This is a genomic window from Actinomycetospora soli, from assembly GCF_021026295.1.
GTDB classification, from domain to species: Bacteria; Actinomycetota; Actinomycetes; order Mycobacteriales; family Pseudonocardiaceae; genus Actinomycetospora; species Actinomycetospora soli.
Genome location: NZ_JAJNDA010000023.1, coordinates 1 through 56,311 on the forward strand (window position 1 = coordinate 1; position 56,311 = coordinate 56,311).

General features: G+C 74.8%; 56 protein-coding genes (1 of these 56 cut by a window edge). 16 read left to right on the forward strand and 40 right to left on the reverse strand.

Annotated features, from left to right (window positions below; translation table 11 throughout):
* Window positions 1-716 precede the first annotated feature (716 nt).
* On the forward strand, window positions 717-1,604 hold the full coding sequence (locus tag LN037_RS26765; RefSeq protein WP_230759217.1) for an alpha/beta fold hydrolase: 888 nt from the start codon (window positions 717-719) through the stop codon (window positions 1,602-1,604).
* A 7-nt stretch (window positions 1,605-1,611) separates the two neighbouring features.
* On the opposite strand, the gene rlmB is transcribed toward LN037_RS26765, so the two are convergent.
* From rlmB to LN037_RS26800, 7 genes are all read right to left on the reverse strand, one after another.
* Entirely contained in the window at window positions 1,612-2,673 is a 1,062-nt protein-coding gene (rlmB, locus tag LN037_RS26770) for a 23S rRNA (guanosine(2251)-2'-O)-methyltransferase RlmB (RefSeq protein ID WP_230759218.1), read from the reverse strand.
* A gap of 2 nt (window positions 2,674-2,675) precedes the next feature.
* The gene (cysS, locus tag LN037_RS26775) at window positions 2,676-4,088 is read right to left on the reverse strand and encodes a cysteine--tRNA ligase (RefSeq protein ID WP_230759221.1); all 1,413 of its coding nucleotides are present in this window, start codon (window positions 4,086-4,088) and stop codon (window positions 2,676-2,678) included.
* Between the two features lie 10 nt (window positions 4,089-4,098).
* The gene (locus tag LN037_RS26780) at window positions 4,099-4,875 is read right to left on the reverse strand and encodes an ESX secretion-associated protein EspG (RefSeq protein WP_230759223.1); all 777 of its coding nucleotides are present in this window, start codon (window positions 4,873-4,875) and stop codon (window positions 4,099-4,101) included.
* On the reverse strand, window positions 4,872-6,197 hold the full coding sequence (locus LN037_RS26785) for a hypothetical protein (protein WP_230759373.1): 1,326 nt from the start codon (window positions 6,195-6,197) through the stop codon (window positions 4,872-4,874). Before LN037_RS26785 ends, LN037_RS26780 begins: the two co-directional genes overlap by 4 nt.
* Window positions 6,198-6,271: 74 nt before the next feature.
* Window positions 6,272-6,736 carry a 2-C-methyl-D-erythritol 2,4-cyclodiphosphate synthase gene (ispF, locus tag LN037_RS26790; protein WP_230759225.1) on the reverse strand — a complete coding sequence of 155 codons (465 nt, stop codon included), beginning with the start codon at window positions 6,734-6,736 and terminating at the stop codon, window positions 6,272-6,274.
* Window positions 6,733-7,392 (reverse strand): 2-C-methyl-D-erythritol 4-phosphate cytidylyltransferase, encoded by a 660-nt coding sequence (gene ispD, locus LN037_RS26795; RefSeq protein ID WP_230759227.1) that lies wholly within the window; start codon window positions 7,390-7,392, stop codon window positions 6,733-6,735. Before ispD ends, ispF begins: the two co-directional genes overlap by 4 nt.
* A 1-nt stretch (window position 7,393) precedes the next feature.
* Entirely contained in the window at window positions 7,394-7,876 is a 483-nt protein-coding gene (locus LN037_RS26800; protein ID WP_116707106.1) for a CarD family transcriptional regulator, read from the reverse strand.
* A 262-nt stretch (window positions 7,877-8,138) separates the two neighbouring features.
* Here LN037_RS26800 and LN037_RS26805 point away from each other — a divergent pair, with 262 nt between their 5' ends.
* On the forward strand, window positions 8,139-8,687 hold the full coding sequence (locus tag LN037_RS26805; RefSeq protein ID WP_230759229.1) for a copper chaperone PCu(A)C domain-containing protein: 549 nt from the start codon (window positions 8,139-8,141) through the stop codon (window positions 8,685-8,687).
* A 76-nt stretch (window positions 8,688-8,763) separates the two neighbouring features.
* Entirely contained in the window at window positions 8,764-10,167 is a 1,404-nt protein-coding gene (radA, locus tag LN037_RS26810; protein WP_230759231.1) for a DNA repair protein RadA, read from the forward strand.
* Here radA and LN037_RS26815 read toward each other — a convergent pair.
* A complete protein-coding gene (locus LN037_RS26815; RefSeq protein ID WP_230759233.1) occupies window positions 10,151-10,996 on the reverse strand; it encodes a hypothetical protein in 846 nt (281 codons plus the stop codon). The two genes, radA and LN037_RS26815, sit on opposite strands and share 17 nt — an antisense overlap.
* Before the next feature lie 111 nt (window positions 10,997-11,107).
* Between LN037_RS26815 and LN037_RS26820 the strand changes: the two genes are divergently transcribed.
* The 3 genes from LN037_RS26820 to LN037_RS26830 all read left to right on the forward strand — a co-directional run bounded on the left by LN037_RS26820 (window position 11,108) and on the right by LN037_RS26830 (window position 13,152).
* A complete protein-coding gene (locus LN037_RS26820; protein WP_230759235.1) occupies window positions 11,108-11,995 on the forward strand; it encodes an HhH-GPD family protein in 888 nt (295 codons plus the stop codon).
* 9 nt (window positions 11,996-12,004) lie between these two features.
* On the forward strand, window positions 12,005-12,325 hold the full coding sequence (locus LN037_RS26825; RefSeq protein ID WP_230759237.1) for an antibiotic biosynthesis monooxygenase family protein: 321 nt from the start codon (window positions 12,005-12,007) through the stop codon (window positions 12,323-12,325).
* Between the two features lie 74 nt (window positions 12,326-12,399).
* Window positions 12,400-13,152, forward strand: a complete 753-nt coding sequence (locus LN037_RS26830) for an SIR2 family NAD-dependent protein deacylase (protein ID WP_372460542.1) — start codon at window positions 12,400-12,402, stop codon at window positions 13,150-13,152.
* 49 nt (window positions 13,153-13,201) lie between these two features.
* Here LN037_RS26830 and LN037_RS26835 read toward each other — a convergent pair whose 3' ends face one another.
* Complete coding sequence (locus tag LN037_RS26835) at window positions 13,202-14,284, reverse strand: DNA glycosylase AlkZ-like family protein (RefSeq protein WP_230759239.1); 1,083 nt, start codon at window positions 14,282-14,284, stop codon at window positions 13,202-13,204.
* Window positions 14,285-14,343: 59 nt separating this feature from the next.
* Between LN037_RS26835 and LN037_RS26840 the strand changes: the two genes are divergently transcribed.
* The 3 genes from LN037_RS26840 to LN037_RS26850 all read left to right on the forward strand — a co-directional run bounded on the left by LN037_RS26840 (window position 14,344) and on the right by LN037_RS26850 (window position 17,267).
* Window positions 14,344-15,369, forward strand: a complete 1,026-nt coding sequence (locus LN037_RS26840) for a YihY/virulence factor BrkB family protein (RefSeq protein ID WP_230759241.1) — start codon at window positions 14,344-14,346, stop codon at window positions 15,367-15,369.
* A gap of 34 nt (window positions 15,370-15,403) precedes the next feature.
* A complete protein-coding gene (locus LN037_RS26845) occupies window positions 15,404-16,381 on the forward strand; it encodes a helix-turn-helix transcriptional regulator (RefSeq protein WP_230759243.1) in 978 nt (325 codons plus the stop codon).
* A gap of 97 nt (window positions 16,382-16,478) precedes the next feature.
* Entirely contained in the window at window positions 16,479-17,267 is a 789-nt protein-coding gene (locus LN037_RS26850; protein WP_230759245.1) for a VTT domain-containing protein, read from the forward strand.
* A 6-nt stretch (window positions 17,268-17,273) separates the two neighbouring features.
* Here the strand turns inward: LN037_RS26850 and LN037_RS26855 are convergent, their stop codons facing one another.
* From LN037_RS26855 to LN037_RS26865, 3 genes are all read right to left on the reverse strand, one after another.
* Window positions 17,274-17,705: a limonene-1,2-epoxide hydrolase family protein gene (locus tag LN037_RS26855; RefSeq protein ID WP_230759247.1), complete on the reverse strand. Its 432-nt coding sequence runs from the start codon at window positions 17,703-17,705 to the stop codon at window positions 17,274-17,276.
* A gap of 84 nt (window positions 17,706-17,789) precedes the next feature.
* A complete protein-coding gene (locus LN037_RS26860) occupies window positions 17,790-20,330 on the reverse strand; it encodes an ATP-dependent Clp protease ATP-binding subunit (protein WP_230759249.1) in 2,541 nt (846 codons plus the stop codon).
* A 314-nt stretch (window positions 20,331-20,644) separates the two neighbouring features.
* Window positions 20,645-21,421 (reverse strand): maleylpyruvate isomerase N-terminal domain-containing protein, encoded by a 777-nt coding sequence (locus LN037_RS26865; protein WP_230759251.1) that lies wholly within the window; start codon window positions 21,419-21,421, stop codon window positions 20,645-20,647.
* A 66-nt stretch (window positions 21,422-21,487) separates the two neighbouring features.
* Between LN037_RS26865 and LN037_RS26870 the strand changes: the two genes are divergently transcribed.
* Window positions 21,488-22,273, forward strand: a complete 786-nt coding sequence (locus LN037_RS26870) for an ArsR/SmtB family transcription factor (protein WP_230759253.1) — start codon at window positions 21,488-21,490, stop codon at window positions 22,271-22,273.
* On the opposite strand, the gene LN037_RS26875 is transcribed toward LN037_RS26870, so the two are convergent.
* Window positions 22,255-23,541, reverse strand: a complete 1,287-nt coding sequence (locus tag LN037_RS26875; RefSeq protein ID WP_230759255.1) for a M23 family metallopeptidase — start codon at window positions 23,539-23,541, stop codon at window positions 22,255-22,257. The genes LN037_RS26870 and LN037_RS26875 overlap by 19 nt on opposite strands.
* A 158-nt stretch (window positions 23,542-23,699) precedes the next feature.
* Here LN037_RS26875 and LN037_RS26880 point away from each other — a divergent pair, with 158 nt between their 5' ends.
* Both LN037_RS26880 and LN037_RS26885 read left to right on the forward strand, forming a co-directional pair.
* The gene (locus LN037_RS26880) at window positions 23,700-24,392 is read left to right on the forward strand and encodes a Crp/Fnr family transcriptional regulator (protein ID WP_230759258.1); all 693 of its coding nucleotides are present in this window, start codon (window positions 23,700-23,702) and stop codon (window positions 24,390-24,392) included.
* 10 nt (window positions 24,393-24,402) lie between these two features.
* The gene (locus LN037_RS26885; protein WP_230759259.1) at window positions 24,403-25,056 is read left to right on the forward strand and encodes a type 1 glutamine amidotransferase; all 654 of its coding nucleotides are present in this window, start codon (window positions 24,403-24,405) and stop codon (window positions 25,054-25,056) included.
* A gap of 28 nt (window positions 25,057-25,084) precedes the next feature.
* Here LN037_RS26885 and LN037_RS26890 read toward each other — a convergent pair whose 3' ends face one another.
* From LN037_RS26890 to exaC, 4 genes are all read right to left on the reverse strand, one after another.
* Window positions 25,085-25,462 (reverse strand): histone-like nucleoid-structuring protein Lsr2, encoded by a 378-nt coding sequence (locus LN037_RS26890; RefSeq protein ID WP_230759261.1) that lies wholly within the window; start codon window positions 25,460-25,462, stop codon window positions 25,085-25,087.
* Between the two features lie 155 nt (window positions 25,463-25,617).
* Window positions 25,618-26,217 carry a cysteine hydrolase family protein gene (locus LN037_RS26895; protein WP_230759263.1) on the reverse strand — a complete coding sequence of 200 codons (600 nt, stop codon included), beginning with the start codon at window positions 26,215-26,217 and terminating at the stop codon, window positions 25,618-25,620.
* Window positions 26,218-26,309: 92 nt separating this feature from the next.
* Window positions 26,310-26,747 (reverse strand): DUF779 domain-containing protein, encoded by a 438-nt coding sequence (locus LN037_RS26900; protein WP_230759265.1) that lies wholly within the window; start codon window positions 26,745-26,747, stop codon window positions 26,310-26,312.
* 37 nt (window positions 26,748-26,784) lie between these two features.
* Window positions 26,785-28,308, reverse strand: coding sequence for an acetaldehyde dehydrogenase ExaC (gene exaC, locus LN037_RS26905; protein ID WP_230759267.1), 1,524 nt, complete (start codon window positions 28,306-28,308; stop codon window positions 26,785-26,787).
* A gap of 247 nt (window positions 28,309-28,555) precedes the next feature.
* Here exaC and LN037_RS26910 point away from each other — a divergent pair, with 247 nt between their 5' ends.
* A complete protein-coding gene (locus LN037_RS26910) occupies window positions 28,556-30,028 on the forward strand; it encodes a GAF domain-containing protein (RefSeq protein ID WP_230759269.1) in 1,473 nt (490 codons plus the stop codon).
* A gap of 6 nt (window positions 30,029-30,034) precedes the next feature.
* Here the strand turns inward: LN037_RS26910 and LN037_RS26915 are convergent, their stop codons facing one another.
* Window positions 30,035-31,246, reverse strand: coding sequence for an MFS transporter (locus LN037_RS26915; RefSeq protein ID WP_230759365.1), 1,212 nt, complete (start codon window positions 31,244-31,246; stop codon window positions 30,035-30,037).
* A 159-nt stretch (window positions 31,247-31,405) separates the two neighbouring features.
* On the opposite strand from LN037_RS26915, the gene LN037_RS26920 reads away from it, so the two are divergent.
* Window positions 31,406-32,377 (forward strand): GlxA family transcriptional regulator, encoded by a 972-nt coding sequence (locus LN037_RS26920; RefSeq protein WP_230759271.1) that lies wholly within the window; start codon window positions 31,406-31,408, stop codon window positions 32,375-32,377.
* A gap of 159 nt (window positions 32,378-32,536) precedes the next feature.
* Here the strand turns inward: LN037_RS26920 and LN037_RS26925 are convergent, their stop codons facing one another.
* The 13 genes from LN037_RS26925 to LN037_RS26985 form a co-directional block, all read right to left on the reverse strand.
* On the reverse strand, window positions 32,537-33,379 hold the full coding sequence (locus tag LN037_RS26925) for a type III pantothenate kinase (protein ID WP_308286199.1): 843 nt from the start codon (window positions 33,377-33,379) through the stop codon (window positions 32,537-32,539).
* Window positions 33,380-33,395: 16 nt separating this feature from the next.
* Window positions 33,396-33,830, reverse strand: a complete 435-nt coding sequence (panD, locus tag LN037_RS26930; RefSeq protein ID WP_230759273.1) for an aspartate 1-decarboxylase — start codon at window positions 33,828-33,830, stop codon at window positions 33,396-33,398.
* Window positions 33,830-34,747 (reverse strand): pantoate--beta-alanine ligase, encoded by a 918-nt coding sequence (gene panC / locus LN037_RS26935; protein WP_230759275.1) that lies wholly within the window; start codon window positions 34,745-34,747, stop codon window positions 33,830-33,832. The genes panD and panC overlap by 1 nt, the downstream gene beginning before the upstream one ends.
* The gene (locus LN037_RS26940; RefSeq protein WP_308286200.1) at window positions 34,744-35,688 is read right to left on the reverse strand and encodes a Rossmann-like and DUF2520 domain-containing protein; all 945 of its coding nucleotides are present in this window, start codon (window positions 35,686-35,688) and stop codon (window positions 34,744-34,746) included. Before LN037_RS26940 ends, panC begins: the two co-directional genes overlap by 4 nt.
* A 206-nt stretch (window positions 35,689-35,894) precedes the next feature.
* Window positions 35,895-37,202, reverse strand: coding sequence for a PrsW family intramembrane metalloprotease (locus LN037_RS26945; protein WP_230759277.1), 1,308 nt, complete (start codon window positions 37,200-37,202; stop codon window positions 35,895-35,897).
* A 46-nt stretch (window positions 37,203-37,248) separates the two neighbouring features.
* Window positions 37,249-37,917 (reverse strand): DUF6779 domain-containing protein, encoded by a 669-nt coding sequence (locus tag LN037_RS26950; RefSeq protein ID WP_230759279.1) that lies wholly within the window; start codon window positions 37,915-37,917, stop codon window positions 37,249-37,251.
* A 100-nt stretch (window positions 37,918-38,017) separates the two neighbouring features.
* Window positions 38,018-38,488: a DUF3180 domain-containing protein gene (locus LN037_RS26955; RefSeq protein ID WP_230759281.1), complete on the reverse strand. Its 471-nt coding sequence runs from the start codon at window positions 38,486-38,488 to the stop codon at window positions 38,018-38,020.
* Window positions 38,489-38,495: 7 nt separating this feature from the next.
* Window positions 38,496-39,020 (reverse strand): 2-amino-4-hydroxy-6-hydroxymethyldihydropteridine diphosphokinase, encoded by a 525-nt coding sequence (gene folK / locus LN037_RS26960; protein ID WP_230759283.1) that lies wholly within the window; start codon window positions 39,018-39,020, stop codon window positions 38,496-38,498.
* The gene (folB, locus tag LN037_RS26965) at window positions 39,017-39,421 is read right to left on the reverse strand and encodes a dihydroneopterin aldolase (RefSeq protein ID WP_230759285.1); all 405 of its coding nucleotides are present in this window, start codon (window positions 39,419-39,421) and stop codon (window positions 39,017-39,019) included. Before folB ends, folK begins: the two co-directional genes overlap by 4 nt.
* Window positions 39,418-40,239, reverse strand: coding sequence for a dihydropteroate synthase (folP, locus tag LN037_RS26970; protein ID WP_255695062.1), 822 nt, complete (start codon window positions 40,237-40,239; stop codon window positions 39,418-39,420). The genes folB and folP overlap by 4 nt, the downstream gene beginning before the upstream one ends.
* 50 nt (window positions 40,240-40,289) lie before the next feature.
* A complete protein-coding gene (folE, locus tag LN037_RS26975; RefSeq protein ID WP_230759289.1) occupies window positions 40,290-40,940 on the reverse strand; it encodes a GTP cyclohydrolase I FolE in 651 nt (216 codons plus the stop codon).
* A gap of 73 nt (window positions 40,941-41,013) precedes the next feature.
* Window positions 41,014-43,569, reverse strand: a complete 2,556-nt coding sequence (gene ftsH, locus LN037_RS26980; protein WP_230759291.1) for an ATP-dependent zinc metalloprotease FtsH — start codon at window positions 43,567-43,569, stop codon at window positions 41,014-41,016.
* Window positions 43,570-43,703: 134 nt separating this feature from the next.
* Entirely contained in the window at window positions 43,704-45,272 is a 1,569-nt protein-coding gene (locus LN037_RS26985; protein WP_230759293.1) for a helicase HerA-like domain-containing protein, read from the reverse strand.
* 299 nt (window positions 45,273-45,571) lie between these two features.
* On the opposite strand from LN037_RS26985, the gene LN037_RS26990 reads away from it, so the two are divergent.
* Window positions 45,572-46,165 carry a Clp protease N-terminal domain-containing protein gene (locus LN037_RS26990; protein ID WP_230759295.1) on the forward strand — a complete coding sequence of 198 codons (594 nt, stop codon included), beginning with the start codon at window positions 45,572-45,574 and terminating at the stop codon, window positions 46,163-46,165.
* A 10-nt stretch (window positions 46,166-46,175) separates the two neighbouring features.
* Here the strand turns inward: LN037_RS26990 and LN037_RS26995 are convergent, their stop codons facing one another.
* The 9 genes from LN037_RS26995 to dacB form a co-directional block, all read right to left on the reverse strand.
* The gene (locus tag LN037_RS26995) at window positions 46,176-47,270 is read right to left on the reverse strand and encodes a glycosyltransferase (protein ID WP_230759297.1); all 1,095 of its coding nucleotides are present in this window, start codon (window positions 47,268-47,270) and stop codon (window positions 46,176-46,178) included.
* A gap of 1 nt (window position 47,271) precedes the next feature.
* Window positions 47,272-47,832, reverse strand: coding sequence for a hypothetical protein (locus tag LN037_RS27000; RefSeq protein WP_230759299.1), 561 nt, complete (start codon window positions 47,830-47,832; stop codon window positions 47,272-47,274).
* Between the two features lie 12 nt (window positions 47,833-47,844).
* The gene (locus LN037_RS27005; protein ID WP_230759301.1) at window positions 47,845-49,065 is read right to left on the reverse strand and encodes an ABC transporter permease; all 1,221 of its coding nucleotides are present in this window, start codon (window positions 49,063-49,065) and stop codon (window positions 47,845-47,847) included.
* Window positions 49,062-49,751, reverse strand: a complete 690-nt coding sequence (locus tag LN037_RS27010) for an ABC transporter ATP-binding protein (protein WP_230759371.1) — start codon at window positions 49,749-49,751, stop codon at window positions 49,062-49,064. Before LN037_RS27010 ends, LN037_RS27005 begins: the two co-directional genes overlap by 4 nt.
* A 29-nt stretch (window positions 49,752-49,780) precedes the next feature.
* Complete coding sequence (locus tag LN037_RS27015) at window positions 49,781-51,430, reverse strand: efflux RND transporter periplasmic adaptor subunit (RefSeq protein WP_230759303.1); 1,650 nt, start codon at window positions 51,428-51,430, stop codon at window positions 49,781-49,783.
* 93 nt (window positions 51,431-51,523) lie between these two features.
* Window positions 51,524-52,078 carry a hypoxanthine phosphoribosyltransferase gene (gene hpt, locus LN037_RS27020; protein WP_230759305.1) on the reverse strand — a complete coding sequence of 185 codons (555 nt, stop codon included), beginning with the start codon at window positions 52,076-52,078 and terminating at the stop codon, window positions 51,524-51,526.
* A gap of 21 nt (window positions 52,079-52,099) precedes the next feature.
* Complete coding sequence (tilS, locus tag LN037_RS27025) at window positions 52,100-53,065, reverse strand: tRNA lysidine(34) synthetase TilS (protein ID WP_230759307.1); 966 nt, start codon at window positions 53,063-53,065, stop codon at window positions 52,100-52,102.
* Window positions 53,065-54,132, reverse strand: coding sequence for an Rv3626c family coenzyme F420 biosynthesis-associated protein (locus LN037_RS27030; protein ID WP_230759309.1), 1,068 nt, complete (start codon window positions 54,130-54,132; stop codon window positions 53,065-53,067). The genes tilS and LN037_RS27030 overlap by 1 nt, the downstream gene beginning before the upstream one ends.
* Window positions 54,133-54,222: 90 nt before the next feature.
* On the reverse strand, window positions 54,223-55,623 hold the full coding sequence (dacB, locus tag LN037_RS27035) for a D-alanyl-D-alanine carboxypeptidase/D-alanyl-D-alanine endopeptidase (RefSeq protein WP_230759311.1): 1,401 nt from the start codon (window positions 55,621-55,623) through the stop codon (window positions 54,223-54,225).
* Window positions 55,624-55,847: 224 nt separating this feature from the next.
* Between dacB and LN037_RS27040 the strand changes: the two genes are divergently transcribed.
* Window positions 55,848-56,311, forward strand: the 5' portion of a protein-coding gene (locus tag LN037_RS27040; RefSeq protein WP_230759313.1) for an inorganic diphosphatase. It continues 28 nt past the right edge of the window; only the first 464 of its 492 coding nucleotides appear in the window; it begins with the start codon at window positions 55,848-55,850; its stop codon lies beyond the right edge, outside the window.

Genomic DNA, 56,311 nt, shown 5'->3' on the forward strand with positions numbered 1-56,311 from the left:
CGGCTCGAGGACCCTGCGCGGGCGCACCACCGAGACCACCATCCACGCCCCCACCCGCCTGGCCGGACGCGCCACCCAGCCGTCCTCCAACGGCGACCCCACACCCGCACACGAACCCGCCTGACCCCAGGCGCCGGCCAGGTCGGCGGGCGCACACGCCCCGAGGTGCACACCAGGCAGCCTCCACCGCCCTCGGGCATGCCTGAGGTGCCACTCGAGGAGACGCCGGCAGCCAAGATCCTGTTCCGCCGCGCATAGTGTTCGCTCAGCGACCACATCGCGCGGCCCGGCAAGATCTTGACCCTGAGACCGACGGGCGCACCCGCCGTCCGGAAGCCCTCCGCCGCGAGGCAGGCTCCGCCGCCGACGGACCCACCGGCACCCAAGATCCTGTTCCGCCCGCATAGTGATCGCCCAGCGACCACATCGCGCGGCCCGACAAGATCTTGACCTCCGGGACCGCCGGGCGCACCCGCCGTCGGGAAGCCCTCCACCCCGAGGTGCACACCAAGCACGTCCCGCGAACGGGTCGGCACCCAAGATCCTGTTCCGCCGCGCATAGTGATCGCCCAGCGACCACATCGCGCGGCCCAACAGGATCTTGCTCCCGCGCCCACCCACCCGTCCCGAGCGAAGGGGCCCCTCGCTCAATAGATTCGCCGGTGGGCGCCCCTCGCCAGGGCACCGGACCACATCTGCCGTCGCGAAGGAGCGCCATGACCCAGCTGCCGGAGCCGTTCACCTACCGACGTGTGGACGCCGACGGGGTCGCGATCAACGTGGCGGTCGGCGGCTCCGGCAGCCCGGTGCTGCTGCTGCACGGCTACCCGCAGACGCACCTGATGTGGCGGGACGTGGCGCCGGAGCTCGCCCGGGAGCACACCGTGGTGGTGCCCGACCTGCGCGGCTACGGCGCGTCGGACAAGCCCACGCCCGACGCCGAGGCCCGCACCTACGGCAAGCGCGCCATGGCGGCCGACCAGGTCGCGGTGATGCGGGAGCTCGGGTTCGACCGGTTCGACCTGGTGGGCCACGACCGCGGCGCCCGGGTGTCGCACCGGCTCACCCTCGACCACCCGCAGGCCGTCGAGCGCCTGGCGGTGCTCGACATCGTGCCCACCCGGCACGTCTACGCGAACGTCGACCGCGCGCTGGCGTTCGGCTACTTCCACTGGTTCTTCCTGGCCACCGGCGGCGACGTCCCCGAGACCCTCCTGCGCGGCGCCCCCGAGTTCTGGATCCGCACGATGGTCGAGCGGCTGCTGGCGCCCGGCGTCACGATCGCGCCGGAGGTCATGGACCACTACATCGCCGCCTTCTCCGACCCGGCCACCATCGCCGCGACCACCGCCGACTACAAGGCGGGCGCCGGGATCGACCTCACCGACGACGAGGAGACCTGGAACGCCGGGCACCGCGTCACGTGCCCCACGCTCGTGCTGTGGGGCGAGCACGGCTTCGTCGGGAAGAACTACGACCCGCTCGCCGTGTGGCGCGAGTACGCCACCGACGTGAGCGGTCGGGCGATGCCCAGCGGCCACTTCATCCCCGAGGAGGCCCCGGCCGAGACGCTGGCGGAGCTGCGGAGCTGGCTGGCCGGGTGACCCGGGACTAGCCCACCCGCCGCCGCCGCGCCACCTCGGCCAGCGCCACGCCCGCCGCGACGGACGCGTTGAGCGACTCGACCTCGCCCGCCATCGGGATCGCGACGGTGCCGGTGCAGGTCTCGCGCACGAGCCGCGACAGGCCCTTGCCCTCCGACCCGACGACGAGCACCAGCGGCCCGCGGGCGGCGTCGGGACCGGCGACGGCGTCGAGGTCGTCGATCGTCGCCGACACCTCACCGTCGAGCCCGACCGTCACGAACCCGTCGTCGTTCCAGGCCCCGAGCGTGCGCGAGAGGTTGGTCGCGCGCCCGATCGGCATCCGCGCCGCGGCACCCGCGGAGGTGCGCCAGGCGACGGGCGTGACCCCGACCGACCGCCGCAGCGGCAGCAGCACCCCGTGCGCCCCGAACGCGGCCGCGGAGCGGACCACGGCGCCGAGGTTGCGGGGGTCGGTGACGCCGTCGAGCGCCACGAGCAACGGCTCGGTCCGCGCGAGGTGGGCGGCCTGTCGGGCCTCCTCGAGCAGGTCGTCGGGGTGCAGGTACTCGAACGCGGGCACCGAGAGCGCGAGCCCCTGGTGCACCGAGCCGTCGGCCAGCCGCTCGACGTCCGCGCGCGGCACCTCGAGCACGTTGATCCCGCGGTCGCCCGCCGTGCGCAGGGCCTCGCGGACGCGGTCGTCGATGTCGATGCCCTGCGCCACGTGCAGTGCGGTCGCCGGGATGCCCGCGCGCAGACTCTCGACCACCGGGTTGCGCCCGACCACCACCTGCGGGCCGTCCGGGGCCTCCCGTTCCCGACGACGGGTGGGGCCGGCCTGGGAGGTCGTCCCGCGGGGGCCGCTCGTGCGCGGCGCCGAGCCGGTCGGTCGCCGCGCGGCGCCCTGACCGGACTTCCCGGTCTTGCCGCCGCCCTCGTAGGCCTTGTGGTTGGGACGGTTCTCGGCCTTCGGGGTCGGGCCCTTGCCCTCGAGCCCCTTGGCGCGGTTGCCGCCGGAGCCCTTCGTGGGGCCCTTCTTCGAGCCGGGGTTGCGCCGCGCACCGGGGCGGCGCGAGTTTCCTGCCATCGCTACTGCTCGTCGTCCTTCAGGGTCCAGACCGGTCCGTCGGGGGTGTCCTCGATCCCGACGCCGGCGGCGGTCAATTGGTCACGGATCGCGTCGGCGCGCGCGAAGTCGCGGTCCTTGCGGGCCGCGGTGCGCTGCGCGAGGAGGTCCTCGACGAGCGCGCCGAGCGCGGACCGGGCGGTGGTCCCCCCGGCCGCGTCCGCACCGGCCCAGTGCGGGTCGAGCGGGTCGAGGCCGAGCACGCCGGTCATCTCACGCACCGCCGTCGCGGCGGCGCGGGCCCCCGCGTGGTCGCCGTCGGCGAGGGCCGTGTTGCCCGCCCGCACCTGCTCGTGGACGGCGGCGAGCGCGGAGGGGGTGCCGAGGTCGTCGTCCATCGCCGCGGCGAACGCGCTGATGTCCGCCCCGCTCGCCGGCACCGGGCCGACGCGCTCGGCGACGCGCGCCACGAACGTCTCGATCCGCCGGTAGGCCGACGCCGCCTCGGCGAGCGCGGCCTCCGAGTACTCGACGGTCGAGCGGTAGTGCGGCGCCACCAGGTAGTAGCGCAGCTCGACCGCGCGGACCCGCTCGAGCACCGCGGGGATCGTCAGGGTGTTGCCGAGCGACTTCGACATCTTCGCCCCGGCCATCGTCACCCAGGCGTTGTGCAGCCAGAAGTTCGCGAAGCCGTCGCCCGCGGCGTTCGACTGGGCCCGCTCGTTCTCGTGGTGCGGGAACACCAGGTCCAGCCCGCCGCCGTGGATGTCGAACGACGGCCCGAGGTAGTGGGTCGCCATGGCCGAGCACTCCAGGTGCCAGCCCGGGCGGCCGCGGCCCCACGGCGTCGGCCACGAGGGCTCGCCGGGCTTGGCGGCCTTCCAGAGCGTGAAGTCGCGCGGGTCGTGCTTGCCGCGCGAGGCCTGCTCGCCCTGCTCCATCTCGTCGGGCTTCTGCCCCGACAGCGACCCGTAGGTCGGCCAGGTCCCGACGGCGAAATACACGTCGCCCGAGCCGTTGTCGCACGGGTAGGCGTGCCCCGCGTCGATGAGCCGGGAGATCAGCTCGATCATCTCGGTCACGTGCCCGGTGGCGCGCGGCTCGACCGACGGCGGCAGGCAGCCCAGCGCGTCGAAGGCGGACGTGAACGCCCGCTCGTGCGTGGCCGCCCACTCCCACCAGGGACGACCCGCCTCGGCCGCCTTCGTGAGGATCTTGTCGTCGATGTCGGTGACGTTGCGCACGAGGCTGACGTCGAGCCCCTGGTGCATGAGCCACCGGCGCAGGACGTCGAAGTTCACACTGGACCGGACGTGCCCGACGTGCGGTACTCCCTGCACGGTCGCCCCACACACGTACATCGACGCCCGGCCCTCGTGCTGCGGGTGGAACTCCCGCAGCGCGCGTCTAGCGGTGTCGTACAGGTGCAGGCTCACCACGCGGATCCTACGGACCGCAGGTCACGGCCCGTGCGGGCCCCTGCGCCGGATCGGCCCACAGGGCCAGCTCGCGGGCGATCGCGACCCGGTCCGCCGGGCGGACCCGCACCTCGTCGCCGTCCCGCTCGACGATCGTCCGCCCCTCGGCCGCGTCGACGACGGTGACCGGCCCGACCCGCCGTCGGCCCACGTGCGCCCCCACCTGCAGCCGCCGCCGCGGCGGGGACGCCCGCAGGGCCGCGATCCTCGTCCCGACGGCGGGCGGGAGCCGGTGGGTGGGTGCGCCGCCGAAGAGCACGGCGGCGGGCACGGTCAGCGCGCTGCCCCGGGGTCGTTCCTCCGGCGCCCGGGTGAGGACGAGGCGGGCGAGGGCCTCCACGAGTCCGGTCGCGTCGTCGGCCGGTGGGCGGGAGGTGAGGTCGACGGTCCACGCCTGGTCGGACGAGGTCTCGACCAGGACCGTCAGTTCGCCCGCCACGGCCGCGAACCAACCCCGCGGGTCGGGGTCCCAGCACCGGAGGTCGACGGCGACCTTTGGACGGTCGAGGACCCGCATCGCCTCAGCGAGGTCGGCGACCGGCACGGGCGCGTCGTCGGAACCCGTGCGCGCCAGGCCGCGTCCGCGCAGTCCGCAGAGCGCGGCGTGGTCGGCGGCGTCGCGTGCGGAGAGGGTGGCGCCGTGGTCGGGCACGTCGAGCAGCGGCGGGCGGTCGCCCAGGCGGAGGTGGCGCCACACCGCGACGACCGCGTCGCGCTCCAGGTGGAGCCGGCGGGCCGGCATCATCCGCCGATCACCGGCGGGGCGACGCGCGGCAGTTCGCCTGCCAGAGCGTCGGGATCGTCCTCGACCAGGTAGGGCGCCCGGGACAGCCGCTGCTCGGACGCGCCCGGTGCCCCGACCCCGCCGATCGGCGCGAACGGGACGCCCGAGGTGGAGCTCGCCGCGGTGGGTCGGGGGCCGAGGGCCGGTTCGAGGACCGACGCGGTGCGGACCGGCTCGACCGGTGCCCGGCCGAGGGGCGGCTCCAGCAGCCCGGGACGTGGGGCGGAGGTGGGGCCCGGTCCGGTGCCGGTGGGTCCGGGCGAACCGGTGCCGATGGCACCGGTTCCCGCGCCGGTCGGACCGAAGCCGGTGGAGGCGGTGCCACTCGGCCCGGTCGAACCGGTGCCGACGGAACCGGTGCCGGTGGTCCCGGTTCCGGCGCCGGTCGGACCGGTGCTGACAGAACCGGATCCGGCGCCACCCGCGTTCGACCCGCGACCGGGGGAGGCGGAGCCACCGGGTCCGGTGGAACCGGATCCGCCGGCACCGGTTCCGGCACCGATCGGCCCGGGAGCCGGGGGCGTCGTCGGGAGGCCGGACCGGGGGATCCCCGGACCGGCCGACGCTCCCGCACCCGAGGCTGGTGGCCCGCCCGGCGAGCGCGGTGGTGTCGACGTCCCTGCGGTGGCCCCGCCGGTCGTGGGGCCCGGTGGTCCGCCCGAGCCGGGAGCGGGCACGGCACCCGCCGGGCCGGGAACCGCCGCTCCCCCGCCGCCGGTCCCCGGAGCCGGTCCGCCTCCACCCGTGGTGACCAGGTCGATCCGGGGCGCCCCCGGCTGCGAGGGCGAGGAGAACTGCGGCAGCCCGGACGCCCGGAGCGAGCTGAACTCCTGGTAGCGACCCATCGCGGCGCGGGCCCGTCGTTCGGCGTCGAGCGAGGCGTGCTCCGCGGAGTCGACGTCGAGCGCGGCCAGCGCACCGACGCCCTCCCAGGTCTGCAGCGTCACCGGCGGTCGCGGCACGGGCGGCCCGACGGCCCCGCGCGTCGCGGTGAGCGCGCGGTTCTGCTCGTGGGAGGCGGACCCGACGGCGTCGCTGAAGGTCCGCACCTCGGTCGCCCACGGCCCCATCGGTCCGACCGCCGCACCGGCCGCCTGCGCCGCCGGCCCCGTCCGCGTGGCCGCGATCCCCGACGTCGCCCGCTCCACCGAGCCCGCGACGTCCCGCAGCCGGCTCGCGAGCGAGTTCCAGGCGCCCCCGGCGTCGGTGAACCCGCCGCCACGCCCCTGCAGCTGCGCGTGGATGTCCGCGTGCGACCGCGTCTCCCAGTTCACGTCGAACACGCCCGCCTCCCCTCGCCGGGATCAGGCAAGCACGCCGCTCCGGCCCGTGGGGGCGCTTCCGGGAAAGTGCCGGGTCAGCGCGGCAGCAGCAACGCCGTCGCGACGGCGGCCAACCCCTCACCGCGGCCGGTCAGCCCGAGGCCGTCGGAGGTCGTGCCCGACACCGACACCGGCGCGCCGACCGCCTCGGAGAGCACCTGCTCCGCCTCCCGACGACGGGTCCCGATCTTCGGGCGGTTCCCGATGACCTGCACCGCCGCGTTGCCGACGGTCCACCCGTCGTCGTGCACGAGCCGACGCACCTCGCCGAGCAGGCGGACGCCCGGGGCGCCGGCCCATTCGGGCCGCCCCGTGCCGAAGACCGCGCCAACGTCGCCGAGGCCGGCGGCCGAGAGGAGCGCGTCACACAGCGCGTGCGCGGCCACGTCGCCGTCGGAGTGCCCGGCGCAGCCCGCTTCGCCCTCCCACAGCAGGCCCGCCACCCAGCACGGCGCGTCCGCGGACAGCGGATGCACGTCCGTCCCGATGCCGACCCTCACAGCGCCGTCACCAGGGCCTCCGCCATCGCCAGGTCCAATGGAGTCGTGATCTTGAACGCACGCGGATCCCCCGGAACGGTGACGACCTCGCCGCCGATCGCCTCGACGAGGCCCGCGTCGTCCGTCGCGCGATGGTCCCCCGCCGCGGCGTGGGCCCGGCGCAGGACGTCGACGTCGAACCCCTGTGGGGTCTGCACGGCGAGCAGGCCGGTGCGGTCGACGAGCTCGACGCGCCCGTCGTCCCCGGCCCGGCGCACCGTGTCCGCCACCGGGATCGCCGGCACCACGGCCGCGTGGCCGGCACGGACGGCCGCCACCACGGCCGCGACGACCGGCCCCGGACAGAGGCAGCGCGCCGCGTCGTGCACCAGCACGACGTCGGCACGCGGCACCTCGGCCAGACCGAGCGCGACCGACGCGACACGGTCGTGCCCACCGGGCACGACCCGACCCGCCGTCGGGACCGCCTTCGCCATCTCCTCGAGATGCTGCGGCGGAGCGACGACGATCACCTCGTCGACGACCCCCGAACCGAGCAGGCCGTCGACCGCGCGTGTGACCATCGCGACCCCGGCGACCTCGACGAGGGCCTTGGGCCGCCCGGCTCCGAGGCGTTCCCCGGAGCCGGCCGCCGGGACGACGGCCGCGACCACCACGTCAGGAGGCGAGTACCTGGTCCAGCAGGGACTCGGCGGCCACCTCGTCGGTGCCCTCGGCGAGCGCCAGCTCGCTCACGAGGATCTGCCGCGCCTTGGCGAGCATGCGCTTCTCGCCGGCGGACAGGCCGCGGTCCTTCTCACGGCGCCACAGGTCGCGGACGACCTCGGCCACCTTGTTGACGTCACCCGACGCGAGCTTCTCGAGGTTCGCCTTGTACCGGCGCGACCAGTTGGTCGGCTCCTCGGTGTGCGGGGCCCGCAACACCTCGAACACCCGGTCCAGACCCTCCTGCCCGACGACGTCCCGGACACCGACGATCTCGGCGTTGTCCGCGGGGACCCGGACCGTGAGGTCGCCCTGGGCAACCTTGAGGACGAGGTACTTCTTCTCCTCGCCCTTGATCGTCCGGGTCTCGATCGCCTCGATGAGAGCGGCACCGTGGTGCGGGTAGACGACGGTCTCGCCGACCTTGAAAACCATGTGTCCTCTAGCCCCTTTCGCTGCCTCCAGGTTAACACGACCGCGACGTGCCGTCGGAGGGGGATTGCGCCGTCTTCGCAGGTCAGGGGGTTGACAAGAGGCGCGGCAGCGTGCTTCCCGAGGTCGGGAGGGTCATCGGGGGGCGTGACGGGGCCCGTCGGGCGCGCCCACGGACCCGCCCGGGGGCTAGGGTGCACCCGAATCCGACCGGACGCCCGTGCGCGGGTGCAGCCGGAGAGTCCACCGAGGAGGACCACGCGCCATGACCCGCCGACCGACGGGACGTCCGCGGACCGCGCTGCTCGCCGCCACGCTCCTGGGTGCGGCCGCGCTCGTCCTCTCGGGCTGCAGCGCCGGCGCCGTGACCCAGACCGACACGACGATCTCGTCGGTGGTCGGCACCGAGGGCTCCGTCGGCCAGGTCCTGCTGCGCAACATCACGCTCGACCCGGGCGCCACCCCCGTCGTCCCGGCCGGGTCGTCGGTCGTGCTGCGCGGCACGATCATCAACCAGGCGCTGCAGGACGACCAGCTCCTCTCGGTGACCACCCCGTACTCGGGTCCGGCGCGCGCCGAGGGCTTCACGACGATCCTCGCGAACTCGACGACCACGCTGGTCGGCGCGGAGCCGGGCCCCGTCGGCCCGCCCTCCCCGACGAACCCGACCGCCTCCGCGCGGATCACGCTGCCCGGGGTGGCCCAGGTGCTGCACGAGGGCCCGACCTACCCGGTCACCTTCACCTTCGCCCGCGCCGGGACGATCACGCTGCCGGTGTTCGTCAACACCACCATCCCGGTCCCCGCGAGCTGATCCCCGTCCCGCCGCCGGGCCGTCCCCGGCCCGGCGCGGACGTGACTGTCGGGGGGTCGCCCTACCCTCCGGCAGCGTGAGCACGAAGTCCCGTCCCCGCCCCTTCGAGTGCACCGCCTGCGGCTACACCGCGGCGAAGTGGCTCGGCCGCTGCCCGGGGTGCGGCGGCTGGGGGACGATCGAGGAGGGCCTCCCGCCCGCGGCGGCCGTCGGCGCGCCCGGCGGGGCCCCGAAGGCGGCCGCCCGGCCGACCAGCCCGGTCCGGGCCATCGGGGAGGTCGGGCTGGAGTCGGTGACGTCGCGGCCCACCGGGGTCGGCGAGCTCGACCGGGTGCTCGGCGGCGGCCTCGTGCCCGGGGCGGTCGTGCTGCTGGCGGGCGAGCCCGGCGTCGGGAAGTCGACGCTGCTGCTCGAGGTCGCGGCCCGCCGGGCCCGCTCCGGCGGCACGGTCCTCTACGTCACCGGCGAGGAGTCCGCGGGCCAGGTCCGGCTGCGGGCCGAGCGGACGAACGCCGTGGTGCCGCACCTGTTCCTCTCCGCGACGGCCGACCTGGAGGAGGTCGCCGCCCACGTGGAGGCGGTCGACCCCGGGCTGCTCGTGGTCGACTCGGTGCAGACCGTGGGGTCGGCCGACGTCGAGGGCACCGCGGGCGGGGTGTCGCAGGTCCGGGCGGTGACCTCGGCGCTCGTGGCCCTGGCGAAGCAGCGGGACCTCCCGGTGGTGCTGATCGGCCACGTGACGAAGGACGGCGCGGTGGCCGGCCCGCGCACACTCGAGCACCTGGTGGACGTGGTGCTGAGCTTCGAGGGCGAGCGGCACTCCACGCTGCGCATGGTCCGCGGCCTGAAGAACCGCTTCGGCCCGTCCGACGAGGTCGGCTGCTTCGAGATGTTCGACGGCGGGATCAGCGAGGTCACCGACCCGACGGGCCTGTTCGTCGGCACGATGACCGGCGGGGTGCCCGGGCAGGCCGTCACGGTGACGATGGAGGGCAAGCGCCCCCTCATGGCCGAGGTGCAGGGGCTGGTGACGCCGGTCGGCAAGGACGCCCCGGCGCGGCGCACGGTGTCCGACCTGGAGTCGTCGCGCGTGCTCAAGATCCTCGCGGTGCTGCAGCAGCACGGCCGGCTGTCGTTGTCGCAGATGGACGTGTTCGCCGCGACGGTCGGCGGCATGAAGCTGCGCGAACCCGCGGCCGATCTCGCGATCGCGCTCGCCGTCGCGTCGGCGGCGCGGACGAAGCCCCTGCCCTACGGCGTCGTCGTCCTCGGCGAGGTGGGGCTGACCGGGGAGGTCCGCCGGGTCACCGCCACCGACCGGCGCCTGGCGGAGGCGGCCCGGCTCGGCATCCGGGAGGCGATCGTGCCGTTCGGTCCCGGCACGGTGGCGCCCGCCGGGATGACGCTCACGGAGGTGGACGACCTCAAGGGGGCGCTCGCCGCCGTCGGACTGGCGGGAGGGTCTACGAAGCGATCGTGAAGCGGGCGGGGTCGCTGATCGTGTCGTCGAGGCGCGTGAGCAGCTGGTAGGAGCCGGGCGGCACGGCCTCGCGACCCGACGGGCAGCCCGGTGCCGAGGTCCGGCCCGCCCAGCGGACCGAGAACACCTGCTCCTGGCCCGGCGCGAGGGTGCGGACGTCCGGGTCGCCGCCGGGGGCGCAGTCGTCGCTCCCCCACAGTCCGTCGCCGGGCTTGATCACCACGGCCATCGCGGTGCGGGCGGGGCCGAGGTCGCGGGTGCAGGGCTCCTTGCCCGTGTTCGTGACGACGAGGCTGAACAGCGGGCGCTCCGCGGCGGTGTAGCGCTGCTTGTCGGTACGGGCGGCCACCCTGAGGTCGGAGTCCGCGCACGGCGCGATCGCGCGGGGTGTCGGGCTCGGACCGGCCGGCGGTGCGGCGGGCGCGGGAGCGCCGGCGGGCGCCGGGACCCCGGCGGGCGCGGGGAGTCCGGCCGGCGGCTGCTGCTGCGGGCCGGTGGACCCGGCCCCGAGCAGCGGCGGCGTGGCGCCACCCGGCGCCGCGCTGGTGGGCGCGGGTGCCGCGGGCACCGGACCGGCCGGGGCCGCCCCGACCGGCGGCGCGGCGCCCGGCGGCACGGCCAGGGCCCCGCGCGACGCGACCGGGGTGGGCGGGGCGGTCGGTCCCGCCGGGGCGGGCGCCGGTGCGGCGACGTCCTCGTTGCCGTCCGCGGAGGCCGCGGCACTGACGGCCCAGATGAGGAAGGCCAGGACGAGGACGGCCGCGATCGCGGCGACGGCCCGCCGTCGCCAGTACACCGACGGCGGGAGCGGTCCCACCGGCTCCAGCATGTGACGCACGGTAGAAGTGGGGTCGCACGCTGCGACCGCCCCGCGCCGGGCCGTTCCCGGAACTCACCCCGTCGAGGCACGCCGTCGACCGGGCGGCGAGGATCACGGTCGATGCCCGCTCTCGCCGACCGCCTGCTGCCCTGGTTCGCCGCGAACGCCCGCGACCTCCCGTGGCGTGCTCCGGACGTCACCGGCTGGGGCGTGCTGGTCAGCGAGATCATGCTCCAGCAGACCCCGGTCGTCCGCGTCGACCCGGTCTGGCGGGAGTGGATGGCGCGCTGGCCGCGGCCCTCCGACCTGGCGGCGGCGCCCACGGCGGACGTGCTGCGGGCCTGGGGGAAGCTCGGCTACCCCCGCCGCGCGCTGCGCCTGCAGGCCGCCGCGGCCGCCATCGCGGCGGAGCACGACGACGTGGTCCCGAGCGAGGTCGACGTCCTGCTCGCCCTGCCCGGGATCGGCACCTACACCGCCCGCGCCGTCGCCGCGTTCGCCTACGGACGCCGCTGCCCGGTGGTCGACACGAACGTGCGCCGCGTGGTGGCCCGGGCCGTCCACGGGCGCGCCGAGGCGGGGGACGCCGCGACGCGCGACCTGCCCGACACCGAGGCGCTGCTGCCCGAGGACGAGGCCGACGCCGCCCGCACCTCGGCGGCGCTGATGGAGCTCGGCGCCTGCATCTGCGTCGCCCGCGGGCCCCGGTGCGCGGACTGCCCGGTGCTCGACCTCTGTGCCTGGCAGCAGGCCGGGCGCCCGGCGTGGGACGGTCCGGTGAAGAAGGGGCAGCGCTGGGCCGGCACCGACCGCCAGGTCCGCGGACGCCTCCTCGACGTCCTGCGCGGCGCCACCGGCCCCGTCGACGCCGCGGCCCTCGAGGCCGCGTGGCGCACCGATCCCGCGCAGCGCGCCCGGTGCCTCGACTCGCTGCTCGTCGACGGCCTCGTCGAGCAGCTCGCAGACGGCCGGTTCGCGCTGCCGGGCGAGTCCGACGGACCGTCGTAGGCTGGGGTCATGGCCGTCGTGAAGATCAACGCAATCAAGGTCCCCGAGGGCAACGGCGAGGAGCTCGAGCGCCGCTTCGCCGCGCGCGGGGAGTCGATCAAGGACACCCCGGGCTTCCTGGGCTACGAGCTGCTGCGGCCGACGGCGGGCGACGACCGCTACTTCGTCTACACCCGCTGGGAGTCCGAGGAGGCGTTCGCGAACTGGCGCGACGGTGGTGCCGCCGCCGCGGCCCACGCGGGCGAGCGCAAGCAGCCGGTCTCGTCCGGCGCGGACCTCATGGAGTTCGAGGTCGTCCTGTCGGTCGGCAAGCCCGGCGGGGAGTCCTGAGCGACCCCGGGCTCGAGCGCGCCGCGGAGCTCCTCCGCGGCGCCTCGGCGCTGGTCGTCGCCGCCGGCGCGGGGATGGGCGTCGACTCCGGGCTGCCGGACTTCCGCGGTCCCGAGGGGTTCTGGCGCGCCTACCCGCCCTACCGCCGCCTCGGGCTGCGCTTCGAGGAACTCGCCGACCCCGAGCACTTCGACGACGACCCGGAGATCGCCTGGGGCTTCTACGGGCACCGCCTGGCGCTCTACCGCGCGACGGTGCCGCACGCGGGCTTCGGCGTGCTGCGGGGCTGGTCCCGGCGCCTGCCGACGCACGTGTTCACCTCCAACGTCGACGGCGCCTTCCAGGCCGCGGGCTTCCCCGACGAGGCCGTGGTCGAGTGCCACGGGGCGATCGGCACGCTGCAGTGCACCCGCCCGTGCTCCGAGCTGACCTGGTCGGCCGACGACGTCGAGGTGGCCGTCGACGAGGAGACGATGCGGGCGCGCGCGCCGCTGCCGACGTGCCCGCGCTGCGGGGCCGTGGCCCGGCCGAACATCCTCATGTTCGGCGACGGCTCCTGGGTGCCCGGCGACCACGCCGGGCGGATGGCCGAGCACCGCGCGTGGCTCCGGCGCCACACCGACGTCGCGGTGATCGAACTCGGTGCCGGGACCGCGGTGCCGACGGTGCGGCGGCACGCCGAGCTGGCCTCGGCCGCGTCGGGCCGACTGGTGCGGGTCAACGTGCGCGAGCCGGAGGTCCGGCACGGCCGGGGCATCGGTCTCCCGGCGGGCGCCCGCGACACCCTCCTCGCCCTGGACGAGCTCCTCGCCGACGCCTGGACCTGACCGACCCACCTCGGGGTCGTCAGCCGTGGCCCACCGCTGACACCCGACGTCAGGAACGCGCCACGGTCACCGCGCGCAGCCGCAGTCCCCGGGCCGCCGCCACCCGCTCCGCCTCCTCGTCGAGCAGGTCCCGCGGGAGCTCCTCGAACGCCGTGACCTCCAGGGTGAGCGCCGACCCCGCGGCCCGGGGACGCCACGTCCCGAGCACCTCGGTGCCCACCAGCACCGCTCCCGGGTGGCCGAGGGCCGGCCAGAGCGCCCGGCGGCGCTGCGGGTCGGGCACGAGCAGCGCACGGTCGCGGGCCGAGAGCAGGGGGTCGAACGCGGGCAGCAGCCGCAGGTCGGGTGGTGACGGCGGGTCGGCCAGCACCTCGAGCCGGTCGCGGACCACCCACGCGCGCCGCCCCGCGACCCGCACCGCCGCCAGGTCCGCGACGTCCACGGCCGGGCGCAGCGCTCCGGCGGAGGTGCCGATCCAGGCGGCGAGGTCCGCGGTCGTCGCCGGCCCGAACACGCGGGCGGCCGCGGTCACGAGCCCGGCCACGTCGGCCGGCTCCCCCGGCCCCACCGGGCGGCGCCACCCGTCGTCGGGCGGGAGCGCCCGCAGGACCCGGCCGCCGTCGAGCGTCAGCCCGGCGGGCAGGGCGGCGAGGCGCAGCAGCTGGTCGTACACGTGCCACACCCCGCACGAGGGGCAGTCGCGCTGCAGGGCGCGGGGAATCTCCCGGCTGACGGCCGTCGACAGCTCGCCCTTCGTCATCGGGCCGGTGACGACGGACGTCAGCACCTCCGCGACCCGGTCGATCGCCTCGAGCGCACCGAACGCCGCGTCCTGCTCGGCGGTCCACGTCAGCCGACCCGCCGCGTCGGCCGCGGAGAGCGGCCGGAGCGCGCGCGCCCACCGCGCGAGGTCGGCCAGGTGGTGCCGGTGCGGCGCCGCGCGGTGGGTCCAGGCGAGGACGTCGTCAGCCGGCGGGCGGTCGGGCAGCCGCGCCGCCAGCGCCACCGCGACCGACGACTCCCGGTGCTGCACCCCGAGGTCGAGCAGCGCGGCGGCGTCGTCGACCGAGCGGCGGGCGAGGCCCTGCGCGGCAACCCGTAACGCGATGGCCTGCTCCCGCGTCACGTCCATCGCGCCACTGTGCCGTGCCGTGCCTGACACCTGCTGTCAGGTCGGGCCAGAATGGCGCGGTGAGCTCCGTGCGCGCCGTGCCCGAGACCACGGACATGCACGGCGAGGACCTCTCCGCCGACGACGCGTGGCACACCGCGCGCCGCGTCGGGCTCGGGACGTTGCTGCGCACGTCCTTCCTGCGCTTCCGCTACGGCGACGGCTTCAGCCACGCGCGCGCCTTCGCGCTGCAGCTCGCCCTCGCGACGGTGCCGCTGATCATCGCCGGGAGCGGTCTCGCGACGGCGATCGGCGCGGAGTCGGTGGCCCAGGTGGTCGCGCGGACGGTGGTCGCGGTGTCGCCGGGCACGGGCGACCAGCTCCTGGCCGACGTCGTCGCCCGGGGCGCGGAGGCACCCGCCGTCGGGAACGACGATGACGACGACGGGCCGGGTGAGAACCTCGGCGAGCTGGCGGTCGCGTTCGGACTCGTCACGGCCTTCGTCGCGATGACGAGCGCCTTCGCGCAGCTGGAACGGGGCGCCAACCGCGTCTACGGCGTGGAGCGGGACCGGCCGGCGCTGCGGAAGTACTCGCGCGCGGCCCTCCTGACGGCGACGGCGGGTGCCGCGCTCGGCGTGGGTCTCGTCCTCATCGTGGCGGGCGGGCCGTTCGGCGACGCCATCGAGGAGGTCTACCGCTGGGGCGACGCGGCGGAGACGGTGTGGGACGTGGTGCGCTGGCCGATCGGGCTCGCGGCGCTCGTGCTCGCCGTGACCACGCTCTTCCGCTTCGCCCCGCGCCGTCACCAGCCGGGACTCTCGTGGCTGGCCCTCGGGGCGGGCCTGACGGTCGCGGTGTGGCTCGTCGCGTCGGGCGCGATCGCGCTCTACGTCTCGGTCTCCGGGGAGTTCTCGGCGACCTACGGCCCGCTCGCCGGGATCATGGTGCTGCTGCTCTGGGCCTTCGTCACGGGCGTCGCGCTGCTCGCCGGGATCGCGGTGTCCGCGCAGCTGGAGGCCGTGCGCGCGGGCGTGACCGACCCGCTGCTCGTCGACGCCGACGACGACGGGGTCCCCGACGAGCGGGCGGTGACGGGTAGCTGACATGGGCTGTCAGCTCATAGGGTAGGACTGACGCGTGCGCGCCAGTCGGTTGCTCTCCGTGCTGCTCCTCCTGCAGACACGCGGACGTATGACGGCGCGCGAGCTCGCCGACGAGCTCGAGGTCTCCATCCGCACGATCTACCGGGACATGGACTCGCTCGCGGAGTCCGGGGTGCCGGTCTACGCGGACCGCGGTCCCGACGGCGGGTACTCGCTGCTGGAGGGCTGGACCACCCGCCTGACCGGCATGTCGGCCGAGGAGGCCGACTCGCTCGCCCTCGCCGGCATGCCGACCGCCGCGGCGGAGCTCGGCCTCGGCCGGGTCCTCGCGGCGGCGCAGCTCAAGGTCCACGCCGCCCTGCCCGACGAGCTCGCCGAACGCTCCCGGCGCATCGCCGAACGCTTCCACCTCGACGCCCCCGGCTGGTTCCGGGAGGCCGACCAGGTGCCGACCCTGACGGGCATCGCCGACGCCGTGTGGAACCAGCGCGTGGTGCGGGTGCGCTACCGGCGGTGGGGCGACGAGGAGGTCGACCGCGACCTCGAGCCGCTGGGCGTCGTCCTCAAGGCCGGGGTCTGGTACCTCGTCGCGCAGCCGGCCGGGGGCGGGTCGCCGCGCACGTACCGGGTGGCGCGCGTGCTCACCTTCGAGACCCTCGACACGCACTTCGAGCGGCCCGACGACTTCGACCTGTTCCACTACTGGACCGCCGCGGCCGAGTCGCTCACCGCGGCCCTATACCAGGCGGAGGCCGCGCTCCGGCTGTCCCCGTGCGCGATGGAGCTGGCCCCGGTGGTGCTGCGGCCGCACACGGCGCGGGCCCTCGCGGAGCGGTCCTGGCCGACCGACGACGACGGCTGGACCTGCGCGGTGATCCCGATGGAGTCGATCGCCGCCACCCGGTCCGAGCTCCTGGCGCTCGGCGCCGAGGTGGAGGTGGTGTCGCCGTCCACGCTGCGGGACCAGATGGTCGAGGCCGCCAAGGGGCTGGCGGCGCTCTACGGAGCCTGAACCCGGGCGCGGGCGATCACGACACACGCGCACGAAACACCCGTCCGCTACCGTCGGCGGCGACGGTGGACGGGCCGCCGGGGGAACGGGAGTCGACGTGTCCGAACGGGACGAGACGACCGCGCCGGACCAGCCGACGCCGGACGCGGCCGCCCCCAACCGCTCCCGGTGGCGCCGCGAGTACTCCCCCGAGGAGGTCGAGGCCGCCAAGCAGCAGTGGCGGGACATGCGGCCGTGGGAGAGCCCGATGCCGCGGGCGGACAAGGTGCTGCTGGGCTGCCTCGTCGGCGCCCTCGTCCTCGGCCTGGCCACCCTGCCGATCCGGCCGTTCCTCCTCGCCTCGCACCCCACCCTCCTGGCCGCCGTCACCGGCAGCTCCTCGGCGATCGGGGCCGGGAGCGCCTTCGCGCGGATCGGGCAGGCCGACCTGTGGCTCGTGATCGTCGCGGGCATCGTCGGGAAGGCGAAGTTCGACTGGTTGTGGTGGTGGGGCGGCCGCCGCTGGGGCGCCAAGGGCGTGAAGCTCTTCGTGCCGACCGACCGGGCGCAGCGCTTCGTGGAGCGGGTGCGGTCGTGGCCGATGTGGGCGATGTTCCTGCTCGTCGTCGCCGCGGCCCTGCCCGGGGTCCCGTCGGTGCTGGTCTACCTGCTCGCCGGGCTGGCCGGGTTGTCCCTCGTCGGATTCCTCGTCGCCAGCATCCTCGGGGCCGGCCTCATGACGGGGCTGGTCGCCGGGCTGGGCTACACGCTCGGCCAGTCCGCGGTCGACGTGGTGCTGCTGATCGACCGGTACGCCCTGTGGATCACGCTCTCGATCGCCGTGCTCATCGCGTTCCAGGCCGGGCGGGCGCAGAACAAGAAGCAGCGGGCCGCCGCGAAGGGCTGATCCCGCTCAGCGGCGGCGCAGGGTCGACCACACGCCGCGGGCCACCCCGACGACCGCGGCACGGGTGACGTCGGCCCAGTCGAAGTAGTCGCGCCACAGCGTGATGCGGCCGTCGTGCACCTCGAAGGTGCCGCACACCCAGAACGCGATCCGCACGCGTCCGGCGATCGCCACGTCCGTGCGCTCGGTCAGCACCGTCGACCCGTTGGCCGCGAGCCGGTGCGTGTGGATCTCGAACCCCGTGAGCGGCCGCGCCATCGACCCCAGGACGCGCAGCGTCGCCTCCCGGCCGCGGGCCGGTGGCAGCGAGACGTTCTGGTAGACGACGTCGGGGGCGAGCAGCTCGCCCACCGCGTCGACGTCGAGGCGGGCGAGGGCGGCGAGGAAGGTCTCGACGACCTGCGCCTCGGAGGTCGCAGGGCTCGTGGCTGTGCGCATGCCGTTCCTGTGCCCACGACGCCGGACACACGAACGCCCCGGCCACCACGAGGGTGACCGGGGCGTGCCGTGCGCTGTGCCTGACTACTCCGAGGCGGTCGCGACCTCGGGGGTGTCCGGCACCGGGGTGGGCTTGGCCTCGCCCCGGAACGTGAACTTGGCCGACTCCGGAGCGGGCTTGGTGACGCCCTTGTCGTCCTGCTCAGGCGTCCAACCCTCGACGTCGACGAGCACGATCTGGCCGGGCTCGATCTCCCCGAACAGGATCTTCTCCGAGAGCTGGTCCTCGATCTCACGCTGGATCGTGCGACGCAGCGGACGGGCGCCGAGCACCGGGTCGAAGCCGCGCTGCGCGAGCAGCTTCTTCGCGGCGTCGGTGAGCTCGATCGACATGTCCTTGTTCTGCAGCTGCTTCTCGGTGCGGCCGATCATCAGGTCGACCATCTGCACGATCTCGTTCTCGCGCAGCTGGTGGAACACGATGATGTCGTCGATGCGGTTGAGGAACTCGGGACGGAAGTGCTTCTTCAGCTCGTCCGTGACCTTGTTCTTCATGCGCTCGTAGTTCGACGACGTGTCCGCCCCGGACTGGAAGCCCAGGCCGACGGCCTTCGAGATGTCCTGCGTGCCGAGGTTCGAGGTGAACACGATGACCGTGTTCTTGAAGTCGACGACCCGACCCTGGCCGTCGGTCAGACGGCCGTCCTCGAGCACCTGCAGCAGGGTGTTGTAGACCTCGGAGTGGGCCTTCTCGATCTCGTCGAAGAGGACCACCGAGAACGGCTTGCGGCGCACCTTCTCGGTGAGCTGGCCGCCCTCCTCGTAGCCGACGTACCCGGGGGGCGCGCCGAAGAGCCGCGAGGCGGTGTAGCGGTCGTGGAACTCGCCCATGTCGATCTGGACGAGCGCGTCGTCGTCACCGAACAGGAACTCGGCGAGCGCCTTGGTCAGCTCGGTCTTCCCGACGCCCGAGGGCCCCGCGAAGATGAACGACCCCGACGGACGCTTCGGGTCCTTGAGGCCGGCCCGCGTGCGGCGCATCGACTGCGAGACCGCCTTGACGGCGTCCTCCTGGCCGATGATCCGCTTGTGGAGCTCGTCCTCCATGCGGAGCAGACGGGTCGTCTCCTCCTCGGTGAGCTTGAAGACGGGGATGCCGGTCCAGTTGGCCAGCACCTCGGCGATCAGCTCGTCGTCCACCTCGGCGACGACGTCGAGGTCACCGGACTTCCACTGCTTCTCGCGCTCGGACTTCTGGCCGAGGAGCTGCTTCTCCTCGTCGCGCAGGCGCGCGGCCTTCTCGAAGTCCTGCGCGTCGATCGCCGACTCCTTCTCACGACGCACGTCGGAGATCTTCTCGTCGAACTCGCGCAGGTCCGGCGGCGCGGTCATGCGGCGGATGCGCATGCGGGCGCCGGCCTCGTCGATCAGGTCGATCGCCTTGTCCGGGAGGAACCGGTCGTTGATGTAGCGGTCGGCCAGGGTGGCCGCCGCGACCAGCGCCGGGTCGGTGATCGAGACACGGTGGTGCGCCTCGTACCGGTCGCGCAGGCCCTTGAGGATCTCGATGGAGTGCGCCACCGAGGGCTCCCCCACCTGGATCGGCTGGAAGCGGCGCTCGAGCGCGGCGTCCTTCTCGACGTGCTTGCGGTACTCGTCGAGCGTCGTCGCACCGATGGTCTGCAGCTCACCGCGGGCCAGCATCGGCTTGAGGATCGAGGCGGCGTCGATCGCGCCCTCGGCGGCACCCGCACCCACGAGGGTGTGGAGCTCGTCGATGAACAGGATGATGTCGCCGCGGGTGCGGATCTCCTTGAGGACCTTCTTCAGGCGCTCCTCGAAGTCACCACGGTAGCGCGAGCCCGCCACGAGCGACCCGAGGTCGAGCGTGTAGAGCTGCTTGTCCTTCAGCGTCTCGGGGACCTCGCCCTTGACGATGGCCTGGCCGAGGCCCTCGACGACGGCGGTCTTGCCGACGCCGGGCTCGCCGATGAGGACCGGGTTGTTCTTGGTCCTCCGGGAGAGGACCTGCATGACCCGCTCGATCTCCTTCTCCCGGCCGATGACCGGGTCCAGCTTGCCCTCGCGGGCCGACTGGGTGAGGTTGCGACCGAACTGGTCGAGCACGAGCGACGACGACGGCGTGCCCTCACCGCGCTGGCCGCCGGACTCCGCGGGCTCCTTGCCCTGGTAGCCGGACAGCAGCTGCAGCACCTGCTGACGCACGCGGTTGAGGTCCGCGCCGAGCTTGACGAGGACCTGGGCGGCGACGCCCTCGCCCTCACGGATCAGCCCGAGCAGGATGTGCTCGGTGCCGATGTAGTTGTGGCCGAGCTGCAGCGCCTCGCGCAGCGACAGCTCCAGCACCTTCTTGGCGCGCGGGGTGAACGGGATGTGCCCCGAGGGGGCCTGCTGACCCTGGCCGATGATCTCCTCGACCTGCTGACGCACGCCCTCCAGGGCGATGCCCAGCGACTCGAGGGCCTTGGCGGCGACGCCCTCGCCCTCGTGGATCAGTCCGAGCAGGATGTGCTCGGTCCCGATGTAGTTGTGGTTGAGCATCCTGGCCTCTTCCTGGGCCAGGACGACCACCCGCCTCGCGCGGTCGGTGAACCTCTCGAACATTCGTCACTCCTGACTGCTGCGCCGGCGGACACCCGCGCACTCCCCCGCCGTCAGCGACGACGGGCCCGCGGACCCTGGCTGATGCTCACACCGTGACCGAGCACCGTACGGCCATCCTAGTCGCCGGGACCGACACCATCCGGTGTCGGCGGTTGCCGCACCGTGACGCCAGCCACGTCGGACCGGGATGTCCGATCCTGCTCGCCCGGCCACCATCCGCGGCCGTGCTCGGTCCAACGATGCCCGTTCCACCGCTGTTCCGGGAAGGCGTTCGCTACCGGAGAAACACCGGATCGAGGGATCGGCGCCGGGTTTCAGTAACCCGCGAGCAGATGCTGCACGCGCCGCAGCGTTCCCGACGACAGCCGGCTCACGCCCGGCCGTGCCGGACGCCGGCCCCACAGCACCAGGAGCCGCGACGCGGCGTCCAGCTCGAGCCCGACCGGCACCGTCTCGCCCTCCCCCGGGCGGCGCAGCCGCGCACCCGCCCTCCCGGTCGCGCTCCGTCCCGCTGCGTCGTCCGCTGCCGTGACCTCCACGACGACGTCCTCCGCGCCCGGGCTGCGCAGCGCGACCCGCAGCGGATCGCCGGGGTCGGCGGCCGCCCCGGCCCGCGGCAGGATGGTCCCGAGCTCGGCCAGGCCGTGCGCGGTCAGGTCGGGACCCGCGAGCAGGGACGCACCGGTCGCGTCGTCACCCACGAGATTCCAGCGGTGCAGCGCGAACTCGCCGCGCAGGTGCGTCCGGAAGGCGGACACCGCCATCCGTGGCCCGGTCCACGGCACGACGGCCTGCGGCTCGTCGTCGAGCACCGCGCCGATCACGGCCTGCATCCGCTCCTCCTCCGCGACCACAGAGTCGAGCAGGTGGTCGAACGGCAGCGCGAGGTAGGGCGCCTCCCGCTCGGCGAACGACCGCGTCGCGGGCACGGGCTCCCCCGCCCGGTGGGGCCGGACGTGGCGGACCACCTCGGCGCAGGCGGCGGCCTGGTGGGCGGCCACCTCGTGGGTGGTCCAGCCGGGGCAGGCCGACACCGCACGGGGTCCGACGGTGCGGCAGGCGTCGAGGAAGGCGTCGCGTTCTCGGCTCACGGCCGCACAGCCTGGGTGCGGGACGCTTCGCTCCCCGGCGAACCGGGACGGTCCTACGGTCGGCCCATGACCGGGGACGCCGACCTGTCCGTCGTGGCCGCCGCGCTCGCCGACCGCGGGCGGGCGCGGATGGTCCTGGCCGTCACCGACGGGCGGGCGCTGCCCGCGTCCGTCCTCGCCGCGGAGGCCGGGGTGTCCCCCGCGACCGCGAGCGCGCACCTGCGCCGGCTTCTCGACGCCGGGGTGCTCCGCGTGGAGGAGCGCGGCCGCTTCCGCTACTTCCGGCTGGCGGGGCCCGAGATGGCCGACCTGGTCGAGGCGCTCGGGCGGGTGTCGCCGCCGCAGCCCGTGCGCTCGCTGCGGGAGGGCACCCGCGCGCACGCCCTGCGGCTCGCCCGCACCTGCTACGACCACGTCGCGGGCCGCCTCGGCGTGGCCGTCACCGACGCCCTCCTCGACCTCGGGCACCTGGAGGGCGACCGGTCGTCGGGCGCGGACACCGTCGCCCGGCAGCTCACCCCGGGCGGCCGCGCGGCGCTCACCGCGCTCGGGGTGGCCGTGCCCGCCGCCACGGCGGTCCGCTGCTGCGTGGACTGGACCGAGCAGCGCCACCACGTGGCCGGGCCGCTCGGGCGCGCACTCCTGCGGACCATGACCGACCGCGCCTGGGTCCGGCCCGCGCGCGGCAGCCGCGCCCTCACCGTCACCGCGGCGGGCCGGGCCGCCCTGGTGGACGCGCTCGGCGTGGTCTGGCCGCCCCCGCACGGCCCGGACCGGGTCTCGGCGACCCGGTCCGGGCCCGTCCCTCCCCCCGAGGGTCGCGGGCCCGCGGGTCAGCGGGCGGCCGGGTAGCCCATCACGTCGAGGATCAGCGGCGACTGCGCCGTGCGCGGTCCCGCGCCGGCCCGGTCGATCTGGAACGGCACCGGACCGGAGGACCCCTGCACGATCGACTCGTCGGAGACCACGCGGCCCTCGACGGTGAAGGAGTCGAACTCGAAGGGCAGACCGTTGGCCGCGAGCGGATCGGTCCGGTCCATCACGTGGAAGTGCAGGTGCGGGGCGCTCGTGTTGCCCGAGTTCCCCAGCTTCCCGAGCACCTGCCCGCGGCGCAGGGGCTGGCCGACCGCGAGGTTCGTGGGGTTGCCAGGCTGGAGGTGCGCGTAGAAGGCGTAGCGGCCTCCCCCGATGTCCTGCACCACGTGGTTGCCGCCGTACTCGGCGAGCGAGAGCCCCTCCGGGTTCGCCCCGGGCGGCTGCATCGGCAGGTTGCTCACGAGGCCCACGACCGGTCCGTCGGCGACGGCCAGGATGTCGGCCCCGACGTACGGGTAGCTCGCGAGGTCGGTCGGCGCCCCCACCATCATCCGGTCCGACGCGTCGACCCGGACGTAGTCGATGGCGAACCGTTCGGGCGCCCACAGCCGCCCGTCGATGGGGCTGACGGCTCCCCGGTGGGCGCCGAGCCGGCAGCAGCTGTCGCCGTCGACCCAGCCGGAGCCCGCCAGCGGGGGCGAGATGCGCACCGGCGGGGTCCGGTCGACCTCCACGCCGCCGACCGGCTCGGTGAGCGTGGCCGGGACCAGCGGCGGGTTCGCCTGGGCGAACGCCACGTCGAGCCGGTGGTCGAGCCGCGACGGGACCGGGTCGGTGGGCGCGAGGGAGACGTCGACCCAGAGCAGGCCGCCCTGACCGCCCTGCAGCTCGCGCGTCCCCGGCGTCCCCCCGTTCGGCCGCATCCACGCGTTCAGGGCGTCGCCGTCGAGACGCAGCACCGGACGACCGTCGGCGAGCACCTCCAGCCCGGTGATCGTCGCCGGGGACGAGAGGATGTTGCCGAGCACGAGTTCGTAGGCCAGGTGGACCCGCCCGTCGGTGGCGGGGACCGGGATCGGCGCGTCGAGCACCGAGGCGGCGACCGGGGTGAACACCGAGGTGCCCCCGGGGACGACGTCGGGCGACGACGGGCCGCCGAAGGGCCCGTCCTGCCCGGCGCCGGGCGGCGCGGACGACGGGGGCGGCGCGGACGCGGGGCCGGACCCGCCGCAGGCCGCCAGGAACAGCACCGCCGCGAGCAGGGCGCCCACGGCGGCCGCCCGTCCTCCTCGTCGCAGGCGCACGACGACCTCCCCCAGAGAACGTCCGGGATGTCGGGATCCCCCGGACCATGGACGTCCGACGCTAGGAGTCGCATGATCGACGCGCTGTCAGCACGACGACAGCAGGGTTGAACCAGTCGGGTGAACTAGATCCGGAACCAGTCACGGGGGGTGCCTCGGTGTCGGTCATCGACGAGGTCGGGCGCGAGCGGGTGCAGGACGCGGTGCGACGGTGCCCGCAGCTGCGCCACCTCGACGCGGCGGCGGTCGGGGAGGTCGCCCGGGCCGCCTTCCTGCGGCACTACCGCGCGGGCGAGGCCGTGTTCCGCGAGGGCGGGCCCGGCGACGCCCTGTTCGTGCTCCTGCGGGGCTCGGTCGTGGCCCGTCTCGGGTCGGTCGACGGCGACGTCATCGACCTGGGCGCGGCGCTGGAGGGCCACGCCTTCGGGTACTTCGAGGTGCTGTGCCCCGGGCCCCGCACCGAGGACGCGGTGGCGGTGCGCGCGTCGACGGTGCTCGTCGTCCCCGCGGCGCCCGCCCTGCGCGCGCTGCGCGGCAGTCCGGACACGCTCCTGGCCCTCGCACAGGACCTCGTCCGGATCGTCGGCCTGCAGAACCGGGCGCGCAGCGGCCTGCGGCTCCGGGTCGACCAGCGGGTCGCCGCCCTCCTGCTCGAGCTCGCGGCGGGCGCCGACGTCGTCGACCTCGACGGGCCGCAGGCCCTGCTCGCACAGCGCCTCGGCATCGCCCGCCAGACCCTCAACGCCGCGCTGCGCGACCTCGCCGGCCGGGACCTCCTCACCGTCCACCCGGGTGGACGCCGGATGTCCCTCGACCGCGACGGTCTGGCGCGGCACGCCTCCGCCCGGTGATCATGCCGTCGTGACCTCGACGCTCGTGGTCGGCCACGACCACGTGGCCGGACTCGGCTGCCTCGCCGACCGCCCGGAGCTCGGCGCGGTCACCTGGTGCACCGCGCACCCCGACGCCGGGTTCCCCGACCCGACGCCCCACGACCTCGTCGTCGTCCTCGGTGCGCCGTGGCCGCGGTCGGCGATGCCCTGGATCGAGCGCGAACGGGCCTTCCTGACGACCGCCCACGACGCCGGGGCCCGCGTGCTCGGGATCTGCTTCGGCGCCCAGCTCGTCGCCGAGGTGCTCGGTGGCTCCGTGCGGCGGCTGGACCGGCCACGGATCGGCTGGTTCCCCGTCGGACCGCAGGACGACCGCGTCGCGGCCGGCCCCTGGTTCTCCTGGCACGCCGACCAGCTCGACCCGCCGTCGGGAAGTCACGTCCTCGCGCACGACGACGCCGGCGTCGCCGCCTTCCGCCACGGCCGCTGGGCCGGCGTGCAGTTCCACCCCGAGATGACCCCGGCGCTGCTCGAGCGCTGGTTCTCGGCGCCGGGGAGCGATCCCGACGACGGGTTGCGCCGCGACACCGCACGCCACGCGCCCGCCGCGGCGGCCGCCGTGCCGGGACTGCTGGGCGCCCTCCTCGACGACGAACGGGCCGCCCGTCACCCCGGGAGGTGACGAACGGCCCGTGCGTGCGGGACGAGGATCAGCCGTGGGCCTTGTGGTAGGCCTCGCTGACCTCGGAGGGGATGCGGCCGCGCTCCGACACGTTGTAGTTGGTGTTCTTGCGCGCCCACTCCCGGATCGCCTGGTTCTGCTCGCGGTCGACCGAGGCGCGGCCGCCGCCCTTGCGGGCCGGGGCGGCCGTCGCCGCCGCGGCCTTCGCGCCACCGCCCGAGCGGCGCCGGCCCGACACCTTGCGGGCGTGGGCCACGTAGTCGGCGAGCTCGTCGCGGAGTCTCGACGCATTCGCGTCGGACAGGTCGATCTCGTAGGTGGTCCCGTCGATGCCGAACTCGACGGTCTCGTCGGCCTCGGACTCGTCGAGGTCGTCGACGAGGGTCACGACCACTTTCTGCGCCACGCGATGAATTCCTTCCACGACCCCCGAACGGCCGGTCGCGCGTCGCCGCGCGCCGTGAACCGGAATGGTTCGCGGCGCAGCGTAAATGCGCGTCCGTCGTCGTGTCGAGGCGGGTCCACCGTGACGGGCGGCGCACAAAGGAATTGGCAGTGCACCTAGTCGGGAACCGCCGAGGAGTCGGGCACCACCACCGCGAACATGTCGGAGAGCGCGGCGAGGCTCGCGGCCTGCAACGCGGAGGCCTCGACCACGCCGTTCGGACCCGGCAACGCCCGTGTCGCGGTGGCGCCCGCGACGACGGTCGGGGCGAAGCCGAGGTTGAACGCACTGCGCGCCGTCGAGTTGACGCACATGTGCGTCATGAAACCGGCGAGAACGAGATTCGTGACGCCGGCGTCACGCAGGTACTGCTCGAGGTCGGTGTTCACGAACGAGCTCGGGAAGTTCTTCACCACCCGGTGCTCACCCGGTCGCGGCGCGACGGCGTCGACGATCGCGCCGATGTCGTCGTTCGTGTCGTACGGCGTGCCCGCACCCGCCTCGTGCTGCACGTGCACGATCGTCGAACCCGCGGCGCGGGCCCGCTCGAGCAGCCGGGCCGCCTCGTCGATGGCGGGCCCGACGTTCTCGAGGGCCATGACGCCGCGGGTGTAGGTGTTCTGCAGGTCGATCATCACCAGGGCGGAGCCGGTGAGCGACGCCGGATCGCCGGGCATGCCGGTGAGTTCGCGCAGGGTGGTGCTGGGTTCGGTCACGGTGGTTCTCCTCGTCGGGAACGGTCGGGACGTACGAAGGGCACCCCGGCCCGGTGGCCAGGGTGCCCCTCGTGCGGTACCGCGTGGAAGCGCTACGCGCCCTCGAGCTCCCGCCACTCGTCGTCGGTGAACAGCCGCGAACGGATGATGAACCGGACGCCCTCGGGCGCCTCGACGCTGAATCCGCTGCCGCGTCCCTTCACGACGTCGACGGTCAGGTGGGTGTGCTTCCAGTACTCGTACTGCGACGCCGACATGTGGAATCCGATCGGCTTCTCGAGCCCCGCCACCTCGAGATCCCCGAGGTGGACGTCCTGCCCGCCGAGCTTGAAGTCGCCGTCCGGGTAGCACATCGGGGCGCTGCCGTCGCAGCACCCGCCGGACTGGTGGAACATCAGCGGGCCGTGGAGATCGGTCAGCCTCACCAGGAGTTCGGCCGCCTGCGGGGACAGCGCGACGCGCGCGGTCCCGGAACCGGGCACCTCCGGCACCTCGTCGGTGACATCGGTGCTGGTGCTGATCTCGGTCATCGCAGGCCTCCCTCGGTCGTCGTCGGCGCGGGCCCGATCAGAAGAAGCCCATCGCGTTCTGCGAGTAGCTCACCAGCAGGTTCTTGGTCTGCTGGTAGTGGTCGAGCATCATCTTGTGGTTCTCGCGGCCGATGCCCGACTGCTTGTACCCGCCGAACGCGGCGTGCGCCGGGTACTGGTGGTAGTTGTTCACCCAGACCCGGCCGGCCTGGATCTCGCGGCCGGCGCGGTAGGCGGTGGCGCCGTCGCGCGACCACACCCCGGCACCGAGGCCGTAGAGGGTGTCGTTGGCGATCCTCATGGCCTCCTCGTAGTCGGAGAACTTCGCCACCGACAGCACCGGGCCGAAGATCTCCTCCTGGAAGATCCGCATCGAGTTGTCGCCCTCGAAGATGGTCGGCTGGATGTAGTAGCCGCCGGCCAGGTCCCCGCCGAGGTCGTTCTTGTCGCCACCGGTCAGGATGCGCGCGCCCTCCTGGCGACCGATGTCGATGTAGGAGAGGATCTTCTCGAACTGGTCGTTCGAGGCCTGCGCCCCGATCATCGTGTCGGTGTCGAGCGGGTTGCCCTGCTTGACCTGCTCGGTGCGCTTCACGGCCTGGGCCAGGAACTCGTCGTAGTGGCCCTGCTGGATGAGCGCCCGCGACGGGCAGGTGCAGACCTCGCCCTGGTTGAGGGCGAACATCGTGAAGCCCTCGAGGCACTTGTCGTAGAAGGCGTCGTTCTGCGCCGACACGTCGTCGAAGAAGACGTTCGGGCTCTTGCCGCCGAGCTCGAGGGTGACCGGGATCAGGTTCTCCGAGGCGTACTGGGAGATCAGGCGACCCGTCGTCGTCTCACCGGTGAAGGCGATCTTGCGGATGCGCGGCGAGGAGGCGAGGGGCTTCCCGGCCTCGACGCCGAAGCCGTTGACGATGTTGAGCACGCCGGCCGGGAGGAGGTCGCCGACGACGTCCATGAGGACGTGGATCGAGGCCGGGGTCTGCTCGGCGGGCTTGAGGACGACCGCGTTGCCGGCGGCGAGCGCGGGGGCCAGCTTCCAGATCGCCATGAGGATCGGGAAGTTCCACGGGATGATCTGACCGACCACGCCCAACGGCTCGTGGAAGTGGTAGGCGACCGTGTCCTCGTCGATCTGGGAGAGCGAGCCCTCCTGGGCGCGGATCGCGCCGGCGAAGTAGCGGAGGTGGTCGATCGCGAGCGGGATGTCGGCGGCGAGGGTCTCGCGGCAGGCCTTGCCGTTCTCCCAGCTCTCCGCGATGGCGATCTTCTCGAGGTTCGCCTCGATGCGGTCGGCCATCTTGTTCAGGATGTTCGCGCGCTCACCGACCGAGGTCCTCCCCCACGCCGGGGCGGCGGCGTGCGCGGCGTCGAGGGCCTTCTCGACGTCCTCGGCCGTCCCGCGGGCGACCTCGCAGAAGTTCTGGCCGGTGACCGGGGTCGGGTTCTCGAAGTACTGGCCCTTCACCGGGGCGACGTACTCGCCGCCGATCCAGTGGTCGTACCGGGACTTGAAGCTGACGACCGAGCCCTCGGTCCCGGGGGCTGCGTAGACGGCCATCGTTGGTCCTCCCAAAGTGGTCGGCCGTGCCTGTTCTTCCGGAGAGGCGCGGGCGCACGGCGGGCTCGCCTCTGTGACGCAGGACGCTAGGCAGCCGGGGGTTGCAGCGACGTTGCACTCAGATGCGCCGTACACGGACGGACAGCTCCGCAGATGAGGAGTGCTGGACCGGTCGAGTAAGGGTTGCCTCACCCCGTGATCCGGCGCACGATGGAGACCTGACCCGACGAGGTCCACGGGGTGGTGGATGACGACGCAGGCGGACGCCTGGGGGGACCCGGTCGAGCGGGCGGCCCTGCTCGCGCGGGTCCGCGACGCCGTGCTGGGCGGCGGCCGCGCGGAGATCGATCCGCGGACCGTCGTCTCCGACTCCTGGCGCCGGTCGCTCGCGGCGCGCGTCGACCCCGACCACGGCGCACCCGCCCACGTGTTCGACGACGGCGAGCTCGCCGCCGTCCGCGAGCACCACCCGCTGTCCCCCGTGCTGCCGCTGCTGCGCACCACGCTGCTGGAGATCGCCGACGAGGCGATGCACGTCATGATCGTCACCGACGCGCAGGGCCACATCCTGTGGCGCGAGGGCGCGGCGGGGATGCTGCACCTCGCCGACGACCTCGAACTGGCCGAGGGCTTCCGCTGGAGCGAGGACTCCGCCGGCACCAACGCGATGGGCACCTCCCTCGCCTCGGACGCCGCGGTGCAGATCCACTCCTCCGAGCACCTCGTCGCGCAGTACCACCGGTTCACCTGCGCCGCGGCCCCGATCCACGACCCCGACACCGGCGAGGCGGTCGGCGCGGTCGACCTCACCGGGCCGGTGCGCACGTTCCACCCGAGCACGCTGGCGCTGGTCACCGCGGCGGCCCGGCTCGCGGAGAACCATCTCGCCACCCGCCAGGCCATCCGGGACGAGCGGCTGCGCACGCGCAACCTCCCCCACCTCTCCGGCCTCGACGCGCCCGGCGCGCTGCTGAGCCCCGCCGGCCGCGTCCTCGCCGCGACGCCGCACGGGTGGATCGACGAGCGGATCACGCTGCCCGGGGCCGGCGACCGGGTCTCGCTCGGCGAGCACGGCGAGGGCGTCGTCGAGCCCCTCGCCGAGGGCTGGCTGCTCCGCCTCGAGCGGCCCTCCGGGATGCGGGCCCGCCCGACGCTCGCGCTGCCGTTCCTCGGCGTCCCCCGCCCGGTCGCCCGGCTCGACGGACGGCCGGTCCGCCTCGGCGCCCGCCACGCGGAACTGCTCGCCCTGCTCGCGCTGCACCCCGAGGGGCTCTCCGCCGACGCGCTCGCCCTCGAGATCTACGGCGAGCGCGGCAACCCCGTCACCGTGCGCGCCGAGATGCACCGCCTGCGCCACCTGCTCGAGTCGCTCCCCAACGGCGCGGGGGTGGTCAAGACGCAGCCCTACCGGATCGAGGCCCGCGTCGACGCCGACTTCCTGACACTGCGCGACGCCCTCCGGTCCGGCGCCGTGCCCGACACCGCCCTGGTCGGGCGCGGGGAGCTGCTCCCGACCTCCGACGCGCCCGGCATCCGGGCGCTGCGCGACGAGCTCGACGTCGGGGTCCGCCGCGCGGTCCTGCGCGCGGGCGACACCGCCGCCCTCTGGGCCCTGTCCCGCACCCCGGCCGGCCGCGAGGATCTCGAGCTGGTCGACCGGCTACGCCACCTGCTGCCGGTGAGCGACCCCCGGCACGCCGAACTTCCCGACGACGGGTGACCCGGCTCAAGCGGTTCGGCGGGCGGTGGTCACCGCCCGCGTGATCGCCAGGGACAGCACTGCAGCCACCAGGCAGAGCGCCCCCGCGCCCCACCAGGCGCCGTCGTAGCTGCCGGTGGTGTCGCGGACCAGGCCCGCTCCGAAGGCGGCCAGCGCCGACCCGACCTGGTGGGACGCGAAGACCCAGCCGAAGACGATCGGCCCGCGGTCCCCGAACCACTCCCGGCACAGCGCCACCGTCGGCGGCACGGTGGCCACCCAGTCCAGCCCGTAGAACACGATGAACGCCCACATCGGCGGGATCGCGGTGGGGGCGAGCAGCAGCGGGAGCACGAGCAGCGACGCCCCGCGGAGCACGTAGTAGACGGCGAGCAGCCGCCGCGGATCCCACCGGTCGGTGAGCCAGCCCGAGAGGATCGTCCCGGCCACGTCGAACACCCCGACGACCGCGAGCAGGCCCGCCGCGGTGGTCGTCGGCATCCCGTGGTCGTGCGCGGCAGGCACGAAGTGCGTGCCGATGAGCCCGACGGTCGTCGCGCCGCAGATCGCGAACCCGCCGGCGAGCAGCCAGAACGTGCGGGTGCGCGCCGCCTCGCCGAGCACGGCGACCGCGCGGCGGGCCGCGCCGCCGCCGGCACCCGTCGTCGGGATCGCCGCCGCCAGGGAGCCGGGGTCCGCGCCGTGCGCGACGGTGCCGACGTCGGCCGGCGAGTCCCGCAGGAAGAGGATCACCACGGGCACCACGACGAGCGCGCCCCCGGCCACCAGCAGCGACGCGGCCCGCCACCCGACGCTCTCCGACAGCGCCGCCATGAGCGGCAGGAAGACGAGGCCGCCCGCGGCCTGGGCGGCCGTCAGGACCCCGCTGACGAGGCCGCGGCGCCGGACGAACCAGCGCCCGGTGACGGTCGCGACGAAGGCGAGCGCCATCGACCCGGTGCCGACCCCGACGAGCACGCCCCAGAGCAGCATCAGCTGCCAGACCTGCGTCATCCACACCGTGAGCCCGCTGCCCGCGGCCACGAGGACGAGCGCCACGGCGACCACGCGCCGCATGCCGAAGCGCTCCATCAGCGCCGCCGCGAACGGGGAGAAGACGCCGTAGAGCACGAGGTTGATCGACACGGCGGTGGAGATCGTGGCGGTCGACCAGCCGAACTCGTCGTGCAGCGGCGCGATGAGCACGCCGGGCGCGGAGCGGAACCCGGCGGCCCCCATGAGGGCGACGAAGGCGGTCGCGGCGACGGCCCACGGCCACCAGGAGGAGCGGGTGCGCCGGGTCGACGGCGCGGCCACATCGGTCACGAACGGACACGATGCCCCTCCGATCGACGCCGGACCAGTGGCAGGAACGCCATCGGATGCCAGAATCCGGCCATGGCCCACGTCGTCGCGGTGCTCGCCCTCCCCCCGGTGGTCGGCTTCGACCTCGCGATCCCGCCCCAGGTGTTCGGGACCGCCGAGCGCGACGGCCGCCCGCTCTACGACGTCCGCGTCTGCGCGCTGGAACCCGGGCCCGTCCCGACGACCGCGGGCTACGCGCTGCACGTCGAGCACGGTCCCGAGGCGCTCGCCGCGGCCGACACGGTGCTCGTGCCCGGCACGCACCACGTCCCCGCGCGGCGCGACGGTGTCCTGCCGCCCGAGGTCCTGCAGGCCCTCGACACCGTCCCGGCGGGCGCCCGCTGGATGTCGATCTGCACCGGGGCGTTCGTGCTCGCCGCGGCCGGACGCCTCGCCGGACGACGGGCCACCACGCACTGGGCGCGGGCCGAGCGCCTGCGCGCCCTGCACCCGGACGTCGAGATCGACGAGGACGTGCTCTTCGTCGACGAGGGCGACCTCGCCACCTCCGCCGGACTCGCCGCCGGGATCGACCTCTGTCTGCACGTGGTGCGCCGCGACCACGGCGAGGCGGTGGCCAACGAGGTCGCCCGGCACCTCGTCGTGGCGCCCTGGCGCGACGGCGGGCAGGCCCAGTTCATCGAGCGGCCGCTGCCCGTCGACGACGGCGGCTCCACCGCGGCGACCCGCGCCTGGGCCCGCGAGCACCTGGCCGAGCCGCTCGACGTCGCGACCCTCGCCCGGCACGCGACCATGAGCACCCGCACCTTCGCCCGCCGGTTCCGCGCCGAGACCGGGACGTCCCCGCACGCCTGGATCCTCGCGCAGCGGGTCGCCCACGCCCGGCGGCTGCTCGAGTCGACCGACCTCGCCGTCGAGCGGGTCGCCGCCGAGGCCGGGCTGGGCACCACGTCGTCGTTGCGGGCGCACCTCGCCGCGGACGTGGGCCTCTCCCCCGTCGCCTACCGGCGCACCTACCGGGCGACGCCGCGGGTCGGGGCCTGATCGCCTGCCGAGCCGGCACCCATCTGCCGGCGACCAGCGCGCTGCCCGCCGAAGTCAGTGGCATCGGGCGCCCTCCAGGGCGCTCCGTGCCACTGAAATCCGACCACGACTCCGCGGACCCCACCACCAGGTGCACCCCGCAACGCCCCGGGGCCCGACTCACTGTCGGGCGCGCCGCTCCTCCCGGGCCCGCGCCGCCTCGCGGACCCGCCCGAAGACGAGGCGCAGGCCCTGGAGGGTGAGGTCGGGAACGTGGTGGGTGATCGTCGTGCACTCCGGCGCGACGACGGGCGCGAGCCCGCCGCACGCGACCACCGCGAGGGGGCTGCGGCCGGCCGTGTCCTTCGCCGCGATCTCCTCGCCGATCCGCCGGACGAGCCCGTCGACCATGGCGGCCGCGCCGAGCACGAGGCCGGCCTGCATGCTCTCCACGGTCGAGCGGCCCAGCACGGTGCGCGGCGCCACCAGCTCCACCGGCCGCAGCCCGGCGGCCCGCACCGCGAGGGCGTCCGCCGACACCGCGACGCCGGCCGCGAGCGCCCCGCCGAGGAACTCGCCGTCGGCGGAGACGCCGTCGATCGTGGTCGAGGTCCCGAAGGTCACCACCACGCACGGTCCGCCGACGCGCTGGTGCGCCGCGAGGGCCTGCACCACGCGGTCGGCGCCGACCTCCTTGGGGTTGTCGACCAGCAGCGGCACACCGGTGCGCACCCCCGGCTCGACGAGCACGCGGGCCACCCCCGCGAAGTGCCGGTCGAGCATGCCGCGCAGCTCGCGGAGCAGGGCGGGGACCGTCGAGAGTGCCGCGACGCCGTCGACCTCCGCGAGCAGTGGACCGAGCATGCCGCGCACGCTCAGGGCGAGCTCGTCGGCGGTCGCCCGGCGCTCGGTGCGGATCCGGGCGTCCCAGCGGGACGCCACCGACCCGTCGTCGGGAACGCCCGACGACGGGTAGAGCGCCAGTGCCGTCTGCGTGTTGCCGACGTCGATGCAGAGCAGCACGTGACCCGGCCCGGCCTCAGTTCAGGGCGGCGGCCCGCGTGCCCGACACCAGCAGCGACGCCTCCGGGGCGTCGGCCGGGACGAACGCGGGGTCGGAGCCCTGGTCGAGCACCCGGTTGCGGTCGTCGACGAACACGACGCGGGGCTGGTAGGCGCGCGCCTCGGCGTCCTCCATCTGCCCGTAGGCGATGAGGATGACGAGGTCGCCGGGGTGCACGAGGTGCGCGGCCGCGCCGTTGATCCCGATGACGCCGGAGCCGGCCTCGCCCGGGATCACGTAGGTCTCGAGGCGGGCGCCGTTGGTGACGTCGACGATCGCGACCTGCTCGCCCTCGAGCAGGTCGGCCGCGGCCATCAGGTCGGTGTCGACGGTGACCGAGCCGACGTAGTGCAGGTCCGCGTCGGTGACCGTCGCCCGGTGGATCTTGGACTTGAGCATCGTGCGCAGCATCAGACTCTCTCCGTCACCGAGACGTGGGCGTTGTCGATCAGGCGGGTGGTGCCGAGGCGGGCGGCGATCAGCAGGCGGGCGTCGCCGATGGTCGGGGCGGGACCGAGGTCGGGGCTGCGCAGCTCGACGTAGTCGACCTCGAGCGCGGGCTCCGACGCGAGCACCTCGCGGGCCGCGGCGACGACCGCCTCCGGCCCCTGCTCGCCGGCGTACTGGCCGGCCGAGAGTGCGGCGGAGATGGTCACGGCCTGCTGCCGCTGGGTCGCGTCGAGGTAGGCGTTGCGGCTCGAGCGGGCGAGCCCGTCGGTCTCGCGGACGGTGGGGACGCCGACGACGTGGACGTCGATGTCGAGGTCGCGGACCATGCGGCGGATCAGGGCCAGCTGCTGCCAGTCCTTCTCGCCGAAGAACGCGACGTCGGGGACGCAGACGGCGAAGAGCTTGTTGACCACCGTGAGCATCCCGGCGAAGTGGCCGGGCCGGGCGGCGCCCTCGAGCTGGTCGCCGAGCGGACCCGGGTCGATGCTCGTGGTGAAGCCCGCGGGGTACATGGTGTCGACCTCGGGGGCGAACACCAGCTCGACGCCCTCCTCGCGACACATCTCGAGGTCGGCCTCGAAGGCGCGGGGGTAGCGGTCGAAGTCCTCGGTCGGCCCGAACTGGCGCGGGTTGACGAAGATCGACACGACCGTCGTGGAGCCGGGGATCGAGCGGGCGCGGCGCATCAGCTCGCGGTGGCCGTCGTGCAGGGCGCCCATGGTCGGCACGAGCGTGACCCGGCGACCGCCGCCGCGCATTGCCTTCGTGACGCGACGAAGCGTGTTCGGGTCGGCGTGGACGGTCAGGCCGTCCTTGACGTACTTCGGCCGGGAACGCCCGAGCAGGTCGTGCGTGCGCAGGCTGGACGGGCGGGTCACGGGGTGTGCCTCTCGAGGACGGTGGACAGCTCCTGGACGTCGTCGTCGCCGATCAACCCGCCCGCGTGCGCCCGCTCCGCCGTGCGGCGGGCGAGAGCGCGGTACAGCTCGGCCGACTCCGGCGCCCGGGCGTCCAGGTGGCGGAGGTGGGTGGCGACGGTGCCCGCGTCGCCGCGGGCGACCGGCCCGGTCAGGGCGCGGTCGCCGAGACGCAGGGCGTTGTCGAGCGCCGCGGACAGCAACGGCGCGAGGACGCGTTCGGCGGGCTCGATCCCGGCGTCGCGCAGCAGGTCGGCGGCCTCGCGGACGAGGGTGACCAGGTGGTTCGCGCCGTGTGCGAGCGCCGCGTGGTACAGCGGGCGCATCGCCTCGGGGATGCGCACCGGCTCGGCGCCGATCTCGACGACGAGCGCCTCGCCGACCAGCCAGGCCGCTTCGGCGTCCTCGGTCGGGGTGTCGCTCGCGGTGACCCCGATGCACGCGCCGGCCAGCCGGGTCACGTCCTCGGGGCGGCCGGTGATCGTCATGGCCGGGTGCAGGGCGATGGGCAGCACGTCGTGCTCGGCGGCCGGACCCAGGACGCCGACGCCGTGGGAGCCGCAGGTGTGCACGAGGATCTGCCCGGGCCGCAGGCAGCCGGCGGCGGCGAGGCCGCGGACCAGCCCGGGCAGGACGTCGTCGGGCACGGCGAGCACGGCCAGGTCCGCGTTCCGGACGACCTCGTCGGGCGGGAGGATCTCGGCGCCGGGCAGCAGGGCCTCGGCGCGGGCACGGGAGGCGCGGGAGACGGCCGAGGCGGCGACGACCGTGTGACCGGCGGCCGCGAGCGCGGCCCCCATCACGGAACCCACCCGCCCGGCGGAGACCACGCCGACGTCGAGACGCGCGGGCCTGGGCCCACCGACCGGCCCGGCGTCGCTGCCGGAGGCGCTCACGAGCACACCCCTTCACCACTCGTCGTTCCCGTCCCGCTCAGCGGAGCGGGTACCGGACGATGCGCAGGCGAGGGTAGACGTGCGACGACGTCCGGGTGGCCGCGCGTGATCGGGATGACATCGGGGACCGCGGACGACTCCCGGACGTCAGCGGTGGCACACCGCTGACGTCGAACGTGCGCAGGGCGCCACGCACGCCTCCGCGGCGCCGACTACCGCGGCGGCCCCTGCCAGGGTTGCGACGGCGGGTACGGCCGGCCCTGGTACGGCGGCTGCGGACCCGACCACCCGGGCCCGGGAGGACCCGACGTCGGGAAGGGACCGGAGGGCGGGGGCCCCGAGGGCGGGGGGCCGGACGGCGGGCCGGGCGGGGGCTGGTGGCCCTGCGGCACGCCGGGCGCCGTGACGGCGGCCATGCGGGTGCGGACGACGTTGTCGAGCAGTTCGGCGTGCCAGCGCGGGTCGGGCGGGATCGCGCCGCGTTCCGCGCGGGCGCGCAGGAAGGCGAGCTCGGACACCGCGTGCTGGTAGTGCACGACGGCGTCCGCGGCCGGCTTGCCGGCGGTCCGCTTCACCGCCGCGAGCCAACGACGACGGCCGGACATGCTCCCCAGCAGCGGGACCTCGCTCTCGGCGATCCAGCCCGCGGCGGCGAAGCCGGGCATCTGGCGGGCGAGCACCTCGCGCTCCCGCCGTCGCTGCCAGACCACCAGGCCGATGAGCGCGAGGAACAGCGGCACCATGATCAGCAGGTAGACCCCGAAGAACCCCGGCCCGAGCTGCGTGGCCGAGTTCCACAGCGCGTGCAGGACGACCGCGAGCACGTAGCCGCCGAGGATCGCCAGGGCGCCCACCGCCCGCGACCGCACGCTCGCCGCGATCCCGACCCCGATCCCCGTCATCGCGGTGAACAGCGGGTGGGCGAAGGGCGAGAGGAGGCCGCGGAGGATGAAGGTCGCGACGACGCCGGCGACCGGTGCGCTGCCGTCGTCGGTGAAGGCCCGCCCGAAGTAGATGATGTTCTCGGTGAAGGCGAACCCCGCGCCGACGAAGCCGGCGTAGACGATGCCGTCGACGATCCCGTCGAACTCGCGGCGCCGGAACAGCAGCAGCCCCACCACGAACGCGCCCTTGACGAACTCCTCGACCAGCGGCGCGGAGATCACCGCGCCGACGAAGTCGCCCTGTCCCTGCCCGAGCAGCAGCTCGGCGGCGAGCACTGCGCTCGAGTTGATGATCAGCGCGACGAGCGCCGCGAACCCGGCGCCCCAGAGGAAGGCGGTGAACAGCAGGCGCGGCGGCTCCGGCTCCCAGCGGTCCACCCAGGCGAACGCGAGCAGCACCGGACCGACCGGCAGCAGAGCGCAGATCGCGCCGACGATCACGCCCGCGGTCCCGATCTCGGTGCTGGCGAAGCCCACGGCGACGAGCGCGCAGATGCCGAGCACGATGAGCCCGACGACGGGCCAGACGAGGGTGCGGCGCTGCTGCGGGGCGAGCCGCACCGGGGAGGCGATCACCCTGCCGCAGGGTAGTGGTTCACGGCGCGCGGGGCGGGACGGGCGATCAGCGCGGCGGGCGGCGGCGGTCCTGCGCGTGCGCCGCGAGCAGCTCGGCGACCGTGCGCCCTCCCGTGGTGCGGCCGGGCAGCGACGGCTGCGACGGGTGCGAGACCTCGTTGACGTGCTGGCGCGGCAGGCGCGGACCGTTCCCGACGGCGGGTGGGGCGGACCGGGCGCGGGGCCCCTCGCCCGCGACGACGTGCAGCTGCGGCGGCAGCGGCGCCGCCCGGGTCTCCGCGTTCTCCAGGTGCGAGCGCAGCCGCTCGACCTCGGCGCGCAGCCCCGCGAGCTCCTGCCCGGCCTCGGCGGCGACCTCGCGGCGCACCGTCTGCTCGACGGTCAGCTCGTGCTCGCGACGGGCGTCGACCTCGGCGGCGAGCTCGAGCTCGTAGGTCCGGCGCATCGACTCCAGCTCGCGCTCCGGGTCGCTCCCGCCGGCCCCGCTGCGGCGGGCGAGGGCCGCGACGGCGAGCAGCGCCGCCCAGAGCCCGGCGATCACGCCGAGACGCAGCATCCGGTCGTCGTCGGCGAAGACCACCGTGGCCGCGGCGACCGCGGCGCACAGCGCGGTGACGACGAGCAGGACACGCACCACGGGGTCACCGGGCCGTCCACCACCCGAGGCGGGGGACGGGCGCGACCCGCGACGCCGGTCGGCCCCGGGGTTGGCCATGTCCGAACTGTACCGACCGCGACCGTGTGACCACGGTGCGGTCCGGTCGCCCGGTCGGGCGGGACCGGGCGACGGGCCCCGAACGGGTCCGGGACGGGCGTCAGCGACGGTCGTCGGGGACGGGGTGTTCGGGGTCGTCCGGGGTGCGGCAGCACCACTCCAGCGCCAGGGCCGCACCGACGAGGACCGCCGCCCCCACGATCCCGACGATCGCCGCGGTGGTGTCCTGGGCGGCCGCGGCCACCTCGGCGCGCCGGGGCAGCACGTGGGCCAGCACGCCGCACCAGGCGCCCCCGACGAGCGCGCCGGCCAGGGCCGAGGCCTTCGCCAGCGCCACCGCCCGCGCCGCGGCGAGCGCGTCGACCGGTCGTGCCCCGGGCCGGCGCTGGATCCGGCGGTACAACACGACCGCGATCCCGGCCTCCACCAGCCCGAGCACGAGGAAGGTCAGGCCCGCCGGCGCGGGCAGCGGCGGGATCGAGCCGTAGAGCAGTCCGAGCGCGAACTTGGTGGCGAGGCCGGCGGCCACCGCGAGGACGAGCAGGACCGACGGGCTGGTGCGGGTGGTCATCGGGTGGTCATCCCTGCTCCCCCGACGGCCCGACCTCCGCCCGGACCCCCGCCCGCTCGTCCTCGGGCAGCGCCGCGAGCAGCTCGGCGACCCGGCCGCGGCCGGGCACCTCGTCGTCCGGCGCGATCTCCGCCCACGGCACCAGGACGAACGCGCGCTCCTGGAGGCGCGGGTGCGGCAGGAGCAGTTCGGGGTCGGCGCTGTGCACCGGGCTGCCGTCGGCGGCCGTGACGGTGAGGACGTCGACGTCGAGCGTCCGCGGGCCCCAGCGGACCGCGCCCGCGCCGCGGTCGCGGTCGCGGTCCTGTTCCGCGCGCTGTGCGCGGGCGAGCCAGTCCCGGGCGTCGGCCGCGTCGTCGTCGACGAGCACGACGAGGTTGAGGAAGTCGTCCTGGTCCACCCCGCCCCAGGGCGCGGTGCGGTAGATCGACGACACCGCCCGCGTCCACGGGGCGAGCGCGGCGAGGCCGGCCGCGAGGTGGGCCCGCCGGTCGCCGAGGTTCGACCCCAGCGAGAGCACCGCCCGCGTCACGTGTCCTCCGGCCGCCGACCGGAGCGCACGGGCGCCGCGCCGGGGCGGCGGCGCCGGATCCGGACCGCGACGTCGTCGAACGGCCGCTGGATCGGCGCCTGCGGCTTGTGGAGGGTGACCTCGACCTCGGCCACCCGCGAATCGTCGAGGACCACGGCCGCGACGTCGGCGGCCACGGCCTCGATCAGCGCCCGCGGGGCCCCTTCGACGACGACCGCGGCCGCCTCGGCGAGCGCGCCGTAGTCGACCGTGTCGTCCAGGTCGTCGCTGCGGCCCGCCGCGGTGAGGTCGACGTGCAGGACGAGGTCGAGGACGAAGTCCTGCCCGTCGCGGCGCTCGTGCTCGAACACGCCGTGGTGGCCGCGGACCCGCAGGCCGCGCAGCTCGATGGTGTCGGTCACGGGTCGGTCCTCGCGACCCGGGAGGTGCCCCAGTGCCAGGCCGCGGCCACCGCGACGGCGTCGAGCGAGGCCCCGACCTCGTGCACCCGCACCCCCCAGGCGCCCGCGTTGGCGGCGAGGGCGGAGACCGCGGCGGTCGCGTGCTCGCGCCCGTCGGGCGGACGGGGAGCGCCGTCGTCGTCGGCGAGCAGCGCCCCGAGGAACCGCTTGCGGGACGCGCCGACGAGCACCGGGAAGTCGAGGGAGGTGAAGACGTCGAGCTTGCGCAGCAGCTGCCAGTTGTGGGCGGCGGTCTTGGCGAACCCGAGCCCCGGGTCGAGGACGAGCCGGGCGGGGTCGACCCCGGCGAGGACGGCCCGGTCGATCTGCTCGATCAGCTCGGCGAGGACCTCCCCGACCACGTCCTCGTAGCTGGCGAGGTTCGCCATCCGGTCCGAGGGCCCGCGCCAGTGCATGAGCACCCAGCCGCAGCCGGCGTCGGCCACGACGCGGGCCATCGTCGGGTCGGCGAGGCCGCCGGAGACGTCGTTGACGAGTTCGGCGCCCGCCTCCAGCGCCTTCACCGCGACCTCGGCGCGCGTGGTGTCCACGCTGACGCGGACCCCCTGCGCCACCAGCTCGGCGACGACGGGGACCACCCGCTCGATCTCGGTGGCGGCGTCGACCCGCTCGGCGCCCGGCCGGGTCGACTCCCCGCCGACGTCGACGTAGGTCGCGCCCCGCCGGGCCATCGCCACGCCGTGGGCGACGGCGTCGTCCCGGTCGATCCACCGACCGCCGTCCGAGAACGAGTCGGGCGTGACGTTGAGGACGCCCATCACCAGGCAGTGGTTGGGGCGGAGGAGCGCGACGGAGGCCACGGAGCGGGTCAGTGCCGGATCAGCCCGAGCGCCTCGGCCCGGGTGCTGGCGGACGACTTGAGGACGCCACGCACGGCCGACGTGGTGGTGCGCGACCCGGGCTTGCGGACCCCGCGCGCCGACATGCACTGGTGCTCGGCGTCGATCACGACGAGGACGCCGCGCGCCCCGAGCGTGCGGTCCAGCGCGTCGGCGACCTGCGTGGTCAGGCGCTCCTGCACCTGCGGGCGCCGGGCGTAGAGGTCGACCAGGCGGGCGAGCTTCGACAGGCCCGTCACCCGGCCGTCGGAGCCGGGCAGGTAGGCGACGTGGGCGACCCCGTGGAACGGCAGGAGGTGGTGCTCGCACATCGAGAACAGCGGGATGTCCCGGACGAGCACGAGCTCGTCGTGGTCCTCGGAGAACGTGCGCTCGAGCACCGCCGACGGATCGGTCCACAGTCCGGCGAACAACTCCCGGTAGGACCGCGCCACCCGGGCGGGGGTGTCGCGCAGACCTTCCCGGTCGGGGTCCTCCCCGATGCCGATGAGCAGTTCGCGGACCGCGGCCTCCACCCGCGCCGCGTCGAAGGCCTCGAGCCGAGCGGACTCGACGGATCGGACTCCGTTCCGCTCGTTGTCGTCCTCGACGGGTCGCTCCGTCTCCTGGCTGGTGGTCACGTCTCCCTCGCCCGTTTCTCGGGTGCGCGGGCCGGCCCGTGCCTCCGTCTCGGGGAGGAGTGGCCGCCGCTGGTCAGCTCTCCGTGCGACCGTCGGGACGACGGCCGTCCGGATCACCGTACGGGTTCGCGCCGGTCTCGCCCGGCGATGTGAACGACGTCCCGGTCTGCTGGTCGTGGTCCGGCGCACTGCGACGACCGCCCGAGGACGTGCCGTCCTCCGGAGCAGCGTGCTGGCCACCCGCACTGCCCCAGCCCGACGGCGCGGTGCCCGAGCCGTGCTGGCCGTAGGGACGCGTGTTCGGGTCCCAGGACGTGCCGCGGGGCGTGGTGCCGGGCGTCCACCCGGGGGGCGCCCCGTAGTTCGGCGGCACCGACGACGGCGGCTGCAAGGAGCCCCCGGTGCGGTAGACGTCGGGGATGCCCCAGCCCGAGGTGCCGGGCCCGGTCTGCCGGTCGCCCCCGACCGCGGGGGTGCCCACCGGCGGGGTGCTCGGGGCGCCCCAGCCGTGGCCGTTCTGGCCGGTGCGGTCGGCGGCCTGGCCCTGGCCGTTCATGCCCTGGCCGTTGACGCCCTGACCGTTCGCGCCCTGCCCGTTCGGGCCGTGACCGTTGCCGTTGCTCCCGGCTCCGACGCGGGCCGGCTCACGGCGCTCGTCCTCCGGCGGCCACGGCTCGCCCCGCTCGGCGGCGATCTCGCGCCGCGTCTTGATCGGGGGCCGGTCGGACGGGGTGCGCTCGCCGAAGTCGTTGAACATCGTGATGCGCGGACGCTTCGTGACCGACGCGAAGACGCGCTCGAGGTCCTTGCGCTGCAGCGTCTCGTGCTCGATCAGCTCACCGGTCAGCGCGTCGAGCGCGTCGCGGTGGGTGTTCAGGATCTCCCACGCCTCGGTGTGCGCCGCCTCGATGAGCTTGCGCACCTCCTCGTCGATCTCGTGGGCGACCTCGAGCGAGTAGTCCGACTGCTTGCCCGCGGTGCGGCCGAGGAAGGGCTCGCCCTGCTCCTGGCCGTACTTCACGGCGCCGAGCTTGGCGCTCATGCCGTACTCGGTGACCATGGCGCGCGCGATCTTGGTCGCCTGCTCGATGTCGGAGGAGGCGCCCGTCGTCGGCTCGTGGAACACGAGCTCCTCGGCCGAGCGGCCGCCCATGGCGAACACGAGCCGGGCGATCATCTCCGAGCGGGTCATCAACTCCTTGTCGTCCTCCGGGACGACGAGGGCGTGCCCGCCGGTGCGTCCGCGCGGCAGGATCGTCACCTTGTAGACCGGTTCGATGTCCGGCATCGCCCACGCGGCGAGCGCGTGCCCGGCCTCGTGGTACGCCGCGACCTTCTTCTCCTGGTCGGAGATGATCCGGCTCTTGCGGGCCGGACCGCCGATCACGCGGTCGACCGACTCCTCGAGCGAGGCGCCGGTGATCTGCTGCTGGTTGAGGCGCGCGGTGAGCAGCGCGGCCTCGTTGATGACGTTCGCGAGGTCGGCGCCGGAGAACCCGACGGTGCGCTTGGCCAGCCCGTCGAGGTCGGCGTCGGGCGCGAGCGGCTTGCCCTTGGAGTGCACGGCCAGGATCTGGCGACGACCCGCGAGGTCGGGTGCGGCGACCGGGATCTGCCGGTCGAACCGGCCGGGGCGCAGCAGCGCGGGGTCGAGGATGTCGGGCCGGTTGGTGGCCGCGATGAGGATGATCCCGCCGCGGGCGTCGAAGCCGTCCATCTCGACGAGCAGCTGGTTCAGCGTCTGCTCCCGCTCGTCGTGGCCGCCGCCCATGCCGGCGCCGCGGTGGCGGCCGACGGCGTCGATCTCGTCGACGAACACGATGCAGGGGGAGTTCTGCTTCGCCTGCTCGAACAGGTCGCGCACGCGGGAGGCGCCGACGCCCACGAACATCTCCACGAAGTCCGAGCCGGAGATCGTGTAGAAGGGCACGCCCGCCTCGCCGGCCACCGCGCGGGCCAGCAGCGTCTTGCCGGTGCCGGGCGGGCCGTAGAGCAGCACGCCCTTCGGGATCTTCGCGCCCAGCGCCTGGTAGCGCGTCGGGTTCTGCAGGAAGTCCTTGATCTCGTAGAGCTCCTCGACGGCCTCGTTGGCGCCGGCGACGTCGGCGAAGGTCGTCTTGGGCATGTCCTTGTTGAGCTGCTTGGCCTTGGACTTGCCGAACGACAGGACGCGGTTGCCGCCGCCCTGCGCGTTCATCATCCAGAACAGCAGCACCAGGACGAGGCCCAGCGGGATGAGGTAGATCAGCATCTGGCCGAGCAGGGATTCCTGCGTGACCTGGGTGTCGAACCCGTTCCGGGCCGGGTTCTCGCGCAGCTCGGTGAAGATCTGGTTCCCGGCGGCGGCCGGGTACTGCGCGTAGATCTGCGTGGTGCGCGTGGGCGCGCCCGAGGTGCCGTCCGCGGGCGGGACGTCGACGGGGTTCACCAGCGTCATCCGCAGCCGCTGTTCCTTGTCCTCCAGCGTGACCTCGGCGACGTTGCGCTGGTCGATCTGCTGGAGGGCGAGGGACGTCGAGGCCTGGGTGTAACCACGCGTGTCGCTGAAGAACGACGACACGACCAGGTAGACGACGAAGAGCACCACGATCCAGATCAGTGGATTGCGGAGCAGGCGCTTGCGGTCCATGCGGTGGCGGCCGGTCCGGCCTCGACCCTCCCCGGGTTGACTCACTGCCGTCTCTCATGCCAGGGAAGCCCTGATGAGGCCAATGTACCCCGGCCCACCGACACCGACTCTCGCGCGGCGTGACGTGCACGACCTCAGCGGCGGCGCTTCGCCGTCCCGAACAGGCCGCGGCTGATCTCCCGGCCCGCCGCGCTCGCGGCGGACCGCAGGAACGAGCGCACCATGGGGTTCGCCATCGCCTTCTCGAAGAAGCCGGGGCCGTCGTCGGCCTCGGGCGGCGGGGCCTGCGGGGGCGCGGGCTGCGGCGGCTGGTCGGCGGGGACCGGCTCGGCCCGCCCCTCCGGCGCGTGCGTCGCCCCGGTCCGCGCCGAGAGGCGCTCGTAGGCCGACTCGCGGTCGATCGTCTCGCCGTAGCGGGCCCACAGCGGCGAGGCCTTCGCCGCCTCGGTCACCGCCGGGCCGCCGATCGCCGCCATGAGCGAGCGCGGCGCCCGCAGGCGCGTCCACGCCACGGGCGTCGGGGCGCCCCGCTCGGAGAGCACGGTGACGATCGCCTCGCCGATGCCGAGCGAGGTCAGCGCCGTCTCGATGTCGTAGACGGCCGACTTCGGGTACGTCCGCGCGGTGCGCGTCAGCGCCTTCTGGTCGTCCGGGGTGAAGGCGCGCAGCGCGTGCTGCACGCGGGCGCCCAGCTGGGAGAGGACGTCGTTGGGGATGTCGGTGGGCAGCTGCGTGCAGAAGAAGACGCCGACGCCCTTCGAGCGGATCAGCTTCACCGTCTGCTCGATCCGCTCCAGGAACGCCTTCGAGGCGTCGGCGAAGAGCAGGTGCGCCTCGTCGAAGAAGAAGACGAGCTTGGGCTTGTCAAGGTCGCCGGCCTCGGGGAGGTCCTCGAACAGCTCGGCGAGCAGCCACATGAGGAAGGTGGAGAACAGCGTCGGGTCGGCCTGCTGGTCGGCGAGCTCGAGGAGCGTCACCACGCCCCGGCCGTCCTCGACGGCGAGCAGGTCGGCCGGGTCGAACTCGGGCTCGCCGAAGAACTGGTCCCCGCCGCGGGCCTCGAGGTTGACCAGGGCGCGCAAGATGACGCCTGCCGTGGCCGTCGAGACGCCGCCGATGCCCTTGAGCTCGGTCTTGCCCTCGTCGGAGAGCAGGTGCTGGATGACCGCGCGCAGGTCCTTGGTGTCCAGCAGGGCGAGACCCTCCTGGTCCGCCCAGTGGAAGATCAGACCGAGGGTCGACTCCTGCGTGGCGTTCAGGCCGAGGACCTTCGACAGCAGGATCGGGCCGAACGCGGTGATCGTCGCGCGGACCGGGACCCCGACGCCGGAGGCACCGAGCGAGAGGAAGCGCACCGGGTAGGCGGTGGGCGCCCAGTCGTCGCCGGTCTCCTCCGCCCGCTTCGTCACCCGGTCGCCCGGCTCGCCGGCGCGGGCCAGCCCGGACAGGTCGCCCTTGACGTCGGCGAGCATCACCGGGACGCCCGCCGCGGAGCACTGCTCGGCGAGGTTCTGCAGCGTCTTCGTCTTGCCCGTGCCCGTGGCGCCCGCGACGAGACCGTGGCGGTTGAGCGTCGCGAACGGGATGCGGACCCGCGCCGCGGGGTCCGTCGCGCCGTCGATCACCACCGCCCCGAGCTCGAGGGCGGCCCCGTCCGTGGCGTACCCGGCGGCGATCTCGGTCGCGGCCTCGTTCCCGGTCACGGCGGGCAGAGTAGCGGGTTCGGAGGCGCTCTCCCGTTCCCGACGACGGGTGGGGAGCGGTCGGTCCGACCGCAACCCAGACACGCCGCGCGACGACCGAAGACCGACCGATCGGGGGACGCGATCCGTCCGCGCCCGGAGCGACGACGACCGGAGGGACCCGCCGTCCCCCACTCGTCCCCCGCGCACCGGCCGGGCAGCCCGGTCGGGCACCCCGCACCGTGACGCTCGGTCCTCCTGCTCACCCACCCGGCCGAGCAGGACTGGGCGCCGCGCCCGCGACCTGCCACGCTGCGGACATGGCGCTCCCCACCGCCCAGCACCGGGTCCCCGACCCCGGCGCGACCCCCCGTCGTCAGGTCTCGGCCGAGGTCGCCCGGGTGCTGGACATCGCAGCTGGAGAGGCCGCCGAGCGCGGCCACCACTGGATCGGCACCGCACACCTGCTGCGTGCCCTCATCCGGGCCGACGGCCCGGAGGCCGGTCTGCTCGCCGCGGCCGGCGTGACCGACCGCGGCAGCGACACGGCCCTCACGCTCGCCGTGTGGTCCGCGGCCGGCGAACCCGACCCGTCCGGGCCGCCCGGGCCCCCGCTCGCCAACGACGCGGTCCGGGAGGTCCTCGCCGCCGCCCACGTGCGCGCGGCCGGGCTCGACCACGACGTCTCCGTGTCCGACCTGCTCGCGGTGCTCCTGCGCCGCGGCGAGGGTCAGGCCGCGGACATGCTCGCGACGCTGGGCGCGGACGCCGAGCGGCTGCTCGACGCCCTCGCCGGGCTCGACGCGCTCACCGGCCCGGTGCCGCCGGAGGTCGCCGTGCGGCGCCCGTCCCCGGTGCGCCGGATCGCCCCGCGCGACCCGGGCACGCTGCTGGGGTGGCGCTCGGCGTCGTGAGCCCCGGGGCCTACGGCCCCACCAGGCGACCGGCGGCGCGCACGAGATCCGCGGCGGTGCGGGCGGGCGACCCGGCGTCGTCGGGCACGCCCTCCCGCCACCCGGTCCACGCACGTCGGGCGGCCTCGAGCCCGTCCCGCACACCCGCCACGTCGGGCCGGACCGTCCACACGCCCCCGGCCCCGGCCAGCGACGCCGCGACCCCGGCGACGTCGGACACCACGACCTGCAGGCCCGCGGTCCGCGCCTCGATCGCGGTGAAGCCGTAGACCTCCTCGGTCGAGGGCAGCACCAGGGTGTGCGTCTCGGCGAGCACCGCGGCGACCTGCTGCTCGTCGAGGAACCCGTGGAACGTCACGCGGTCCGCCACGCCGAGCGCGGCGGCGTGCGCCCGCAGCCGTCCCGCCTCCGCACCGTCCCCGACGACGTCGAGCCGCGGTGCGCCGTCCAGCGCGGCGAACGCGGTGAGGAGCGCCTCGACGTTCTTGCGCGGGATCAGCTGGCCGACGACGACGAAGCGGTGCGGGCCGCCCGGGTCCCGCCCGGCCCGCAGCTCGCGCGGGCGGCGGGCGAACACCGCGTGGTCGACCGCGTTGACCGTCTCGACGATCCGCTCCGGGGCCACCCCGTCGGCCAGCACCGCGGCCCGCGCGGCCGGTCCGGGCACGACGACCGCGCCCGCACCACCGAGGAACCAGCGCCGAACCCGGTCGGCGGGCCCGGCCGCGATCCGGCGGCTGTCGAGCGTGCTCTCGGAGAACACGACGTAGGGCACCCCACGACGCCGCGCCGCGAGGGCCACGGTGACCGAGGCCAGCTGCGCCCAGGTGAGCATCACGACGACGTCGGCGTCGAGCACGCGGCGCAGCGACCCGGGCCGCAGGACGCCCTGGTAGGAGTCCAGCGCGCGCAACGGGCCGACCCGCGGCAGACGCCACGCGCGGACCACCTCGGCGGCGTAGCCGGGGTGCGGCCGGAAGGCCATCCGGCGCTCGGGCTCGTCGTCGTAGAGGAAGACCGCCCGGAACGTGCACCGCTGCGCGAGCTCGCAGAGCACCGGCTCGCGGTAGGGGGCCTGGACGTCGTCGAACCAGACGAGGCGCACCTCAGCGTCCGGGCAGGTCGACCCGGGTGGCGATGATCTGCCCGCGCTGGTCGCGCTCGCCGGTGATCGTGACCTGCTGGCCGGTGCGCACCGCGGCGACCCCGGTGGTCACCGGCGTGGCGACGACCGTGCCCGGCGTGGTCTGCAGCGGGGTGAGCGTGCCGTCGGCCCCCCGGACGGTCAGCACCGGGAAGCCGCTCGGGGTGATGTCCACCGACTCCACGGTGCCGAGCAGGGGCGGCACCGAACCCGGACCCGTGGCGGGTGCGGTGGCGCGCCCGACGAACAGCCCGATCGCGAGGAAGACGACCGCGCCGAGCACCAGCAGCAGGATGCGGGTCGAGCGCGCCATGCCGGGCCGGGAGAGCCGGTCGCGCAGGGGCACGTCGTCGACCGGACGGTCCAGCACCCCGACCTGCGTGGGCTGCTCGGACTCCCAGCCCGCGGCGGGCCCGCCGTCGCGGCGCTCCGGATCGGCGCCGAACGCCGGCTGCGGGCTCGGCGACATGATCGGGCCGGTCTCCCCCGCGTCGCGGGACTCCGGCTCCTTCGGCTCGGTCAAGACGACACTCCTCTACTCACGGCGCAGGGCCTCGATCGGGCGCAGACGCGCCGCGCGGCGGGCCGGGTAGCCGCCGAAGAACACCCCGATGGCGACGGACACCCCGACCGCGAGCACCACGGCCGAGGGCACGACGACGGGCCGGAAGTCTCCCAGCGGGATCAGCGTGCCCGCCGTCCCCACCGCCACGCCGATGAGACCACCGAGCACCGACAGGATCACCGACTCCACCAGGAACTGGCCCAGGATGGCCGACGGCGGGGCGCCGAGGGCCTTGCGGATCCCGATCTCGCGGGTCCGCTCGGTGACCGACACCAGCATGATGTTCGTGATCCCGATGCCGCCGACCACCAGCGAGATCGCGGCGATCGCGGCGAGCAGCAGCGAGAACGCCGACAGCGTCTGGTCCAGCACCTGGGCCAGCTGGCGGGAGCTGATCACCTGGTAGTCGCGGTCGTCGGGGGCGGCGATCCCGTGCCGGCGGTCGAGAATCGAGTTGATCTCCGACTCCGCGGCGGCCTGGGCGTCGGTGGACCGCGCGCCGACGACGATCTGGGACAGGTTCCCGTAGCCGGTCAGCGAGCTCTGCACGGCGGTCAGCGGGGCGAGCACGTTCTGGTCGGGGTTCGCGAGGCCGCCGCCCTGCCCGCGCGCCTCCAGCACGCCGACGACCTGGAAGGGCACGTTGTCGAGCAGGATCTCCTGCCCGAGCGGCGTGGAGCCCGGCCCGAACACGTCGTCGGCCACGGTCCGGCCGACGAGCGCGACCTTGCGCGCGGCGGCGAGGTCGGCGGCGTCGTAGGCGCGTCCGGCCGCGATCCTCGTGTTGGAGCCGGGGAAGTAGTCCGGCGTCGAGCCGACCACCGTCGCCGTCGTCGAGCTCCGGCCCGACGCGGCGTCGACCGAGGTCTGCACCACCGGCGCCACGAACGCGACGTCGGGCGCGCCCTGCGGGTCGGCGATCGCGGCCGCGTCCTCTGTTGTCAGCGGCCGCGCCGAGGCCCCGGACGTGGAGCCCGCGGACCCGCCGGCCGCGCGCGGGATGATCGTGATGCTGTTGGCGCCGAGCCCGGTGATCTGGCCCTGGATGTACTGCGCGGCGCCGTTGCCCAGCGCGGTCAGCAGGATCACCGCGGCGATCCCGATGATGATCCCGAGCATCGTCAGCAGCGAGCGCAGCCGGTTGGCCAGCAGCCCGGCGACCGCGAAGCGCACGACCTCGACGACGTTCACCGCGTCACCCGGCCCACGGCCTCGGCCCGGGTGGCCGGGGTCGCCTCGCGGAGGACCCCGTCGGTCACGACGACGATGCGGTCGGCCCGGGCCGCGACCTCGTCGTCGTGCGTGATCAGCACGATCGTCCGGCCGGCGCGGTGCAGGGAGTCGAAGAGGCCGAGGACGTCGGCGGTACTCGCGGAGTCCAGGTTGCCGGTGGGCTCGTCGGCGAGCAGCAGGGCCGGGGTGGTGACGAGCGCCCGCGCCACCGCGACGCGCTGCTGCTGGCCGCCGGAGAGCTCGTTGGGCCGGTGGTCCTCCCGCGTGCCGAGCCCGACGAGATCCAGCGCGGCGCGCGCCCGCTCCCGCCGCACCCGGCGGGACACCCCGGCGTAGACCAGCGGCAGCTCGACGTTGGCCAGTGCGGTCGTGCGCGGGATGAGGTTGAACGACTGGAAGATGAAGCCGATCTGCCGGTTGCGCAGGATCGACTGCTGACGTTCGTCGAGGTCGGCGACGTCGAGGCCCTCGAGCAGGTAGTGCCCCGACGTCGGGGCGTCGAGGCAGCCCAGGATGTTCAGCAGCGTCGACTTGCCGGAGCCGGACTGGCCGATCACCGCGACGTACTCGCCGCGCCGCACGACGAGGTCCACGTCGCGCAACGCGTGCACGGCGGTCTCCCCCGCGCCGTAGACCTTCGACATGGCCCGCACGTCGAGCACGGGCACGTCGGTCACCCGCCGCTCCCCTGGCCACCCGAGTTCTCCGTGCGCGGCGGCGGCCCGCCCTGGCCGAACACGTTCGGCGTGTTCGGGTCGGGCAGCACGACGAGCTCGCCCATCGACAGGCCCGAGGTCACCTGGGTGACGGTGTCCGAGGACAGCCCGATCCCGATCTGGCGCTGATGCGTCGTCCCGTCCGCGGCGAGCACGTTCACCGTCGCCGCGCCGGAGTCCGGCCCGCCGATCGGCGTCACCGCCACCGACGGCAGGAAGGTCACGTTGTTCGCCTGCCGGACGGTGATCGCGACGCTCGCCGACATCCCCGGGCGCAGGCCCAGCGGCGGCGGGGTCATCGCCACCGCGGTGCCGTACTGCACCGTCGAGCCCGAGCCCGGCAGGACGTTGACCGTCGACACGGAGCCCGGGATCCGGTCGCCCGGCAGCGCGTTCACCGAGACCGTGACCGGCTGGCCGCCGGTCACGCGCCCGACGTCGAGCTCGGGGATCTGGGCGAGGATCTGCATGGACGCGAGGTCCGCGATCGTCATGACGGCGGGTGCGGCCGGCGCGGCGGTCACGCTCGACCCGCCGGTGGCACCACCGCCCGCGGCCGCGGCCCCGGCGGCGGCCGCGCCGGACGCGGCGCCCGACGACGCCGACTGCCCGGACCCGGCGCCGCTGGAGATGGCCGATCCGTCGGGCAGGCGCCCGCCGGCGGGGTTGCCGGTGGCGGTCGAGCTCACGACGATGCCCTGCGGCCCGGCGAGCTGCCCCGCGACGCCGTCCAGGCTCACGACGGTGCCGTCCTGCGGCGCGACGAGGTCGAGGTTCTCTGTGGACTGGAAGGCCTGGATGCGGTTCGCCCTCGCCTGCGCCAGCGAGGTCTCCGCGTTCCGGACGGCGAGCTCGCCCGGGTCCTCGGAGGTCTGCGCGGTCGCCCCTGACTGGCCCGAGGTGGAGCCACCGGGTGCGGGCGTCGGGGTCGCGCCGCCGCCCTGCGCCGGGAAGGACTCGATCCCGCCGGAGGAACCGGAGAAGTTCATACCGCCGTTCAGGAGGCCGTTCGAGCGCTCCGGCTGCTGGCCCTGCTGGAGCTGGCCCTGACCCTGCTGAGGCCGGCCCTGCTGGACCTGACCCTGCTGCTGGCTCTGCGGCTGGGGTTGTCCCTGCTGCTGGACCTGACCCTGCGGGAGCTGACCCGCCTGCTGACCGGTCTGTCCACCGGCCGTCGCGCCTGCATTCGGCTGCTGGGCCTGCGTCGTGGGCGGCGGGTTGTCCTTCGCGTACCGGGCGTCGTCGAGCTGCTGCTCGGCGGCGGACACCTGCGCGTCGGCGGCGTCCAGATTGGCCCGCGCGTACTCGCCGTCGAGCACGGCGACGGTCTGTCCCTTGGTGACCCGGTCGCCCAGGCGCACCCGGACCTCGGCGATCTTGCCGCTGGTGGAGAAGTTGAGGGTCGCGCTGGTGGAGCTGGTGACCGTCCCCGAGGCGGTCACGGTCTCCGCGACCGTGCCCCGGCCCAGCGGGGTCGTGCGCAGCGAGGTGTCCTCGCTCGACGACGTCCGGGTCAACCCGTAGACCGTCCCGCCGGCGGCCAGGAGAACGGCCAGGACGACCAGGCCGTTCACGATCCAGAGTCGCCGGGATCCTCCAGCCGCCATGCGGCGCACACTAGGGCCAGCCGCAGGGGGCGTTGCGCCCGGGGGGTGACGATCCGGCAGCGCACTCCCGGCTGTGTGACGCGAGCGTGACGCTCAGGCGTACACCGAGGGGTCCAGGGTGCCGATGTAGGGGAGGTCGCGGTACCGCTCGGCGTAGTCCAGGCCGAACCCGACCACGAACTCGTTCGGGATGTCGAACCCGACGTAGCTGACGTCCACGTCGAGCTTCGCGGCCTCGGGCTTGCGCAGCAGCGTCACCACGTGCAGCGAGGCCGGGCCCCGCGACTCGAGGTTCTTGCGCAGCCACGAGAGCGTCAGACCGGAGTCGATGATGTCCTCGACGATCAGGACGTGCCGCCCGGAGATGTCCCGGTCGAGGTCCTTGAGGATGCGTACGACACCGGACGACGACGTCGCCGACCCGTACGAGCTGATCGCCATGAACTCCAGCTGCGTGGGCACCGGGAGCCGACGGGCGAGGTCGGTCATGAACATGACCGCGCCCTTGAGGACCCCGACCAGCAGCAGGTCCGGCTCGCCCGGCCCGGGTGAGCCGTAGTCGGCGGCGATCTGGTCCGCGAGTTCTCCGATCTTGCCCTGGATCTCCTCGGAGCTGATGAGCACGGACGCGATGTCGCCGTCGTACACCTCGAGCGGACCCCTTCGTCGCTACTTCCCGGTACGCGCTGAACGGACCATCAGCCTGCCACGCGTCCGGATCACCTCCAAGCCGCCGGGGAGTGACGGCGGCCCCTGTCCGCGCCAGCGGGCGACCAACCCGTCGACCGCCCGCAGCTGCGCCTCGTCCCACCCGCGCGCCCCCTGCCCGGCCAACCACGCCCGCAGCACCCGCCGCCGCACCGCCGCCGGCTCCTTCCCGACGACGGGTGCGGCGAGGCCGCCGTCGTCGTCCTCCGCCGCGCGCCGGACGTCCTCGGCGAGCGCCGTGAGGGCCGCGTCGTCGTCGGCGAGCTGGGCGGCCGTGCGGGCCAGTGCGGGCGCGACCCCGCCCGCGAGGACCTCCTCGAGCAGCGGCAGCACCTCGTGGCGCAGGCGCACGCGGGTGTAGCGCGGGTCGTCGTTGTGCGGGTCCTCCCAGGGCTCCAGGCCGGTCTCGGCGCACGCCTGGCGGGTGGTCGCCCGCCGCACCCCGAGCAGCGGTCGGCACCACGGCGGGTCCCAGGTCCGCATCCCGGCCAACGACCGCGCGCCCGACCCCCGCCCCAGCCCGAGCAGCACCGTCTCCGCCTGGTCGTCGAGGGTGTGGCCGAGCAGCACGGGCGCCCCGCCGAGCGCGTCGGACGCCGCCCGGAGCGCCGCGTACCGGGCGCGGCGCGCCTCCCCCTCGGGGCCGTCCGGACCGTTCCCGACGACGACCGCCCGCACCTCCGCCGTCGCGCCCAGCCCGGCGAGCTGCACGCGGGCACGCTCGGCGACCTCCCCCGACCCCTCCTGCAGCCCGTGGTCGACGACCACCGCGTGCACCTCACCGCACACCGCGACCGCCGCCGTGGCGAGCGCCAGCGAGTCGGCCCCACCGGAACACGCGACGAGAACCGGCCCCGACCCGACGTCGTGAAGGGCCTGCCGCACCGCGCGCCGGACCTCGGCGACGGCGGCGGGCACCCTGCTCATCACCCGTGGACGCGATCCATCCACGCCGACGGATCGGTGATCTCCGAGCGGCGGGGCAGGGTGTCGGGCGAGGTCCAGACGGCGTTGAAGCCCTCCATGCCGATCGTGCCGACCACCTCGTCGACGAACACCCGGCCCTGCTCGTACTGCTTGACCTTGGCCTGCACGCCGAGCAGCACCCGCAGGAGCCGGTCGACCGGGCCGCCGCCGCGGCGGCGGGCGGAGAAGCGTCCGCGGATCGTCGCGACCGACGGGATGACGGCGGGTCCGACCTCGTCCATGACGTGCTCGGCGTGGCCCTCGAGCAGGGTGGTCAGCGCGAGCAGCCGGTCGAGGATCGCGCCCTGCTCCGGGCCCTGCAGCAGCTCCAGCATCGAGACGTCGCTGCGCGAGCGGATCGCGCGCGTGATCTCGGGCAGCCGGTCGAGCGCCGCGGTCACGCCGCTCTCCATGCCGGAGGCGAAGGTGGTGACCTCGTCGCGGAAGTGGTCGCGCAGCCACGGGACGGCGGTGAACTGCAGGCGGTGGGTCGCCTCGTGCACGCACACCCACAGCGCGAAGTCCTCGGCGTCGACCTCGAGCGCCTGGCGCGCGGCGGTGACGTTGGGGGCGACCAGCAGCAGGTGGCCGGCGTTCTGCGGGCCGGCGAAGGGGTCGTACTGGCCGAGGACCTTGGTCGACAGGAACGCGAGCAGGGTGCCCATCTGGGCGCCCGCGACGGTCGAGGTGACACCGGCCGCGGCCCGGGTCAGGAGGCTCGGCGACGTGCGGGTGGCGGTGGGCAGCCGGACCTCGGAGGTGAGCGTGCGGATGCCCTCGACGCCCGAGGCGATCCAGCCGGGGCGGTCGACCACGGCGGCGTCGGGGATGTCGTGGCCCGCGCCGAGCCCGGTCAGCTCGCGGACGTGTCCCTCGCCCACGCGCGCCCCGGTGGCGAGGCGGGCCACCTCGGCGGCCGCCTCCTCCCGGTCGACGGCGGGTCCGGGCGGGACGAGCCGCGAGCCGGTGGCGACGGCGAGGTCCCAGCGCACGGGCAGTCCGGTCGCGGGGCGCTCGGTGACGGTCACGTCGTCCACCGTACGGATCCGGGCGGGCACCGGGCGTCAGCCGTGGCCCACCGCTGACGTCCAGCGACAGCCGTGTGCCACCGCTGACGGTCAGCGGCAGCCGCAGCCCCGCAACGCCGTCGCGAGCGCGTCGAGGCGTGGACGCGCGCCGACCGGGTCGGGCCCGTTGGACATGAAGGCGAAGACCAGCAGGCGCCCGTCGGTGTCGGGCACGACCCCGGCGAGCGCGTTCGTGCCGGTCAGGGTGCCGGTCTTGGCCCGGACCCAGCCCCGCCCCGCGGCGTTCGTGGAGCCCGCGGTGTAGCGGTCGACCAGGGTGCCGGTGCCCGCCGCGACCGGGAGGCCGTCGAGCAGGGGCCGCAGGGTCGCGGTGCGCGGGTCGGCCGTGGTCGGCGCGGCGGCGGGGGTGAGGACCGCCGCCAGCACCGAGGCGGGGATGCGGTTCTCGGTGGAGAGCCCGGAGGCGTCGGAGGTGGTGACGCCCGTCGTCGCGATGCCGTTCGCGTCGAGCACCTTCCGGATCGCCGTGGTCGCGCCCGCGAAGGACGCGGGGGCGCCCTCGCGGATCGCCACCTCGCGACCGAGGGCCTCGGCCAGCAGGTTGTCCGAGTTGGTCATCGCGGTGTGCACCAACTCGGTGAGCGGCGGCGACTCCACCCGACCGAGCACCGGCGCCCCGGGGGCCGCCGTGCCGTCGCGCACCGTGACCCGGCCGCCGAGGCGCTCACCGAGCGCGGCGCCGGCGTCCTGGGCGGGCGTGGCGGTGCGGGCGCCGTCGAGCGCGGTCGGGTCGAGCCGGCCGCCGTCGAGCATGAGCGGGCCCATCGGCGCGAGGTTGCCGCCGGCGATGTCGACCGGGTCCCAGCCCGGCGCGAGCAGCGGGCCGGAGTAGCGCGAGGTGTCGACGTAGACCGTGCCCACGGGTTGCCCGCCGCGGGCCGCGCGGACCTGGGCCACGAGGTCGTCGAGGTGGGCGGCCCCGGGGTAGACCGACTCGCGTCCGTCGGGCAGCGAGGAGAGGGAGACGTCGCCGCCGCCGACCAGCACCACCGAGTCGGGCGTCGGACCCGCCGTCACCGTCGTGGCGAGGCGGGTCTCCGGGTCGAGCGCGAGCAGCGCGGCGGCCGCCGTCAGCAGCTTCGTCGACGACGCCGGGACCTGCGGCTCGCCGGGGTTGCGGCTCCACAGGGGGGCCTGGGGCGACGCCGGGTCGAGCACGACCCCGGTCAGGTCGCCGAGGCCCGCGGTCCGGCCGTCGAGCGCGGCGGCCACGCCCTCGGGCGTCGGCGACGGGGCCGACGGGGGCAGCGCGTCGAGCTGCGGGCGGAAGGCGACCGGGGTCGGCGGGTCGACCGACGCCGAGACCGGCAGGCCCAGGGACCGCGCGAGGCCGGGCGCGGTGAGCACGGCCGCCGTCCCGAGACCCCCGAGCAGCCCGAGGACCACCAGGACGACGAGCGCCCGCGTGAGCAGTCGCCGCGAGCGCGGCACCTCCGCGCGGTGACTGTGGGGTCGCTCGTCCGCCTGACCCTCGGAGCGGTGATCCACCTCGCTCGCCGTCAGGACTGCCTCCCCCGTCGCCGCCGGTGCGACCTGCCCCACGCCCGTCCGTGGTCGCGGGGTGCGGCCGGTACGACACACTAGAGGCGACCGACGACGGGTTCACCGACCCCGGTCGGGTGACGGGCCCCAGACGACCGCAGTGAGGACGCGCCGTGGAGTTCGACGTTCTGATCGAGATTCCCAAGGGGAACCGGAACAAGTACGAGATGGACCACGAGTCCGGGCGGATGCGTCTCGACCGGACGCTGTTCACGGCCACGCAGTACCCCGCGGACTACGGGTACGTGGAGAACACGCTCGGCCTCGACGGGGACCCGCTCGACGCCCTGGTCCTGGTCCAGGAGCCGACCTTCCCGGGCTGCCTGATCCTCGCCCGCACCATCGGCATGTTCCGCATGACCGACGAGAAGGGCGGCGACGACAAGCTGCTCTGCGTCCCGGCGGGCGACCCGCGCCAGGAGCACCTGCGCGACATCCACCACCTCTCGGAGTACGACCGCCTCGAGATCCAGCACTTCTTCGAGGTCTACAAGGACCTCGAGCCGGGCAAGAGCGTCGAGGGCGCCTCGTGGGTCGGCCGCGCCGACGCCGAGCAGGAGATCCGCGACTCCTACAA

What these genes read in the sequence shown, in the direction of transcription:
- panD (WP_230759273.1), bottom strand. Translation starts at nt 33,830, where the DNA reads ATGCTGCGCACGATGCTCAAGTCCAAGATCCACCGGGCGACGGTCACC.
- exaC (WP_230759267.1), bottom strand. Translation starts at nt 28,308, where the DNA reads ATGGCCGTCTACGCAGCCCCCGGGACCGAGGGCTCGGTCGTCAGCTTC.
- LN037_RS26950 (WP_230759279.1), bottom strand. Translation starts at nt 37,917, where the DNA reads ATGGCCAACCCCGGGGCCGACCGGCGTCGCGGGTCGCGCCCGTCCCCC.
- LN037_RS26955 (WP_230759281.1), bottom strand. Translation starts at nt 38,488, where the DNA reads ATGACCACCCGCACCAGCCCGTCGGTCCTGCTCGTCCTCGCGGTGGCC.
- LN037_RS26800 (WP_116707106.1), bottom strand. Translation starts at nt 7,876, where the DNA reads ATGGTTTTCAAGGTCGGCGAGACCGTCGTCTACCCGCACCACGGTGCC.
- tilS (WP_230759307.1), bottom strand. Translation starts at nt 53,065, where the DNA reads ATGAGCAGGGTGCCCGCCGCCGTCGCCGAGGTCCGGCGCGCGGTGCGG.
- LN037_RS26820 (WP_230759235.1), top strand. Translation starts at nt 11,108, where the DNA reads ATGCCCGCTCTCGCCGACCGCCTGCTGCCCTGGTTCGCCGCGAACGCC.
- LN037_RS26990 (WP_230759295.1), top strand. Translation starts at nt 45,572, where the DNA reads ATGGCGCTCCCCACCGCCCAGCACCGGGTCCCCGACCCCGGCGCGACC.
- LN037_RS26825 (WP_230759237.1), top strand. Translation starts at nt 12,005, where the DNA reads ATGGCCGTCGTGAAGATCAACGCAATCAAGGTCCCCGAGGGCAACGGC.
- LN037_RS26920 (WP_230759271.1), top strand. Translation starts at nt 31,406, where the DNA reads ATGGCCCACGTCGTCGCGGTGCTCGCCCTCCCCCCGGTGGTCGGCTTC.
- LN037_RS26910 (WP_230759269.1), top strand. Translation starts at nt 28,556, where the DNA reads ATGACGACGCAGGCGGACGCCTGGGGGGACCCGGTCGAGCGGGCGGCC.
- LN037_RS26870 (WP_230759253.1), top strand. Translation starts at nt 21,488, where the DNA reads ATGACCGGGGACGCCGACCTGTCCGTCGTGGCCGCCGCGCTCGCCGAC.
- LN037_RS26835 (WP_230759239.1), bottom strand. Translation starts at nt 14,284, where the DNA reads ATGGACGTGACGCGGGAGCAGGCCATCGCGTTACGGGTTGCCGCGCAG.
- LN037_RS27010 (WP_230759371.1), bottom strand. Translation starts at nt 49,751, where the DNA reads ATGTCGAAGGTCTACGGCGCGGGGGAGACCGCCGTGCACGCGTTGCGC.
- LN037_RS26815 (WP_230759233.1), bottom strand. Translation starts at nt 10,996, where the DNA reads ATGCTGGAGCCGGTGGGACCGCTCCCGCCGTCGGTGTACTGGCGACGG.
- LN037_RS26860 (WP_230759249.1), bottom strand. Translation starts at nt 20,330, where the DNA reads ATGTTCGAGAGGTTCACCGACCGCGCGAGGCGGGTGGTCGTCCTGGCC.
- LN037_RS26780 (WP_230759223.1), bottom strand. Translation starts at nt 4,875, where the DNA reads ATGATGCCGGCCCGCCGGCTCCACCTGGAGCGCGACGCGGTCGTCGCG.
- LN037_RS26830 (WP_372460542.1), top strand. Translation starts at nt 12,400, where the DNA reads ATGGGCGTCGACTCCGGGCTGCCGGACTTCCGCGGTCCCGAGGGGTTC.
- LN037_RS27015 (WP_230759303.1), bottom strand. Translation starts at nt 51,430, where the DNA reads ATGGCGGCTGGAGGATCCCGGCGACTCTGGATCGTGAACGGCCTGGTC.
- LN037_RS26765 (WP_230759217.1), top strand. Translation starts at nt 717, where the DNA reads ATGACCCAGCTGCCGGAGCCGTTCACCTACCGACGTGTGGACGCCGAC.
- folP (WP_255695062.1), bottom strand. Translation starts at nt 40,239, where the DNA reads ATGGGCGTCCTCAACGTCACGCCCGACTCGTTCTCGGACGGCGGTCGG.
- LN037_RS26805 (WP_230759229.1), top strand. Translation starts at nt 8,139, where the DNA reads ATGACCCGCCGACCGACGGGACGTCCGCGGACCGCGCTGCTCGCCGCC.
- LN037_RS26915 (WP_230759365.1), bottom strand. Translation starts at nt 31,246, where the DNA reads ATGGGGGCCGCCGGGTTCCGCTCCGCGCCCGGCGTGCTCATCGCGCCG.
- ftsH (WP_230759291.1), bottom strand. Translation starts at nt 43,569, where the DNA reads ATGGACCGCAAGCGCCTGCTCCGCAATCCACTGATCTGGATCGTGGTG.
- LN037_RS26855 (WP_230759247.1), bottom strand. Translation starts at nt 17,705, where the DNA reads ATGCGCACAGCCACGAGCCCTGCGACCTCCGAGGCGCAGGTCGTCGAG.
- rlmB (WP_230759218.1), bottom strand. Translation starts at nt 2,673, where the DNA reads ATGGCAGGAAACTCGCGCCGCCCCGGTGCGCGGCGCAACCCCGGCTCG.
- LN037_RS26900 (WP_230759265.1), bottom strand. Translation starts at nt 26,747, where the DNA reads ATGACCGAGATCAGCACCAGCACCGATGTCACCGACGAGGTGCCGGAG.